The 56,325-nt window shown below is 69.5% G+C and carries 52 protein-coding genes and 4 pseudogenes (1 of these 56 only partly in view); 39 read left to right on the forward strand and 17 right to left on the reverse strand.

The features are described from left to right. Window positions 1–764 precede the first annotated feature (764 nt). The 3 genes and pseudogenes from OCT49_RS38640 (at window position 765) to OCT49_RS38650 (ending at window position 4,695) form a co-directional block, all read left to right on the forward strand. Entirely contained in the window at window positions 765–1,295 is a 531-nt protein-coding gene (locus OCT49_RS38640) for a P-loop NTPase family protein (RefSeq protein ID WP_283849805.1), read from the forward strand. A 225-nt stretch (window positions 1,296–1,520) separates the two neighbouring features. After that, complete coding sequence (locus tag OCT49_RS38645; protein WP_283849806.1) at window positions 1,521–2,141, forward strand: helix-turn-helix domain-containing protein; 621 nt, start codon at window positions 1,521–1,523, stop codon at window positions 2,139–2,141. Between the two features lie 119 nt (window positions 2,142–2,260). After that, a pseudogene (locus OCT49_RS38650) lies at window positions 2,261–4,695 on the forward strand (helicase associated domain-containing protein). A 2,540-nt stretch (window positions 4,696–7,235) separates the two neighbouring features. On the opposite strand, the gene OCT49_RS38655 reads toward OCT49_RS38650, so the two are convergent. Both OCT49_RS38655 and OCT49_RS38660 read right to left on the reverse strand, forming a co-directional pair. After that, complete coding sequence (locus OCT49_RS38655) at window positions 7,236–7,817, reverse strand: GNAT family N-acetyltransferase (RefSeq protein ID WP_283849808.1); 582 nt, start codon at window positions 7,815–7,817, stop codon at window positions 7,236–7,238. Window positions 7,818–7,831: 14 nt separating this feature from the next. Continuing rightward, window positions 7,832–8,899 (reverse strand): NsdA family TPR-like regulatory protein, encoded by a 1,068-nt coding sequence (locus OCT49_RS38660; RefSeq protein WP_502963523.1) that lies wholly within the window; start codon window positions 8,897–8,899, stop codon window positions 7,832–7,834. Between the two features lie 342 nt (window positions 8,900–9,241). On the opposite strand from OCT49_RS38660, the gene OCT49_RS38670 reads away from it, so the two are divergent. Together OCT49_RS38670 and OCT49_RS38675 are read left to right on the forward strand one after the other, a co-directional pair. Then, the gene (locus OCT49_RS38670) at window positions 9,242–9,703 is read left to right on the forward strand and encodes a hypothetical protein (protein ID WP_283849810.1); all 462 of its coding nucleotides are present in this window, start codon (window positions 9,242–9,244) and stop codon (window positions 9,701–9,703) included. Next, window positions 9,700–10,119: a DUF6415 family natural product biosynthesis protein gene (locus OCT49_RS38675; protein ID WP_283849811.1), complete on the forward strand. Its 420-nt coding sequence runs from the start codon at window positions 9,700–9,702 to the stop codon at window positions 10,117–10,119. Before OCT49_RS38670 ends, OCT49_RS38675 begins: the two co-directional genes overlap by 4 nt. An 80-nt stretch (window positions 10,120–10,199) precedes the next feature. On the opposite strand, the gene OCT49_RS38680 is transcribed toward OCT49_RS38675, so the two are convergent. Beyond that, window positions 10,200–10,430: a hypothetical protein gene (locus tag OCT49_RS38680; RefSeq protein ID WP_283849812.1), complete on the reverse strand. Its 231-nt coding sequence runs from the start codon at window positions 10,428–10,430 to the stop codon at window positions 10,200–10,202. 264 nt (window positions 10,431–10,694) lie between these two features. On the opposite strand from OCT49_RS38680, the gene OCT49_RS38685 reads away from it, so the two are divergent. From OCT49_RS38685 to OCT49_RS38715, 7 genes are all read left to right on the forward strand, one after another. Further along, entirely contained in the window at window positions 10,695–11,534 is an 840-nt protein-coding gene (locus OCT49_RS38685; protein ID WP_283849813.1) for a hypothetical protein, read from the forward strand. 116 nt (window positions 11,535–11,650) lie between these two features. Continuing rightward, window positions 11,651–11,899: a hypothetical protein gene (locus OCT49_RS38690; RefSeq protein WP_283849814.1), complete on the forward strand. Its 249-nt coding sequence runs from the start codon at window positions 11,651–11,653 to the stop codon at window positions 11,897–11,899. Window positions 11,900–12,449: 550 nt separating this feature from the next. After that, window positions 12,450–12,875, forward strand: coding sequence for a conjugal transfer protein (locus tag OCT49_RS38695; protein ID WP_502963524.1), 426 nt, complete (start codon window positions 12,450–12,452; stop codon window positions 12,873–12,875). Between the two features lie 43 nt (window positions 12,876–12,918). Continuing rightward, window positions 12,919–13,239, forward strand: coding sequence for a hypothetical protein (locus OCT49_RS38700; protein ID WP_283849816.1), 321 nt, complete (start codon window positions 12,919–12,921; stop codon window positions 13,237–13,239). Further along, window positions 13,236–13,493, forward strand: a complete 258-nt coding sequence (locus OCT49_RS38705) for a hypothetical protein (RefSeq protein ID WP_283849817.1) — start codon at window positions 13,236–13,238, stop codon at window positions 13,491–13,493. The genes OCT49_RS38700 and OCT49_RS38705 overlap by 4 nt, the downstream gene beginning before the upstream one ends. A 119-nt stretch (window positions 13,494–13,612) precedes the next feature. Further along, on the forward strand, window positions 13,613–14,176 hold the full coding sequence (locus OCT49_RS38710; RefSeq protein WP_283849818.1) for a hypothetical protein: 564 nt from the start codon (window positions 13,613–13,615) through the stop codon (window positions 14,174–14,176). A gap of 6 nt (window positions 14,177–14,182) precedes the next feature. Continuing rightward, window positions 14,183–16,771: an ATP-binding protein gene (locus tag OCT49_RS38715; protein ID WP_283849819.1), complete on the forward strand. Its 2,589-nt coding sequence runs from the start codon at window positions 14,183–14,185 to the stop codon at window positions 16,769–16,771. A 472-nt stretch (window positions 16,772–17,243) separates the two neighbouring features. On the opposite strand, the gene OCT49_RS38720 is transcribed toward OCT49_RS38715, so the two are convergent. Next, window positions 17,244–17,555: a hypothetical protein gene (locus tag OCT49_RS38720; RefSeq protein WP_283849820.1), complete on the reverse strand. Its 312-nt coding sequence runs from the start codon at window positions 17,553–17,555 to the stop codon at window positions 17,244–17,246. A gap of 63 nt (window positions 17,556–17,618) precedes the next feature. Here OCT49_RS38720 and OCT49_RS38725 point away from each other — a divergent pair, with 63 nt between their 5' ends. From OCT49_RS38725 to OCT49_RS38775, 11 genes are all read left to right on the forward strand, one after another. Continuing rightward, the gene (locus OCT49_RS38725) at window positions 17,619–18,770 is read left to right on the forward strand and encodes a hypothetical protein (protein ID WP_283856872.1); all 1,152 of its coding nucleotides are present in this window, start codon (window positions 17,619–17,621) and stop codon (window positions 18,768–18,770) included. Then, on the forward strand, window positions 18,758–19,366 hold the full coding sequence (locus tag OCT49_RS38730; RefSeq protein WP_283856873.1) for a hypothetical protein: 609 nt from the start codon (window positions 18,758–18,760) through the stop codon (window positions 19,364–19,366). The genes OCT49_RS38725 and OCT49_RS38730 overlap by 13 nt, the downstream gene beginning before the upstream one ends. A gap of 162 nt (window positions 19,367–19,528) precedes the next feature. Next, window positions 19,529–20,473, forward strand: coding sequence for a C40 family peptidase (locus OCT49_RS38735; RefSeq protein WP_283849822.1), 945 nt, complete (start codon window positions 19,529–19,531; stop codon window positions 20,471–20,473). 218 nt (window positions 20,474–20,691) lie between these two features. Next, a complete protein-coding gene (locus OCT49_RS38740; protein WP_283849823.1) occupies window positions 20,692–21,099 on the forward strand; it encodes a TnsA-like heteromeric transposase endonuclease subunit in 408 nt (135 codons plus the stop codon). Window positions 21,100–21,110: 11 nt separating this feature from the next. Then, window positions 21,111–21,443: a hypothetical protein gene (locus OCT49_RS38745; protein WP_283856874.1), complete on the forward strand. Its 333-nt coding sequence runs from the start codon at window positions 21,111–21,113 to the stop codon at window positions 21,441–21,443. Next, a complete protein-coding gene (locus tag OCT49_RS38750) occupies window positions 21,440–23,494 on the forward strand; it encodes a TnsB C-terminal domain-containing protein (protein ID WP_283849824.1) in 2,055 nt (684 codons plus the stop codon). Before OCT49_RS38745 ends, OCT49_RS38750 begins: the two co-directional genes overlap by 4 nt. Further along, window positions 23,491–24,066: an AAA family ATPase gene (locus tag OCT49_RS38755; protein WP_283849825.1), complete on the forward strand. Its 576-nt coding sequence runs from the start codon at window positions 23,491–23,493 to the stop codon at window positions 24,064–24,066. The genes OCT49_RS38750 and OCT49_RS38755 overlap by 4 nt, the downstream gene beginning before the upstream one ends. Before the next feature lie 105 nt (window positions 24,067–24,171). Continuing rightward, window positions 24,172–25,350: a tyrosine-type recombinase/integrase gene (locus OCT49_RS38760; RefSeq protein WP_283849826.1), complete on the forward strand. Its 1,179-nt coding sequence runs from the start codon at window positions 24,172–24,174 to the stop codon at window positions 25,348–25,350. Continuing rightward, window positions 25,347–26,378 (forward strand): hypothetical protein, encoded by a 1,032-nt coding sequence (locus OCT49_RS38765; protein WP_283856875.1) that lies wholly within the window; start codon window positions 25,347–25,349, stop codon window positions 26,376–26,378. The genes OCT49_RS38760 and OCT49_RS38765 overlap by 4 nt, the downstream gene beginning before the upstream one ends. A gap of 86 nt (window positions 26,379–26,464) precedes the next feature. After that, a complete protein-coding gene (locus OCT49_RS38770; protein WP_283849828.1) occupies window positions 26,465–27,967 on the forward strand; it encodes a tyrosine-type recombinase/integrase in 1,503 nt (500 codons plus the stop codon). Next, on the forward strand, window positions 27,964–28,551 hold the full coding sequence (locus OCT49_RS38775; protein WP_283849829.1) for a DUF6262 family protein: 588 nt from the start codon (window positions 27,964–27,966) through the stop codon (window positions 28,549–28,551). The genes OCT49_RS38770 and OCT49_RS38775 overlap by 4 nt, the downstream gene beginning before the upstream one ends. 85 nt (window positions 28,552–28,636) lie before the next feature. On the opposite strand, the gene OCT49_RS38780 is transcribed toward OCT49_RS38775, so the two are convergent. Next, complete coding sequence (locus OCT49_RS38780) at window positions 28,637–31,036, reverse strand: AAA family ATPase (RefSeq protein ID WP_283856876.1); 2,400 nt, start codon at window positions 31,034–31,036, stop codon at window positions 28,637–28,639. Window positions 31,037–31,350: 314 nt separating this feature from the next. On the opposite strand from OCT49_RS38780, the gene OCT49_RS38785 reads away from it, so the two are divergent. Beyond that, window positions 31,351–31,821, forward strand: coding sequence for an ATP/GTP-binding protein (locus OCT49_RS38785; protein WP_283849832.1), 471 nt, complete (start codon window positions 31,351–31,353; stop codon window positions 31,819–31,821). Window positions 31,822–31,919: 98 nt separating this feature from the next. After that, window positions 31,920–33,023 carry a TniQ family protein gene (locus OCT49_RS38790; RefSeq protein ID WP_283849833.1) on the forward strand — a complete coding sequence of 368 codons (1,104 nt, stop codon included), beginning with the start codon at window positions 31,920–31,922 and terminating at the stop codon, window positions 33,021–33,023. Here the strand turns inward: OCT49_RS38790 and OCT49_RS38795 are convergent. The 3 genes from OCT49_RS38795 to OCT49_RS38805 all read right to left on the reverse strand — a co-directional run bounded on the left by OCT49_RS38795 (window position 32,984) and on the right by OCT49_RS38805 (window position 37,606). Next, window positions 32,984–33,883: a GNAT family N-acetyltransferase gene (locus tag OCT49_RS38795; RefSeq protein ID WP_283849834.1), complete on the reverse strand. Its 900-nt coding sequence runs from the start codon at window positions 33,881–33,883 to the stop codon at window positions 32,984–32,986. The two genes, OCT49_RS38790 and OCT49_RS38795, sit on opposite strands and share 40 nt — an antisense overlap. 676 nt (window positions 33,884–34,559) lie before the next feature. Next, complete coding sequence (locus OCT49_RS38800; RefSeq protein ID WP_283856877.1) at window positions 34,560–37,067, reverse strand: DEAD/DEAH box helicase; 2,508 nt, start codon at window positions 37,065–37,067, stop codon at window positions 34,560–34,562. 56 nt (window positions 37,068–37,123) lie between these two features. Next, a complete protein-coding gene (locus OCT49_RS38805; RefSeq protein ID WP_283856878.1) occupies window positions 37,124–37,606 on the reverse strand; it encodes a hypothetical protein in 483 nt (160 codons plus the stop codon). A 506-nt stretch (window positions 37,607–38,112) separates the two neighbouring features. Here OCT49_RS38805 and OCT49_RS38810 point away from each other — a divergent pair. The 3 genes from OCT49_RS38810 to OCT49_RS38820 are packed head-to-tail and all read left to right on the forward strand — an operon-like array spanning window position 38,113 to window position 39,011. After that, window positions 38,113–38,349 (forward strand): transposase, encoded by a 237-nt coding sequence (locus OCT49_RS38810; protein ID WP_502963526.1) that lies wholly within the window; start codon window positions 38,113–38,115, stop codon window positions 38,347–38,349. 47 nt (window positions 38,350–38,396) lie between these two features. Then, window positions 38,397–38,597 (forward strand): hypothetical protein, encoded by a 201-nt coding sequence (locus OCT49_RS38815; protein WP_283856879.1) that lies wholly within the window; start codon window positions 38,397–38,399, stop codon window positions 38,595–38,597. A 15-nt stretch (window positions 38,598–38,612) separates the two neighbouring features. After that, entirely contained in the window at window positions 38,613–39,011 is a 399-nt protein-coding gene (locus OCT49_RS38820) for an integrase core domain-containing protein (RefSeq protein WP_283856880.1), read from the forward strand. Between the two features lie 172 nt (window positions 39,012–39,183). Here the strand turns inward: OCT49_RS38820 and OCT49_RS38825 are convergent, their stop codons facing one another. Further along, window positions 39,184–40,323, reverse strand: coding sequence for a mandelate racemase/muconate lactonizing enzyme family protein (locus OCT49_RS38825; RefSeq protein ID WP_283856881.1), 1,140 nt, complete (start codon window positions 40,321–40,323; stop codon window positions 39,184–39,186). A 281-nt stretch (window positions 40,324–40,604) separates the two neighbouring features. On the opposite strand from OCT49_RS38825, the gene OCT49_RS38830 reads away from it, so the two are divergent. From OCT49_RS38830 to OCT49_RS38845, 4 genes are read left to right on the forward strand one after another with little or no spacing between them, the layout of a single operon-like run. Then, window positions 40,605–41,282 (forward strand): GntR family transcriptional regulator, encoded by a 678-nt coding sequence (locus OCT49_RS38830; RefSeq protein WP_283856882.1) that lies wholly within the window; start codon window positions 40,605–40,607, stop codon window positions 41,280–41,282. Continuing rightward, the gene (locus OCT49_RS38835; RefSeq protein ID WP_283856883.1) at window positions 41,279–42,067 is read left to right on the forward strand and encodes an SDR family NAD(P)-dependent oxidoreductase; all 789 of its coding nucleotides are present in this window, start codon (window positions 41,279–41,281) and stop codon (window positions 42,065–42,067) included. Before OCT49_RS38830 ends, OCT49_RS38835 begins: the two co-directional genes overlap by 4 nt. Window positions 42,068–42,117: 50 nt before the next feature. Beyond that, a complete protein-coding gene (locus OCT49_RS38840) occupies window positions 42,118–42,501 on the forward strand; it encodes a sensory rhodopsin transducer (RefSeq protein ID WP_252427309.1) in 384 nt (127 codons plus the stop codon). Between the two features lie 55 nt (window positions 42,502–42,556). Then, window positions 42,557–44,002, forward strand: coding sequence for a sugar porter family MFS transporter (locus OCT49_RS38845; RefSeq protein WP_283856884.1), 1,446 nt, complete (start codon window positions 42,557–42,559; stop codon window positions 44,000–44,002). 248 nt (window positions 44,003–44,250) lie between these two features. Here OCT49_RS38845 and OCT49_RS38850 read toward each other — a convergent pair. Together OCT49_RS38850 and OCT49_RS38855 are read right to left on the reverse strand one after the other, a co-directional pair. Further along, a pseudogene (locus OCT49_RS38850) lies at window positions 44,251–45,085 on the reverse strand (M24 family metallopeptidase); the annotation flags it as partial. A gap of 19 nt (window positions 45,086–45,104) precedes the next feature. Then, entirely contained in the window at window positions 45,105–46,403 is a 1,299-nt protein-coding gene (locus OCT49_RS38855; RefSeq protein WP_283856885.1) for a transposase, read from the reverse strand. 383 nt (window positions 46,404–46,786) lie between these two features. Between OCT49_RS38855 and OCT49_RS38860 the strand changes: the two genes are divergently transcribed. Beyond that, on the forward strand, window positions 46,787–47,317 hold the full coding sequence (locus tag OCT49_RS38860) for a DUF6210 family protein (RefSeq protein ID WP_283856936.1): 531 nt from the start codon (window positions 46,787–46,789) through the stop codon (window positions 47,315–47,317). Here the strand turns inward: OCT49_RS38860 and OCT49_RS38865 are convergent. After that, a pseudogene (locus OCT49_RS38865) lies at window positions 47,263–47,409 on the reverse strand (IS5/IS1182 family transposase); the annotation flags it as partial. The gene OCT49_RS38860 and the pseudogene OCT49_RS38865 overlap by 55 nt on opposite strands. Window positions 47,410–47,515: 106 nt before the next feature. Here OCT49_RS38865 and OCT49_RS38870 point away from each other — a divergent pair. Next, on the forward strand, window positions 47,516–47,923 hold the full coding sequence (locus OCT49_RS38870) for a hypothetical protein (protein ID WP_283856886.1): 408 nt from the start codon (window positions 47,516–47,518) through the stop codon (window positions 47,921–47,923). Here OCT49_RS38870 and OCT49_RS38875 read toward each other — a convergent pair. The 4 genes and pseudogenes from OCT49_RS38875 to OCT49_RS38890 form a co-directional block, all read right to left on the reverse strand. Further along, a pseudogene (locus OCT49_RS38875) lies at window positions 47,920–48,600 on the reverse strand (transposase); the annotation flags it as partial. The gene OCT49_RS38870 and the pseudogene OCT49_RS38875 overlap by 4 nt on opposite strands. A 504-nt stretch (window positions 48,601–49,104) precedes the next feature. Continuing rightward, window positions 49,105–50,244, reverse strand: coding sequence for an SGNH/GDSL hydrolase family protein (locus OCT49_RS38880; protein ID WP_283856937.1), 1,140 nt, complete (start codon window positions 50,242–50,244; stop codon window positions 49,105–49,107). Between the two features lie 64 nt (window positions 50,245–50,308). Further along, the gene (locus OCT49_RS38885) at window positions 50,309–50,854 is read right to left on the reverse strand and encodes a YciI family protein (RefSeq protein WP_283856938.1); all 546 of its coding nucleotides are present in this window, start codon (window positions 50,852–50,854) and stop codon (window positions 50,309–50,311) included. Window positions 50,855–50,923: 69 nt separating this feature from the next. Further along, window positions 50,924–51,502 carry a TetR/AcrR family transcriptional regulator gene (locus OCT49_RS38890; RefSeq protein WP_283856887.1) on the reverse strand — a complete coding sequence of 193 codons (579 nt, stop codon included), beginning with the start codon at window positions 51,500–51,502 and terminating at the stop codon, window positions 50,924–50,926. A 91-nt stretch (window positions 51,503–51,593) separates the two neighbouring features. Between OCT49_RS38890 and OCT49_RS38895 the strand changes: the two genes are divergently transcribed. From OCT49_RS38895 to OCT49_RS38905, 3 genes are all read left to right on the forward strand, one after another. Further along, complete coding sequence (locus tag OCT49_RS38895) at window positions 51,594–52,040, forward strand: anthrone oxygenase family protein (protein ID WP_283856888.1); 447 nt, start codon at window positions 51,594–51,596, stop codon at window positions 52,038–52,040. A gap of 246 nt (window positions 52,041–52,286) precedes the next feature. Next, window positions 52,287–52,604 (forward strand): hypothetical protein, encoded by a 318-nt coding sequence (locus OCT49_RS38900; protein WP_283856889.1) that lies wholly within the window; start codon window positions 52,287–52,289, stop codon window positions 52,602–52,604. A gap of 61 nt (window positions 52,605–52,665) precedes the next feature. Then, the gene (locus tag OCT49_RS38905) at window positions 52,666–53,097 is read left to right on the forward strand and encodes an HIT family protein (RefSeq protein WP_283856890.1); all 432 of its coding nucleotides are present in this window, start codon (window positions 52,666–52,668) and stop codon (window positions 53,095–53,097) included. Between the two features lie 66 nt (window positions 53,098–53,163). Here the strand turns inward: OCT49_RS38905 and OCT49_RS38910 are convergent, their stop codons facing one another. Then, window positions 53,164–53,568, reverse strand: coding sequence for a VOC family protein (locus OCT49_RS38910; protein ID WP_283856891.1), 405 nt, complete (start codon window positions 53,566–53,568; stop codon window positions 53,164–53,166). 1,312 nt (window positions 53,569–54,880) lie between these two features. Between OCT49_RS38910 and OCT49_RS38915 the strand changes: the two genes are divergently transcribed. Then, entirely contained in the window at window positions 54,881–55,375 is a 495-nt protein-coding gene (locus OCT49_RS38915) for a hypothetical protein (RefSeq protein WP_283856892.1), read from the forward strand. Between the two features lie 470 nt (window positions 55,376–55,845). Continuing rightward, window positions 55,846–56,325, forward strand: the 5' portion of a protein-coding gene (locus OCT49_RS38920; protein ID WP_283856893.1) for an IclR family transcriptional regulator. It continues 309 nt past the right edge of the window; 480 of the gene's 789 nt are visible here — the first part of the coding sequence; its start codon is at window positions 55,846–55,848; its stop codon lies off the right edge, out of view.

A 56,325-nucleotide genomic window follows, 5' to 3' on the forward strand; every position in this document is an offset into this window, starting at 1 on the left:
CTGAACCGACGGCACCAGCCACAACAGGGCGTGCCCGGGGGGCGGAGCGCCCCGGGCACGCCCGGGGCGGCGCGGCACCGGCCCCAGCCCCCCGGGAAAGGTCCTCAGGCGCGCCCCAGCACGCCCGCGCCGCTCCCCGCCCCTGTGCCCCGTCCCGTCGACGGCTGCATGCTGCGCCCGTCATGCCGTCAGGCACGGCCCCCTCTGCACCCTGCCCCGCAGCCGGGCGGAATTCGGGCCGTCAGGCGCGGCTGAAGAGCCGTCAGGCTCTCCAGCCCGTGCTTGGGCGCTCCCCAGCCCCCGCATCGCCGCGCCTTGGCCCCCGCACTCCGCGTTCCGGGCCTGCGCTGCGGCCTGATCGTGGCGGGTAGTAAGGCCGGTAGCGCGGAGGGGCGCAGCGGTGTGACGGGCGGGGTGTGGGTGTGGGCCTCGGCGAGGTGCTGGCCGACGACAGTTCGGCGCTAGCGGGCGGCCGCGCTCGGCCAGGGCCGCGCCGAGGCCCACACCCACACCCCGCCCGTCGGTTCGCTGTCGTGTCAGGTGCGCCTGCCTCCTCGGCACGCCCTCCCAGCGGGTACGTGCAGGTGCACCATGGCCGGCCTTGTCGGACCGTCGACGCCGAGTGGTCGCGTCGCTGCCTCCGGGGAGGGCCCGCCCCGGAAAAACAGGATTAGGCAAAATGGGGTGGAAAATGCTCCCGAGTCCGGGATAATTAATTTCCGCTGCACTGCCTGGATCGCTCGACAAACAGTTAGGAATATCCGATGAAGAAGATCGCCTTATTCGGCCCTCCTGCGAGCGGGAAAACGACGATCGCGAAAGAACTTTCCGCTTCGCTGGAAATTCCTTGCACTGACCTTGACAATGTGCTGTTCACCGAGAACGGTCCTCTTCCACTCGATGAATTCCGGGGCAAGGCCGAGCGGATCACGCGGGGGGAATCGTGGGTGGTCGAGGGGAATTACTCAAAGCTTGCAGACGTGGTGTGGCACCGGGCGGATGTCCTGGTCTGGCTCGACCTCCCGTTGCCCCTGATCGTGCGCCGGATCGTGTACCGGAGCCTGCGCCAGCTCACCGGCCTGGACGCGAGCATCCAGGCGCAGCGGCTCACGTGGAAGCGTGCCTTCTTCGGGCGGCGGTCCCTGCTGCGCACGGCTGTCCGGAAGTATCGCAACAACCGCCCCCGGTATGCCCGGCAGGTCGCCGAGACGGCCGAGCTGGGCGTCCGTGTCGTACGGCTCCGCAGTGGGCGGGAGGCGGATGCATGGCTCGCGCGGCAGCTCTCGGGACGGTGAGCGGGTCGCAGGGGATGAAGGCGGCACCGAAGAGTCTTAGATACTGTAATGTTGTAACTGTCGAATGCTGGGTCGGGAAAAGGTCGAGGCCGACGGAGAGCCGCTCTGAGAGCGACCCGGCACACCGCCGGCCTCGTAACCACGTCGCAGGCCCGGAAAAGGAACCAGCCTGCACCCAAACTCTACAGGTCGCACCTGCGGCACAGCAGCCCTCGAGGAGACGATGTGATCCCCCGTAACCGGCCGGTCATCAACGAAGCCGACGTCGCCCGCCGCATCGGCGTGCCGCTGGCCACCTGGCGCCGCCGCGACGCTCCTGGCTTCCGCAGCCGCGTCCCCAGCCTGCTCCCTGAGAGTCGCTACCTGGTCTACGACCTGGCCCAGGCCGAGGCCTACATCGACGGCAAGCCGATCCCCGCACTGCCGCAGGACGAGCACCCCGAGGACCTGCTCACCGCCGACGAGGCCGCCGCGGTCCTCGGCATCAACCCGGGCACTGTCCGCGCCTACGCCGTTCAGGGCTACCTCTCGGCCGGCACGACCGTCTACGGAGCCCGGCTGTGGCCCCGCCGCGAAGTCAACAAGCGCCGCGACAACCCGCCGGGCCAGGGAAAGGGCGGCGGCCGCCGCGCCGGCGAACCTCAAGTCCCCCGCAAACAGCACTCCTACGAAGGAGACCCGCGGCTCCGTACCGCCAGTGAGGCCCTCGCTGCGGCGAACAGCGCGCCCAAGAGCCGCATCGCCGCCGAACTGGCCGCAGAGCACGGAGGTACACCCCGCACCTGGGAACGGCTCCTCACCGCAGCCGCGGCGCTCCAGGACGGCGCCCCCGAGGCCCGTGCCTGAGAGACCACCCCTGACAACGAGCGCACGGAAGCGGGCCTCCCCGAGGCGGGGCACCGCATCGGTGCTTCCTTCCTGATTACGCGTCACCCGCGAAAAGGAGAACACGGGACATGACCGTGATGAAGCTGCGTGACCACCAGATCGAGGCCGTGAGCGCGATTGTGCGCGGTCTCGATATCCCGCCGGGCGGTATTCCCTGGAATGGTCTGCGCGGCCAGGTGCACGCCGCGTGCGGAACGGGAAAGACCATCATCGCGGCGGCCTCCGCGAAAAGGATTGTTCCCAAGGGCCGCGTTCTCGTGGTGGTGCCGACCCTCGATCTCCTGGCGCAGACCGTGAAGGCGTGGAGCAGCGTCGGGCACAGAGGGCCGGCGGTCATGGTGTGCTCGCCGCTGGAGGATCCGGAGCTGTGGCACCTGGGAGTGCGGTGCACCACGAACCCCGTGCAGCTGGCGCTGTGGCACGCCACGGGGCCAGTGACCATCTACGCCACCTACGCCTCGCTGGGCGTGCTCAGGGAAGCCTTTGAGGGCGCCTACGGCCAGAAACTCGGCCCGGTGGACCTCGCCTGTGTCGATGAGGCGCACCGGACGTCGGGGTCGATGGGGAAGGCGTGGGCGGACATCCATGACCAGACGAAGATCCTGGCGCGCCGGCGGCTGTATCTGACGGCGACGCCGCGGATCTGGGAGGAGCGGCTGAACCGTGAAGTGGCCGAGGGGTGCGTGACCCGTTGCCGCGGGAGATGGCGGCCTCGATGGATGACGAGAAGGTCTTCGGGCCGGTCCTCTACAAGCTGTCGCTGGCGTCGGCGGTGTCGCGCAAGTTGCTGGCGCGGTACCAGATCATCGTTCTGGAGCTCCAGGACCCGGTCGTGACGCCGGAGCGGCTGATGGGTGAGGAGCGGCACACCGAGGAGGTCCGCGGGCAGCGCCTGGGTGCCCTCCAGGCTGCGCTGCTGCACACGATGGAGCAGCACAACCTGTCGACGTGCATCACCTTCCACCACCGGACCATAGAGGCCGCGGCGTATGCGGAGGGTCTGGAGCGGGTGGCCGAGCGGCTGCACGCCGACCGGCCCGAGAAGTACCCGGCTCGGATCTGGGCGGACTGGCTGTGCGGTGAGCACGTGCCGGAGCGTCGGCGGGAGGTGCTGCGCGGGTTCGGCTCCACCGCCCGGCGGGCTGTGCTCTCGAACTGCCGCGTCCTGGGTGAGGGCGTGGATATCCGGGCCGTGGACTCGGTGGCCCTGCTGGACCCCAAGGGGGCCCCGCACGACATCGTGCAGGCGATCGGCCGCGCTCTACGTCAGAAGCCCGGTGAAGGAAAGCTCGCTTCCCTGATCGTGCCGGTATTCCTCCGGCCTGACGAAAGCCCGGAGGATATGTTCACCTCTGGTTCGTACCGGCCTTTGGTGAAGGTATTGGAAGGTCTGCGGGCTCACGATGAAGAGGCAATCGAGTTGCTGGCTATTCCGCAGGAGCCGCAGAAGGACGTCGTGCAGCCCTCCAGATACCTCGGTGCTGCGCCTGGTGATAACGAGGAGGAAACCCGGTTGCTGCTCCGTTTCGCGGCTCCCAGGGACCCTGTGATGGTCGCGGACTGGGTCAGCTTCAACGTGATCGACACGGAGCGGCAGGACTGGGCTCGTGGCTGGGCGGCGCTCAGGGGCTTCGTCGAGCGCGAGGGGCACGCCCGGGTGCCGTACGAGCACCGCGAGAGGGCGTTTCCTCTGGGGCGGTGGGTCGCGGAGCAGCGGCGGGCGTTCGGGGCGGGGCAGATGGCCGGGGTGCGTGCCCGGCGGCTGGAGAAGCTGGGCATGGCCTGGTCGGCCGCTGATGCGCGGTTCCAGGAGAATCTGGCGGCGGCGAGGGTGTACTACGAGCAGCACTGGACGCTGTGCGCGCCCCGGTCGGCGGCGGTGCTGGACAGGCCGGTGGGGCAGTGGCTGTCCAACCTGCGCCGTCCCGGCGCGCTGGCCGGGCACCCGGAGTGGGAGGCCGCGCTGGTGGCCCTGGACGAGGACTGGAATCCGTCGTGGCCGGCGCAGTGGCAGCGGCACTTCGCCGCGCTGCGGGAGCTGGTGCGCGACGAGGAAGGGCCGGCGGAGGTTCTGCCCGGGTTCACCGTGCACGGCATGGACGTCGGCAAGTGGCTGGCCCAGCAGCGCAGGCCCGAGGTCTGGGCGGCCCTGGTACAGGGTCAGCGCGAGCGCCTGGAGGCGGTCGGTGTCACCCCGCTCCCGGTGACCGTGCTCCCGGAAGTCCCTGCCCCGGCCCCGGCCCTGGCGGAGCCAAGCATGCCCGCCGAGTCGTCCACGGCGCCTGTGAGCGCCTTCGAGAGGGGCGTGGCGGCCCTGGAGCAGTACAAGGCCCGCACGGGCTCTGTGAAGGTGCCCAGGGCTCACGTGGAGGTGTTGCCGGACGGGTCGGAGGTCAAGCTCGGAGTCTTCCTGTCCAACACCAAGTCCAGGCGCGCGAAGCTGACCGTCGACAAGCTCGTCGCGTTGGCCGGCCTCGGGCTGGAGTGGGCGGCCATGGAAGGAGCGGCGTGATGATCGCAGCCGCGGAAGAGCGGGGTGTGCAGGATGCTGTGCGGCGGCACGCCCGCACCAGGGCCTTCGCGGAGGCGGAGGGCTTCGTCTCGGCTGTGCTGTCCGACCCTCGGGTGCAGGTGACGCGGGGGCGGGTGGACGGCGGAGACGGAGCTCGGCATGGAGCTGTGCATCCGTCTCCAGTCGTTCCAGGACCGCTATGACCAGGCCGTGGCGGGTGGCGACGTGGCCCGGCTCCCGGGATCTGCCCGGGCAAGCACGGCCGCTGGGGGCGGATCTGCGTCCTGCCCGACGGGCATGAGACCTCGATGGAGGAACCGCACTGGGGCCGCAACAGCGAGGGCCAGCCGATAGCGTGGGTGGGCAGCACACCTGACGACTGGTGAGCGGCGGTGGTAAGACCGGCGGAGGGACCCCGGGGCGCAGGGCGGCCCGGGGTCCTCCACTGTCCGGGGCCGGGGACGCCTCTCCCAGGTCCTACACGCACTGAGGTGCGATGCCCGGGGTTCCGAGCTGCGGCATCGCACTGGTGTGCGTGTAGGGCCTGGGAGCTTGGGCCGCTCCCCTCACCGAACTGCGGCGCGGCCAGGACCAGTTCAGTTCGGAGTGAGACGACCTGACCGACAAGCGCCAGGCGCTGGCTGGCCTCGGGCTGGAGTGGGCGCAGTAGCGCAATGGGGGCTCTATGGGTCCTGCTTTCGGTGCCCTTCTACATGCTGTGCAGCTAGTCGGGGGAGCGGCAGCGGAAAGCTGCGGTTGGCGCGACTCCACCGCGAGCAACTTTCAGTGACACTTGAAGCGGTACTGAAAGTTGGCTACGGTGGGGGCTGCACCAACCGCACGGGCAAGCCCTGCGGCATCGCCCCGGAAGGACCTGTGGAATGACCGTGAGCAAACTCCCGACACCCGTGTCTGAGACGGCGACTGTGGCGGTGCGCAACGCCCGGAACACCCTTGCCATGGTGGCCAAAGGGCCGATCCTCCGAACGGGCAACCCTGATGACTCCGCGCGTGTGGTGCTGTGCTGGGGCGAAGGCGGCGCCGGGGCCCTGAACAGGTGGGAGGTCACGGCCTCATGGCGCGGTCACGGCTTCTGGGTGGCACAACACAAGGGGAGTGGTTCATCACTCGCGAGCGAATGCACCCGGCGGACCTCAGTAAGAACCCGAAGCAGTGGCGCAAGTCTGAGCAGGTCCGACACTCGGACCGCCGCCCGATCCGGAGCCGGGCAGAGGCGGAAGCCCTGATGATCGCCCGGGTAGAGGAGCGGCGTGGCCGTGAGTCCAAAGTGCGTGGGATCATCAAGGCCGCGGCCGATGGCCCGGCTCCGAAGTGGACCCCGGCCCCGAGCATCATCAAGCCGCGCAAGGCCCCGCGTGCGGACTGGTCCCCGGCTGACGTACTGGCCAAATGGGGCGACTCGGTGAGCTACGAGGAGATCATCGAGGAGGAGGCCGAGGACGTCGCCACTTTTGAAGGGGCTGCCGGTCCCTCGGGGCTCGTCGAGTGCCAGGCAGCGGCCGAGACCACAATCAGCCAGAGCGCGGAGGCCGGAGAGATCAAGACCGGAGCACCGACGGGGCCAGCACGCCGGCGCCTACCAGGGTGTCCGACCCGGGCAGTGTCCAGACGTGGGAGGGCGGCGGCACGGTTCCGGGCGTCGATGATCCCTGCCCGACAGCGCCCTGTCAGGGCGTTAATGCGAACGGGTCGAGCGAGATTCTCCTGCAGGTGGCAGAACCTGTCTCCGACGCGCCCGTAGTACCAACACCCGTCAAAGGCGTGCCCCGGTACCGATTCAGGCGATGCGACGACCGGGGATGCTACCCGGTGACGGTCGATGGCGCGTTTGTCGGCCACGTCTACCGAATTCGCTGCACATGGTTGGCCATCGGCCTTTCCGAAGAGCATGCGACCAGTCACACCAGCCGCGCGGCAGCAGCGGCCCGACTCGTAGCGCTGATTGACATGCGGGTCGCTGCTGAAGCCGACATGGCGCGCAACATGCGGCGGCGCACTGAGCCACCCCAGGGATGGCGCTTCACCATGTGGGACGCGGTCGGTCCGGGCGACATCGTCCGAACCCCGGCCCGGTGCCAGCCCGTACAGGGAGCCTCGGACGGCGGTCCGTTGTATCCGGAAGTGTGGAGCGCCCCGGTGACCTTGACCGGTGTCGACTATCTGTCCAGCGGGGCCATTGTGGCGCGTGGACAGGAGGAGGGCGCGCCTGCATGGTCCGGAATGGGTGTCCTCCTGTCCACGCCAAAGTTCGCTGAGGTCGGCGTCCTGGTGCCGGAGACGACCCCGGCGCGGACGACCCCGGCACAGTGGGTCGGCGCCCAGGCCGAGGGAAAGGGAAAGGTGCTCTTCCCCTTCGGGGGAAGAGGTGTCGGCGGCTGCGTCACGCTGACCCATGCCGCTGACCTGCGAGGACAGCGGGCAAGCGAATCCACCGTTGGCAACCTGTTGAGCAACCCGTTGCGCAACCTGTTAGGCAACCCGTTACGCAACCTGTTGAGCAACCGGTGGGCCTGCGGGCTTTACGTCGACATGGTGGCGACGGTTCCGTCGTGTGGTGGGAGATCGAGCAGCATGGCGTGGAAGAGCGGGGCGGCCGGGAGGGTCGGGCGTAGGCCGCCCAGTGTCTGCCAGCCCCATGATTCGTACAGTGCCCGGACCTTGGGGTGCTCCTGGAGGACCAGGAGCGTGGCGCGTTGTTCGGGCCGGGGTATGAGCAGTGCGTCGTGGAGTCGGCGGGCGGTGCCGGTCTTGCGCCAGGGGGCGCGGACCATGAGCTCGCTGAGTGCGTAGGTGCGAGTGCCGGTCTCGGTGATGGTGTCGGCGGGTGTGTCGGTGAGCAGTCCGCTCCACCACCGGCTGGCGGGAGGCAGCGGGGCTCCGTAGGCGTAGCCGACGGGCTGGTCGTGGTCGTAGGCGACGGTGCAGGTCCAGCCGGGGCGGGTCATCCAGCTGTCGAGTCCTTCGGCGAACCGGTCGAGGGCGCAGAACGGGTCGCTCTGTGCCTCCTTCGCGTAGACCTCGGCGTAGATGTCCAGCAGGAGCGGGCGCAGGCGGGGGGTGTGGCGGGTGGTGTAGTGGCGGATTTCTATGCCGGTGGTCACTTCGGGTGGTTCTCCTATGCGGTGGCGAGGGCGCGGTGGAGGGTGGCAAGCCGGTCGGTGATGGCGCGGCTGCCGATGTGTGTGGTGTCGATGGCGGCTGTGGTGGTGTGGGCGTCGGTGGTGTTTCCCTGGGCGAGCTGGAGTTCGGCGAGCTGGACGGTGTAGTACGCGTGGCTGCGGCGCAGGCCGGGTTCGAGGAGGGTGAGGGCCTGGGCGGTGGCGGTCTCGGCGTCGGCGAGATGCCCCATCGCCTGGTGGGTGATGGCGGCGAGTCCGCTGATCTCGGCCGTGGTGAGGAAGTTCAGCCACCGGGGTGCGGGCTGGGTGGGGTCGATGCGGTCGTGTGCGGTCTGGGCGGCGAGCAGGGCGCGGGCTGCGGCGGGGCGGTTGCCGGTGTGGGCGTGGCTGATGGCCAGGCGGGATTGGAGCAGGGCGGTGTAGCGGGGGTTCTGGCGGGCTGCGCGGCTGGTGAGGGCGGTCTGGCTGATGCGCAGAGCTTCGCGGTGGTGGCCGCCGCGGCGGGCGTGGATGGCGAGGTCGGACCAGGCTCGGGCCTGGGCCTGCGGGTTGGATCCGAGGATGGCTCTTTGCAGGGCGGTGGTGCGCCACCGGTGTGCTGCGTCCAGGTTGCCGGCGTCGTCGGCGGCCCATCCGGCAGAGCTGCACAGCGATGCGATCGTGGTGTGGAGTGCCTGTTCGACGCGGGGGCCGTAGGTGCAGTGGTCGGCTGCGGTGGTCAGGCGGTCGAGGTAGGTGGTGGCGACGGTCAGGAGGGGTTCGCCGCCGATCGCTGCGAAGTGGGCGTCGAGGCGGTTGATCCTCTCCCGGGCGCGGGTGATGTCGCTCATCGCGAGGCGGCCGCCGGTGGGGGTTTCGTCGATGCTGAGGGCGAGGGCGACTGTGGTGGCGGCGGTGGCGATGATGAAACGGCGGCGGCGCACGGCACCTCCTTCGTCGGTGCGGGAGGCCTTGGGGGGGTGGGCAGGTTCGCGCTGTTTTTGCCTCGGGGGATGAAGCCGAGTGCCTGCGCCGGGCGGTCGAAGAGCTGTTCCAGGGCGTGAAGGTAGCGGGTCCAGGGCCATCGGACCTCGCCGCTGATCCAGCGCCGTACGTGGCGGTCGGTGCACTTGCGGGGGTGGTTCTCCCCGAAGATCCGGGCGGTGACCTGGTTGATCTCGTCGGCTAGGCCCTGGTGTGTGAAGCCGTACTCGGCCATCACCGCCTCGAGCCGGGTGTTCCGCTGCCTGTCCATCAGGTCCCCCCGTAAGTACCGGTCGCGGCGCGGACGGTAGTCCTGCCGGTTTTCTCCTGTTGGTAAAACTGTCCGGTCCCTGGCCGGTACTTGCCCGGAATCCGGCCTGAGCCCACCCGAACGTGTCGCGGTTGTCTGGGAGTACGCCGACAACCGTCCCGGGGAGGCCCTCATGCCGAACTCGTCCGGCCACCACCGCACCGCCCGGCCCTTACCGGCCCGGGTGCGCAGGAAGATCGCAGCGCTCCGCGCCCCGGCATCAGACGGGCCCCTCGTCGTCCCGGTGACCGCGGTGGCGCTGTATGCCGTGGTACCGGTGCCGGGCACCGAACACCTGGTGCTGCCTCCTCTGGCCGCGCACGCAGAGGCACGGGACTGGAGGGTTCCGGCCGGGTGTGCGGTGACCGACACCGGGCCACTCGACCAGGAGACGGAGCTGCGGCCGGGCTGGGCACGCATCCGCGCAGCGGTGGACGGCGGCCGGATTTCCGGGATCGTCGTCCCTTCGTTCGCGCACATCGCCTACCGCTGGCACGACTGGAACGCGCAACGGTCCTGGCTGCTGGGCCGCAATCTGTTCGTCACCGCCACCGACACGGTCACGGGTCTGGAACCGGAGGAATCACGGGCATGAGCTACGGCGTGCTGCACGACCCCGAGGCGCTCCTGGCCGAGGAGCTGCCGCTCGACCGTACCCCCGTCACGGCGCTGGCCGACGCGATTCTGGCCCGGAAGAACGTGAAGGGTCTACGGGCGGGCGACTGCGCGCAGATCGCGCTGCTCCTCACAGGGCACGCCCGCGTCGTCGCCGCCGAAGTGGGCCGGCGCTTCGAAAACCTGCCCAAGGACAGTGACCTGCGGCCGCTGATCGACCAGGTCCTCCAGGAAGCGGAGCGCCGCCTGTCGGTCACTTCCCGGACCACCCTTGCGTACGCCCAGCAACGGGCCCGGCTGGTGAAAGCGCTGTACCGGGCGCTGGACCGGCTCCCCAACCCCGGCCCGCGCCCGAGGACTCCTGACCTCTGCGGCTCCCCCGGTGGCACGGGATGAAGGAACCCTCGGGTCGGAGAAGGTTTCCATCCCCGGGGGTTCCTTCGTCTCGTGAGGACGGCCGGATGCTCGGGCCTCGGTCAGCCCGCCCACCCGATGTCACGGACCTCCAGACCGTCGCGGTAGGCCACGTACGAGACCCAGCACCGGCTCCCGAACACGTCGACAACGTCCTCGCCGCCGGGCGTCGGCCACCGGTCGGGTCGCTTCGCGACGTCGACGATCAGGTCCTGCACAGTGCTCCGCGCCGCGGCGGACGGCAGCCCGTCCATCACCTCCGCGGCCAGCCACTCCAGCCGTACGTACCGCATTCTGCGCACCCCCGGTGATCGGCAGGAGAGCACGCTACGACGGAACGTCTGGGCTTGCCGGGGCCTGTGGATATCCCGGTGATGGGCCTGTGGCGGCCAACGGCAGTAGTGGCATCTGGTGGTTACCCGGGTCAGCGCGAGCGCTCAGTGCGACGTGGGTCTGCTTTTGGGCAACCTTCTGACCTGCGCATTTGATGGTTTGGGTCAGCGGTCGGGTCAGGGGTGCTGAGAAGAGTTCACGGCATCACCTGAACGGGAGCTGTCGTGACTGGAACGCGGGTTTTTGAGTCGCTGGATGCCGAATGGGCGCTGGTCTGCGCCGAGGCCGGGAGCGCCGAGATGGTGCTGGGCTGGTTGCAGGAGGGCGGGGTGGTCCTCAGCTGCGGGCGAGCAGCAGGTCTCGAGGATGTGCTGGCCGAACTGGGGGGTCGGGACCGGGGGCAGGGGCGTGTGCACAGTGACCGGTGGATGCGGGTGCTGCTGGAGCGGGCGGCCGGTGAGGGTGTTGGTGCGCAGTTGGCTGCGCGGGTGGTGGTGCAGGCGATGGTGCCGGGTGCGGTGCGGCTGACGCAGCGGCTGTTGCGGGCCGGCCGGGATTTCGACGAGGTGGGGCAGGTCGTCGTCGCGTGCCTGTACCAGGTCGTACGCCGGTACCCGTTGCAGAGGGCGGGCGGGGTCGCGGCGAACCTCCTTTTGGAGACGCTGCATCTGGCGAGCCGTGAGCTGAGGGCGGATGCGGAGACGGACGCGCTGCCGTGGCACCCGGCCCTCGAATCGGCGGTGGTGTTTGACGGGCCGGTGGCCGATCCGGCGGAAGAGGTCTGGCAGACGGTCGTCGGACGGCAGGCTGTTGAGGCCGGGCTCCTCGCAGCTGGTGAGGTCCCGGACGGTGCGCGGGGCGAGCTGGTCGAGCTGCTGGTGTGGGCTGTGGCTGCCGGACTGCTCGAGGTGGTACGGGCTCGGGTGATCGCGGAAGAGTCCCGGGCTGGGGCGCGGGAGAGCGCGGAGCGGGCTGGTGTGTCCGCGATTGCGTGGCGGCAGCGTCGGAGCCGGACCGTGCGGCAGCTGCGGTCGGTCGCGGACCGGTGGGTGCAGGCGGCGTGATGACGATTTCTCAGATTTCTCGGCTGTGGCTGTCACGTCTGGGGGGCGGGCGCTCCTTGGTCTGGGTGTGCGGCGGAACGGCTGCCGTACTCGGGCTTGGAAGGGGTGAGCGGGACATGGCGGATCCGGTGCTCGCGGCGGAGGACGGCGGGGACATCGAGCTGCTGGTGCGGGCGCGTCGACGGTTGCGTGATCTGGTGGTGCAGCTGGAGGTGGCGCCGTTCGCTGACCGAACGGCGCGGTCCATGCGCGCCTACCTCGATGAGGATGCGGCACCGGCCCAGGCCGCGTTCGCCCGCTGGGCCGCGTTGCCGAAAGCGGCTCGGGACACGCTGGCCGCCCGGATGCGGCAGGAGCAGCCGTGAAGCGCCGCAAGGAGCAGCCGCAGGATGTGCTGCCTGCCGAGGCGGGTGGTTGGGCGCTGGGTTCCCTGGGCGGTGCGGCGAACGCGGTAACGGTGATCCGCCGTACGGCCTGGGTGCTGTTGGTGGCCGGGCCGGTTCTGGCGGGGTGGGCGCTCGTGTCCCGGCCTGCGGTCACGGCGCCTGCGGCCCCGGTGCGCCAGGAGCAGCCGGCGGCCGGGCAGCCTGCGGGGCCGGGTGGGTTCGCCGAGTTGTTCGTGAGCGCGTATTTGACGGCTGGGGAGGGCACCGAGGAGTTCTTGGCGCCGTTCTTGCCGAATGCCCGCGAGGTGAGTCTGACGGCTGATCCGGGCGTGCAGCGGGCGCAGGAGGTCGCGGCGGTAAGGGTGCGGGCCGTGTCTGCCGGGTACTGGTCGGTGACCGTGGCTGCCCGGGTGGTCTCGGCCGGTGCCGCGGGCGGGAAGAAGACAGGGCTGGAACCGGGTGGGGCCGGGCCGGTGCTGCGGTATTTCCAGGTTCCGGTCAGGGCCGGTGCGGGCGGGGTTTGGCGGCTGTGGCGCTCCCGGCCGAGGTGGGTGCGCCGTTGTCGGGTGAGGCTCCGTCGCTGGCGTATGGGCAGTCGGTCCCGGTCCGCAGTACCGATCCTGCTGCGCAGACGCTCACGGGGTTCTTTGCCGCCTATCTGGCCGGCCGCGGCGAGCTCGACCGCTACTTGTCCCCCGGGACGGCCCTGGCCGCGGTGTCGCCTGCCCCGTACGGGCGGGTCGAGGTGGCCCGGTTCGCCGAGGTCGGCACGAACGACCCGTTTGGCACCGACGAGCGGGGCGTTCCCGTGTCCGACGGGGAGCGCAGGCAGCTCCTCGTCGATGTCACCGCATCCGATGCCGGCGGGCAGGAACGGCCGCTGACGTACGCCGTCACGATCACCGCGCGGGACGGGCGCTGGGAGATCGCATCCGTGGAAGGGGCCCCGTGCTGAGCAAGGAGCCGGTCGGGGCCGGGACGAAGGAGAGCGCGCAGTGATGGACGTGACGGTACTGGCTGGGGCGATCGACGACGTCGACCAGCTCACCCAGAGGATCACCGGTTTGCTGGTCGGCTCGGTGATGTCGTTCATGGTGGTTGCGGCAGTGGTGACTGCCTGGGCCAAGTCGAAATCGATTCTGGCTGCCGGTGTGGCGCTCGCCGGTGGCGTGGCGTTGTGGTTCGCGGTGATGAATGCTGCGGTGTTCCGCGACAGTGTGGGCGAGGACATCGCTCCGAACAGCGGCTCCGTGAAGAACGCGGGCGCTGTTCATGCGGTGGTCCGAGTCGTCGAACCGGTGGACGGTGCGCGGCGATGACCAGCGTTCTCGCCGTCTTCCTGACGGCAGTTGTGGTGCTCTTCTCGGTGTCGCATGTATGGGCCAAGGTCCGCTCACTGTTTTCTTCGGTCGCAGTACTCGTCGGCACGGCGCTCTTCTTGTACGTGCTCCTGGCGGCCGTGTTCCACGACAGCGCCGGTGTCGAGATCGTCTTCGACGGTTCCGTGAAGAGCGCGGGCGCCGGTCACACGGTGGTCCGGGGCATCGAACCTGCGGCCGGTGAGCAGCGGTGAGCGGCGTTGCGGCGCCGGAAGTGCTGGTTGGCCGGTGCTACACCCGGGCGCGCCGTCACCCTTTGATGATCGGGAAGTGGCCGGGTGGGCGGGGCCGGATCTGGGGTGGTCCGTACACGGTGCCGCAGATCGTGGTCCTGGCCGCCTCGCTCGCGGGCCTGGTGCTGACGCGGGGGGTGTGGGCTCATTTCGGGCTGTTCAACTATGCGATCGCGATCGGTGGGCCCTATGGGTTGTCGCTGCTGGTGCGCCATATCCGGGTCGACGGCCGTAATCCGCTGGCGGTGGCCGCGAGTTCCGCCTCGCTGGTGGCGCGGCCGCGGGGAGGGCGGCTGGGCGGTCGTCCGCTCAGGTCGCGGGGTGGTCACCAGCCGCTGATCGGGGTGTGCAGCGTGACCTGGGCCGCACCGCAGCCCGGGGCAGGTGCCAGGGGCGCGGGCCGCCCCGTGCTCCGCCCGGTCCGGTCTCAGGCTGCGGCCTCCCGTGTGATGGGCGCCGGCCGCACCACCACAAGCGCTTCTGTGTCCGAGAGCCCTGTGCCCGTCGGCCGGAAGGACGTCGGCGCAGCCCGTGGAGCGGTTGGCCGTCGGCCGGCGCCGGTCGCGGCTTCGTTGCTCGCCGCCCGGCGCCGCGGCCGCCAGTTCAGCACGAGTGATGCGCCTGTGGCGCAGCGAGGGGAGTGACCTGTGATGCGGATGCCGATCCGGCATGTGGCCGGGAATGTGATGTGGACGGTGCACGGTCAGGTCTGGGCGGTCTACCGGGTGGCGGGGGCGGATGCCGCTCATGCCTCGCGGCGGGCGAAGGAGCAGCGGCTGGGGCAGCTGGAGGCGCTGGTCAAGGCGCTCAAGGGTGAGTCGATGCTGCTGAGTCTGTGCCCGGCCGTCGACCCGGCGAGTGTGGTCGCGAAGATGACCGAGGGGATCGATCTGGCGGGCTGTGGCCGGTACCGGCAGGCCATCGGTGTGCTGCGGGGGCAGTTGGAGCAGTTGGAGCTGACGGGGCGTACGGACTGGCTCGCAGTTCCGCTTGCGATGACGCGCGGGGAGTCGGTACGGGAGGTTTTCGCGGCGGCGCGTGCGGATGTTGCTCTGCAGCTGGGGCTGCTTCCGCGGCCGGTGTCGGCGCGCGAGGAGGACGAGCGCCTGGCCCAGGCGCAGCGGATGGCGTCGGTGTGGCCGCCGGGTATTGCTCTGCGTCCGGCGACGACGGCGGAGGTTTTGTGGATCTACGGGCACAGTGCCCGTCGTGGGGTGTTCGAGCCGGTGCTGCCGGAGGGTGCGGGGCCGGGGATGCGGGGCCGGGGGCGGGGTGCGGCGGCGCTCGGCCAGGTGGTGCTCGCCGAGGGCGGCAACCTGTTCGACGAACTCGACGGGCAGGGCCTGGGCGGTGGCGGGGCCGGTTCTGTCCGGGCGGGGAGGCAGAAGGCAGGGCGAGCGAATCCGTTCGCGCGGCGCTGGCTGGAGGTGACCACGGAGTGGGGGCCCTCGTATCAGGTGATGCTCGCGCTCTCCGAGATGCCCGAGGCGTTCGCGTTTCCCGGGTCGGAGTATCTGTCCTCCCTGGATGCGTTCTCGTTCCCGGTGGACTGGGTGGTGCGCCTGAGCGTCTCCTCCGGTACCGAGGCGGAGGCGAAGACGCGGCGTCAGGCGCGTGAGCTCGCCAACCAGTACAGCGAATACGACGGTGAGACCGCGGGTGTCCCGGCCAGCGTCGACAAGGCAGTGGGCGGGCTGGACGAGTACCGCGAGCGGCTGACCGCCTCGCAGACGGAGGTCGAGGTCCGTGCCATGACCGCCCTGTGCGTGTGGGGCGGCACCCCGGAGGAGGCCGAGCGGCGGGCCGGGGAGCTCGCCGGGCACTTCACCGGCAACGAGTACACCTTCACCCGGCCGCACGGTGAGCAGGAGAACCTCTGGTACGGGATGCTGCCTGGTACCCGCACTCCGCGGGTCATGGCCCAGTACGCGCAGTACCTGGTGGCGCGGGACTTCGCGATGGCCGGCCCTTTCACGGGCAGCGGGCTGGGGGATGCCTCGGGGCCGTTGTTCGGGCTGCAGCTGGCCGGCGGCGGGGTCAGGCCGGTGCTGACGGACTGGGCGCGCGGCCCGCGGGAGAACACCTCGGCGACCGCGGCGTTCATCGGGGAGCTCGGTGCGGGCAAGACGACCGCGATGAAGTCGGCCGTGTATTCCGTGCTCGCCGCGGGCCGGCGGCTGCGGGGCGGTACCCGGCGGGGCCGGGCCGTGATCGTGGACCGGACCCCGCGCCAGGAATGGCTCCGCTACGCGCAGGCGTGCCCCGGCGAGACCGAGTGCATCACCATCGACGACCAGGCGGCCGTTTCTCTCGATCCTTTGCGGCTGTTCGCCGGGCGGGAAGCGCAGCGGTTCACCGAGTCGTTCTTGACACTGCTGCTGGGGCTGGCTCCCATGAGCGATGAGGGCATCGCCCTGTCGGAGGCGGTCGAGGCGGTGCTGGCCGAGCCGCATCCCTCGATGCGGGTCCTGGTCGAGGAGCTCACCAACCGCGGCGCCTCGGGTGATACGCATTCGGCGATGGCTGCCCGCCGCCTGTCGGCGGTGAGGCGCAAGGACCTGGCTCGCGCGGTGTTCGACGAGTCGCTGCCCGTGGTCCGCGGCTCGTCGGCCGACACCCTGGTCTTCTCGGTGTCCTCGCTGGCGTTGCCCACCAAGAGCGAACTGCGCGGCGGGGAGCGGCTGGAGAAGATGGAGTTCGAGAAGATCTTCGGGCGTGCGGTGATGTACCTGATCGCCGCCCTGTCCCGGAAGGTCGCCTATGCGGACCTGGACGAGTTCGCGCTGGTGGTGTGGGACGAGTGCTGGTGGCTGACGTCCAGCCCGGAGGGCCTGGCGCTGGCGCTGGAGCTGGTCAAGGACGGGCGTAAGCACAATGCCGGTGCTCTCTTCGGCGGGCACGACGATGACGACATCGGCCCTGACGACGAGGGCGGGCAGATCCTGCGCGGGCTGATCCCCCGCAAGTTCGTCTTCCGGCAGACGGACCGCAATCTCGCCCGCCGTACCCTGCTCTTCCTCGGCTGCAACCCGGACGACGAGGACCTCCTCGCCCTGGTCATGACCGGGCTGTCGCCCAACAGCGCCGAGTTCGGTGACGAGGAACGGGCGGCGCGGGCCGGTGAATGTCTGCACCGCGACCTGACCGGCCGAATCGGTGCCATGCAGGTCACACTGCCCGCCGACGAGCAGGCTGTGGCCCACATCCATTCCCAGCCCATGCAGAGCGCAGCAGCATGACCAGGCGGGCTGCCGCATCGGCGGGGACACCGAGGGCGCGCGCCCGGGCCCGGGGCGTGGGGGTGCTGCAGGGGGTGAAGCGGTGGGCGCGCCCCGGGCGGTCCATGGCTGCGGGGCTGATGCTGCTGGTGCTGTCGTTCCTGGTGTCGCTGGTGCTGGCGGGCGTGTCGGCGAGCGCGGCCCCCACACCGACGCCGGCGCCTTCGCCTTCGGTGGGTCCGACGCTGCCCGGCCCGCAGAACCCGCTCGAGCCGAGCCCGCTCGTCCCCCAGCCGGGTACGTCGGGCCGGCCGGATGACTCCCCGCTGATCCGGGACGGGATCAAGGAGGCCGAGAAGGAGGAGAAGGCCGCCCGCGCCGAGTTCGACAAGCTGGTGGAGAAGTACAAGAAGGACCGGGCCGCGCAGGGCGGGGTGCTGTCCGCGTTCGAGGTGACCGACCGGGACGGGAATCCGGTCAGCTCGTACCGCATCTACTCCGACACCGGGGACTGGAACGACTGGGACCTGAGTGTGCAGGGGTTCCTCGTCGAGATGATGTTCATGGGGAACAAGTGGATCGTCAGCTTCGCCTGCTTCCTCTTGACCTGGAGCCTGGCGTTCTCCCTGGCCGGGCTGATGCTCAAGCCGGCGCTGCAGGTGTCGACGTCGCTGTACGGGAGCGTTGTCGTGCAGATGGGTCTGCCGGTGCTGTTCCTCACCTTCACGATGGTCGTCGCGTCGTGGCATCTGCTGTTCGGAAACCGGGTGCGCGGCTGGGGCGAGATGGCGGCTGCCCTGGTCATCTCCGCACTCGCGCTCGGTGCTCTCGCCTCTCCCCGCAGCTCCTGCTCAGCAAGGACACCGGGGTGGTGGGCGTGGTGCGGGACCTGGCGGTCGAGACCGCCGCCCTGGTCCTGGACAAGGAAGCCATCGACACGGCCCGGCCGACCACTGAGAGCGGATGGGAGAAGAAGCCGTCCGGGTCGACCGTGGGTGCGCAGGTCCGGTCCTCGCCGAGCGCGCTGGCCCGCCCCATCACCGACGCCCTCGTGGACGCGTTCGTGGCCCGGCCGGCCATGCTCCTGTCCTACGGGCGGACCTTCGAGGGCAGGTGCGGGAAGAAGTTCCGCGATTCACGGGTCCAGCAGGCCGTGTTCGACCAGCTGGTCGACACCAAGATGGAGAAAGGCAAGTCCTTCCTCAAGGACCTGCCGGGCTTCGGGATCGCGCTGCCCGACAGCGTCAAGAACTGGATGGTCGACACCACCGTCGACGCCGCCACCTCCCAGATGCTGGAACAGGTCCACGCGTCCGGCCCCATCAAGGCGTTCGAGAAGGCCTGCGTCCAAAACGCCGGCACACTGAAGAAGGCGTCGATGGACAAGGTCGGCGGCGCGCTCTTCATGCTCCTGGCCGCGTTCCTCACCTGCATGTTCGTCATCGTCCTGGACGGTGCATTCCTCTTCGCCCAGCTACAGATCGCCATCGAGGCGATGATCGCAAAGGTGGCCCTCGCGGCGGGGATCCTGCCCGGCCCCGGCCGGGCCTGGCTGTGGGGCCGGGCCGCGGCCATCGCCCGCGGCCTCGCCCTGATGCTCGCCTCCATCGCCTCCATGTCCGTCTTCATCGTCGTCGTCAACGCCGTGCTGAACACACCGGAAAGCGACCTGCCGGGCGGTCTCACCGTCCGGTTCGTCCTTTTGGACTGCGTCTGCGTCGCCGCGTTCATCTACCGCAAGAAGCTCGCCCGCTCCACCCGCGGAGCGGTGGCACGCGCCCGTCACCGCCTCGGCAACTCGCCCCTGGGCGGATCCGTCTCCCCCGCCCCCGTCGACATGCCGAGGCGCGGCGGGCTCGGCAAGGGCCTGCTGCTCGGCGGGCTCATGCTCGGCGCGGCCGCCGCCACCGGGGAACCGGTGCTGTGCTCGGCGGCGCCGGACGCATCGGCTCCACCCGGCTCGCCGGACGCATCGGCGGCTGGCTCGCTCACGGCGGGGGCCGTGCCGTGGCGGGGCTGACCCGGCTCACCGGCCGCACCATCGAGGCCGGGGCGAAAGGCACCGTGAAGGCCGGGGTGTTCGGCCTCAAAGCCACTGTCGGACTGCCGGTGTACGGGCCGCGCGCGGCCCGCAGGGTCGGCGCGGCTGCGACCGCTCTGCCCGCCCAGGCCGCAGGCCGGGTCAGCAGCGCCGTCCAGAACCTCCAGCAGAGCGCGCAGAGTTTCCACCGGAGCTACGTCCAGCCCGCCCAGCAGTTCGCCGGGGAGTACCGGCACAACGTGCGCTCCCTCGGCCGGATCGTCCGGGGCCGGCCCGGGCTCGGCCCCTACACCCCGCCCCGGGCCGCTGTTCCCGGTCCCCGGCGGGCACCGGCGCCCCGCCCCGCCCGGCCGGCTCCTGCACCCCAGCCGGCCCCCGCACCGCCCGTCCGGCGGCGCCCTGCGCCGCCGCGCGTCGCCCAACCGCCCTCCAGCGCGGCCCAGGCCATGCTCCAGCAGCGCCTGCACCGCATGCGCCAGCCGCGGAACACCGGGAGCAGCACCCCGCCTGCGCCCGTCCCCTCCGCCCCTGCGCGTCGTTCGCAGGCCGCGCCGCGCCTGGGAGGGCGCTCATGAGCGGCGCACGGAAAGTGGCCTTGGCCGTTTCCCTGTACTGGTTTCGGCTGTGGGTGTCGTCGGCGTCCTGGTGCTGTTCATTGCCGCTGTCGCAAACGGGGCGGCCGGACACGAGAAGGAGGCCGCCGCCCCGCCGTCCGTGTCCGGGGCGGCCCCGGGGCGGTGGCCGGCATCAGTCCGGTGATGCTGTCCGCCTACACCCGCGCCGCCGCGAACGTGCGCGCCCTGCGGCCGAAGTGCACGGGCATGCGGTGGTCCGTCATCGCTGGGATCGGCAAGGTCGAGTCCAACCACGCCTCCGGGCGCACCATCACAGTCGGCGGGGATGTCCGCCCGCGTATTCTCGGGGTCCGGCTCAACGGATCCGGGGCCGGGGGGAACACGAGCGTCTTCTCCGACACCGACCACGGCCGGCTCGACGGCGACACCGCGTACGACCGGGCAGTCGGCCCCATGCAGTTCCTGCCCTCCACCTGGAACGGCCCCAGCGGCCAGGACGGAAACGGTGACGGGGTGAAGGACCCGCACAACGCGTTCGACGCCGCGCTCGGAACCGCCGTCTACCTGTGCGGAACCGGGACCACCGACCTGTCCCGGACCGACCAGCTGCGCAAGGCGGTCTACCGCTACAACCGTTCCGAGGCGTACGTGGGCGACGTCACCGGCTACGTCGACGAGTACGACCACCTCCCCGCCGCCCAAGACAGCACGGCGGGGTCGGCGACCGGCCGGGCCGGCGCCGTCGTCGACGCCGCGCTGGCACAGCGCGGCACTCCCTACGTGTGGGGCGGCGGCAGTACCACGGGCCCCACCAAGGGCGGCTACGACTGCTCGGGCCTGATGCTCTACGCCTTCTACCAGGGCGCCCGGGTCACGCTTCCCCGCACCTCCCAGCAGATGCGGCACTCCGGTACCCGGGTCCCCCGCTCGCAGATCCGGCCCGGCGACCTCATCGTCATCAACAACGACGGAAACTGGGGACACGTCGGCCTCTACACCGGCAACAACACCATGGTCCACGCGCCCCGGCCCGGAAAGACCGTCGAGACCACCTCAACGTCCGGGTACTGGGAGCGGTACGACTGGGACGTACGCCGAGTGCTATGAAGTCGTGTAGATTCTCATTGGAGATGTCGTTGTCTCAGTGTTCTGTCATCAACTTGTCGTCCAGCAGCCCGAGTTACAGGACGGGCTCGACGTAAACGACGAACGTCATCTCGGTTCGAGAACCAGCCTTTCGCTTGGTTTTCCATGCCTTCCGTGCAGATTCCCGCTGGCCACGCGCCATCGTCCCGGTGTCGGTTCCGCCTACACAAGGGGTCGCTGTGGCACGCGCTTCGAGCCAGAAGAGCACGACAGAAGGTGAGACGGTCTCGGTCCGCTACCGGCAAGCGGATGGCCAGTTCGTTGAAGCGGTCCTGGACCGCCTCATCGTTCCCGAGGTGACCGGCGGCCTGCCGGTACGGGATTTCCGCTGGTACAAGGGCCGTCGTCATTACTCGGGCTGGTACCACGCCGCCACAGTGGGGCGGCTGGTGGCCTACGAGAGCCGGTTGGAGCTGGCTCGGATTCTGCTGGCCGATTTCGACCGCGGTGTCGTGGAGATCGCCTCCCAGCCCTTCCAGCTGGCCGGTCGTGACGGTGACCGGCTTCGGCGGCACATCCCTGACCTGCTGCTTGTCCACTCTGACGGTCTGGTGACCGTCGTCGATGTCAAAGCCCCTCACGCATGAAGGACCCGAAAGTGACTGCACAGTTCGCCTGGACGAAGCGCATCTGCGCTCGTCGCGGCTGGTCCTACGAGACCTGGTCGGGCGGCGATCGGGCCGTGGTGGAGAACGTACGGTTCCTCGCGGGCTACCGGCGCCCTCAGCTGCTGGAGATGGACCGGGCGCCGGCAGTGCTCGCGGCGGCCCGGGGCCAGTCGACCATCGGCGGCATCGAGGCGGCCCTGGCCGCTCGGTTTCCGGCACATGCGGTCCGTCCGCTGGTGCTGCACCTGATCTGGTCGGGAGCCCTGGTCGCGGACCTGCGGCGCCCCCTGGCGGCGGCCACCTCGATCGAGGTGGCGTCATGACCGGCCGGGCAGTGACCGTCTTCCCGGGGGTGCGGCTGCTCTACTGCGGCGACGTGGCCGAGGTTGTCGAGCTGGAAGGACTCACGGCCACGCTGCGCAACGAGCGGACGGGTGAGTTCAGCACACTGCCGCTCGGGCGGTTGGCGGCCGACGCCCGGTCCCTGGGGGCGGGGAGTGAGCCGGAGACGCAGGATGGGTCTGTCCTGCTGGCGAACCTGTCCCCGGCCCGGCGGGCGAGGCTGCATGAGAGGGCTCGGCATGTCCGGGAGGTGCTGACCGGCTTCCGAGCCGGGCACCCGGACGGCGCCGCGGCCGACGAGCCGCGCCCGCAGTTCCAGCCGGATCTGCCGCTCGGGGACCGCACCGCGGCCAAGGCGACGGAGCTGAAGGTCTCACCTCGGACGATCGACCGGTGGGTGGCTGCCTACCGTGAAGCAGGCGAGGCCGGGCTGGTGGACGCCCGAGCCGTCAAGGGCCGGGGTTCGCGGGTGGATCCGCGCTGGGAGGAGGCCCTGCGCTGGGTGCTGGCCGAGTTGGTGAACGCCTCTACCCCCACCCGGTCCGCGGTGCTGCGCCGCACCGAAGATCGACTGGAAGAGGAGTTCGGGGCCGGGACGGTGCCTCTTCCCTCGCGCGCTACGGCCTACCGGCGCCTGGCGGAGCTGACGAAGGGCACGAGCGCGGTGTCCGGCAGTGCCAAGTCCCGCCGCTCGATCGCGGACCGGCCCCGCGGCGCCTACGGTCGGCTGCGGGCGACGCGGCCGGGTGAGTACGTGGTGCTCGACACGCAGGACCTGGACATCTACGCGATGGAGCCGGTCACCTGCCGCTGGGTTCCCGTCCAGCTCACTGTCGCCCAGGACCTGTTCTCCCGCTGCATCGTGGGCCTGCGGGTGACAGCGTGCTCCACCAAGGCGGTCGACGTCGCCGGGGTGCTGTTCGAAGCCGTCTGCCCGCCCATGGACACTGCGGACCGCCCCGAGCTCGCTCCCTATCACGGGCTGTGGGACCACGTGGTGTTCACCGAGGAGGACGCGGTTCCCGGGCGGGGGCTGTGTCCGCCGGAGACGCTGGTCGTCGACCACGGCAAGGCATTCATGTCGGCCCACGTGATCAGTGTCTGCACCCGGCTGGGCATGTCGATCCAGCCTGCCCAGCCGAAGAAGCCCACCGACAAGCCAACCGTCGAGCGCTTCTTCCGAACGCTGCGGGAGGGGCTGATCCAGCATCTGCCCGCCTACAAGGGCCCGGACATCCACAGCCGCGGGGAGAGGATCGAGGACCAGGCGTTCTTCTACCTCCACGAGGTCGAGGAGATCGTCCGCGAGTGGATCAGCGAGGTGTTCCACCGCCGCGCCCATGAGGGACTCACCGTCCCGCACTGGCCCCACCTGCAGTTGTCCCCGCTGGAGATGCTCCGCGTCGGAGTGCACCGGGCCGGACGGCTGCGGATGCCCGCCACCGCCGAGCTGGCCTTCGAGTTCCTGCAGGTCAGGCCGCGCACCATTCAGCACTACGGCGTCGATGTCGACGGGCTGCGTTACAACGGGCCCGCGCTGGACGGGCTGCGCGGGACGACGAGCCCCTACGGCGGGCGTCTGGCCGGGCGGTGGCCGATCCGCGTCAACCCCGACGACGTGCGGTTCGTCTACTTCCAGGACCCCGACGACGGCTCCTGGCATGCCCTGGAATGGGAACACGCTCCCGCGCTGAACATGGCCTTCAGCACCGAGGCCGCCGCCTACGCCCGGCGGCTGGCCGCCCGCACCGGACGGCACATCGATGCCTCGAAGGCTCTGGGAGATCTGCTGGCCCGCTGGGACCAGGGGCTGGTCACCGACCGCCGCGAGCGTCGCATGGCGGTGCGGCTGTCGGCCGAGCGGGCCGCGCTGTCCCTGCCCACCCTGCCGGACCAGGCCACGGCCACGAGCCGGCCGGAGCTGACGGTGGTGCCAGATCCTCCCCTCGGCGACAGCGACGACGAGGACGAGCTCTTCGATGCCCCGCAGGGCGAGGACTACTACGCCGATGCCTTCGAGGTGATCGAATGAGGCAGCCGCATCTGTTCAGCCTCTCCCGCAAGGAGGGCTGGCGCCGCTTCGTCGACGAGCCGGCCCGGCAGCGCCCCGCGACCCTCACCCGGCGCCAGCTGGCGGCCCTGGGCGAGGAGGCGGCCGAGGACTACAACGACGCCCGGCACGACTGGCATGCCAACTTCGGCATCGTGCAGACACCCCAGCTGGCCTCCGTCCACGATGCGTTGGACGAGATCGTCGCGTCCAACCGGCAAGACGGCGACCGCATCCGTTCCGCGGCCGTCATCGACGCCCTGCCGGGTCTGGGCAAGACCACCATCGCCAACCTCTTCGGCCGCACCTTCGACCGCCAGCAGATGCGCCGCCTGGGCCAGGTCACCGACGCCGGGCACGAGCGCATCCCCGTCTTCCGTGTCGGGCTGACCTCCAACACCACACTGCGGACCCTGAACCGGATGATCTGCGAGTTCTACGGCCACCCGGCCGCCGACCGCGCCAATGCCGCCACCTTGGCCAGTCACGCGCTCGACTGCGTTCTATCCTGCGAGTCCCAGCTGGGGATCATCGACTTTACCGACCGCCCGTAGTCCTGCCCGTGATGTCCGTCTGGGACTGTGACCAGCACGTCCTGGGCTTGTTTACCGACCGGGTCCGGGACGTCTGTCATGTTCTGGAGTCGGTACGGAGGACAAGTGGTACGGCACGTTGTGGTGGGGGACCTGAGGGTCCAGCGGATCGAGCGGAAGGACGGGCAGCGGTCATGGACGATCGTCTGGCCCGAGGGAACACTGCACGCGGAGGCGGACCGGTTCCTGCGTGAGCACGAGGGCTCGGGCACGCAGAGGACGTACGCGTACTACCTGGTGGACCACCTGCGGTGGCTGGAGCGCGAGTGCCTGGCCTTCGACACGGTCCAACTGCGTGACCTGGAACGGTATATGGGGATCGTCGGCGCCGAGGTCCGCATACCGCTCGGGGAACCGTGGCGGGTGGGCAAGCGCCCCTACGGCCGCTCGGCGCTGTCGACCGCGGCGGCCTGCTTGAAGGGCTTCTACCTGCAGCAGGCTTCTCGCGGCATCAACGGCGAACTCGGCAAGAAGCTCGACAAGTCCCGTCTGCCGACGCGGGCCGACAAGCGCCGCTCGTTCCTCGGGCACGTGAAGAACAAGCTGCCGACCAACCCACTGGCACCGAAGGGGCCGCACCGCCGGCACCCGAAGATGCTGCCGGAAAAGGCCAGGGAGAGGCTGCTGGGGACAGTGAACGCCGCCCGGGACCGGCTGGTTATCGACTGGCTCGCCGACGGCGGACTTCGGATCGGCGAACTCTGCGGGCTGCACCTGGTCGACCTGCACCTGCGCGAGAACGCGGCCTGCGGCGAGTGCCGCACCCCGCACCTGCACGTCTGCCACCGGCCCGGCAACCCGAACCGGGCCGAGGCCAAGACCAAACATCCCTGGCGGGTCGAGCGCGGGACGGTGACCGGCGGGCTGATCAAGCGGGTCAGCCCGGCGATGGTGCACTCCTACTTCGAGTACATGACGACCGAGTACCCGCGGGGCGCCGGGCACGGCATGCTCCTGGTCCAGCTGCACGGCGCCGATAGCGGCCAGCCGTGGGCTCCGGTCGGCGCCCGCCGGATGCTCGGCCGGGCCGGGAAACGCGCCGGGTTGGGGCTGGTGAAACCCCATGCCTTCCGGCACACCTTCACCTCGGCGGTTCTCGATGCCGCGGACGGCAACACCCTGATCGCCCGGGACGCCGGCGGCTGGGCGTCGGCCGCGATGGTCGATGAGGTCTACGGGCACGTCGATGTCCACGACCCGGTCTTCGATGCCGCGCTTCGCACGGTCTGGGGTGAGACGAAGTGACCGCGAACTCGCTGCTGCCCCTCTACACCGAACGTTCCGACCGCGAGGGCCGTGACAGGCTGGAGATCCTCACCGCGCTGATCAGTGCCCCCTTTTTCGACCCGATCTTCCGTGGAGTACTCGTCCGGGTTCCCCAAGACCACTCCGTCTACCAGTGGGGATGCGTCGTCGGCGCCTGCGAACGCGTCCGCTCCGGAGGGACGGACCTGTGCTCCAACCATCTCCGGCAGTGGGGAAAGGCGCGGGAATCGGGCACGACCCGGGCGGAGTTCCTCACTGCGGCACAGCCGCTGTCCCGGGCCGAGTTCGAGCGCGAGGGCCCGTGCTCGATCTGCCCCGATCGGCCGGCGGAGCCGCGAACCGACCTGCGGTTGTGCCGCGCCCACTACAGCTCCTGGAAGTACTACGTCGCCCCGCGCGATTCCGGGGCGGACTTTGAGCAGTGGGCTGCTGAACAGGAGCCCCGCGGGGGTTACGGCAACTGCAAGGTCACGGTCTGCCCCGGGCTGGCGGAGTCGCCGCTGGGTTTGTGCAGCTGGCACTGGCACCGTTACAAGCGCGACCGCCGCCCCGGCGGGGCGGCCCTTCCGGCCAGCTGGTGGCAGCGATACGAGAGCCAGGGACGCTCCGTCCCCGTCTCCTGCACGGACGAGAACGCCTTCCGCACCTGGTGCGCGAGGGTCGATCCGGCCCCGAGGCCGGGACTGGTCAACCTGCGCGGTCTGCGGCCGCTGCTGCGAGCCGAGATCCAGTACACCCTGTTCGCCCACACCCAGCAGGACCGGCACAGCATCTGGCGCCTGGACTGGATCCAGAAGCTCGTCAACCTCGCGCGAGAGCGCGACGCCGGCTCGCTGACCGACCTGGACTTGGACGACTTCCCGCGGTTTCACACCTCGATTGTGAAGAAGATGCTCCACTACCTGCGGCTGGTCTACTTCACCCCGAGCAGACGCGGGACGCCGGGTTCCTCGAGACCGACCACTTCGGCATCCGCTTCCCTCACCGGGCCAGCCACATCGACCTGACCCGCATCACCCAGCGCTGGCTGCGTGACCTGCTCTGGGACTACACCGCCGAGCTCATCCGCTCGCCCCACCGCCCACGCACCGCAGTGCCCATCGACGGCATCCGCCGGGCCTGCACCGAGCTGAGCGCGTTCATAGAGGTCGACGCCCCCGGCGGCGGCCACGACCCGAGCGCCTTGCGGGTGGAGCACATGCACCGGTTCATCGCCGATCAGCGCCATCGTGAACGCCACGGGCTGCCCTCGCTGGTGATGAAGGGGCTCTACGGAAAGCCGTCGACGGTCACCTCCGTCACCCGCACCGACGTGTTCAACGGCGTCCGCAAGCTGCTGCGGAACGCGATGGAGAACGGCGCCGCCGAACGGCTCGGCCTGGACCGCGAGTTCATCATCGCCATGCCATTCGCCGGCGGCGAGCCGCTGCGAGCCCGGCGTCCGTTTCCCGACGAGGTCGCCCGAGCCCTGGCCGACGAGGCCAACCTCGCCCAGCTCACAGAGCAGTACGACCCCGATGACCAGGGGATGCGGGACGTCTGGGAGACCATCGTGCTGACCGGCCGCCGCGTGAACGAGGTCCTCAAGCTGCGCTGGAACTGCATCGGCCGCTACGGCGGCCTGCCGATGTTCTGGCACGACCAGACCAAGGTCGGCAACTACGACACCGCAATCCGTATCCCCGACCGGCTCTACGACCTCCTCGCCGAACGGCAGCGCAAGACACTGGACCGGTTCGTCGCCCGGCACGGACGCCGCCCGACCGGCACCGAACGCGCTCAGCTTGCCCTGTTCACCAGCAAGGTCCGCAACCCCGACGGCGCTACCGCTCTGTCCTACCAGTGGTTCCACCGAAGGTTCCGGGAGTGGGCCACCGAGCTCGACCTCGGCCAGCTCGTCCCCCATCAGGCTCGCCACACTCTGGCCACCAGCCTGCTTCGGGCCGGGGCGAGCCTCACCCACATCCGCCGCTATCTCGGCCAGGTCTCGGACCGGATGGCCGAGCACTACGTCCACCTGACCAGCGAAGACCTGGAGAACGTCCTCCAGCACGTCTGGGTCACCGGCCCCGGCACCGCCCAACCCGGCGAACTCCTCGCCGGAGAGACCACCCCACTCACCCGAGAGCAGGCCCAGGCCCTCGCCATCGACCTCTCACGCCGCAGCACCCCCTCCGAGGGCGGGTTCTGCACCTTCCAGCCCGTCGTCGACGGCGGCGCCTGCCCCTGGAACCTCGACTGCCACAACTGCGACAAGTTCGTCCTCTCCGGCGCCGACCTCCTCTACTGGCGGCGCAAACGCGAACAGTGGCGGCTGCTGGCCGAAGGCGCCCCGGACGACGCGATCGCCGACTATCTCCACCGCTACTTCGAGCCCACAGCCCGCGCCATCGACGGCCTGGAGAAGGCCCTGGTCGGCCTCGGCCTCCTCGGCGACGCCCTCGCCCTTGACCTGCGCAAACCCCAGGACTACTTCCACCGCGTGTGGTCCACGGCCTTCCGCGCCGCCGACCTCGCCGACGCGGGCGACGACGAGCAGAGCGAGTACAGCGATACGTGCACAACCGACAACGACCCCGAGCAGGACATCGCATGAAGACCTCTGCCGTTCCAGAACCCCGCACGGCCGCCGCCCTGGCCGCCCGCCGCCACAAGACCGAGACCGCCCTGAAGCGGGTCCGTGAAGCCATCATCCGGCTCCGGCGTGAGAAGGCCCAGGTCAGCGTGACCGCCGTCGCCCGTCGAGCGGACGTCTCCCGCACCTTCCTCTACGACAATCCCGAGGCCAGAGCCGTCATCGCCTCCGCGATGGCCGAGGCTGGAGAGCGCCGGACCCAGTTGCTCGCCGACCAGGGCGAGGAACGTGAGGCGACCTGGCGTGAACGCGCTCTGAATGCCGAAGACGCCCTCAAGACCGCTCACAGCGAGATCCTCGCCCAGCGGAATCGCATCGGTGAACTCATCGGCCAGGTGCGGGACTTGGAGGCCGAATGGGCCGAGGAGGCCGTCCAGCGGATCACTACCGAGAACACCACCCTCAAACAGCGAGTCCGTCAGCTCACGGCCGACAACCGCAGCCTTGACGAGCGGCTCAAGGCGGCCCGCTCCAACCTCCGCTTCCAGGACCGCCGCGTCGCTGACCTCGAAGCCCGGATCGTTGACCCAGCGTCAGGCATCTGACCTCGCCTTCGCTCTTCCGGCCTCATGGCCCGTTCTCCGTCCGGTGGACGGGCCATGTCGGCGTACACGTGAAAGTGGCCTGCAGTCACTCCAGGAATCCTCCGTTACAGAAGGCACCATCCGCTGCGAGGGTCCGGTAGGTCACGCCTTCCCACCCGTTGGGTTGGACAGCGAGTCGAGTGGCGGCTTCGGCCGCGAGGTATTCGTGCACGAGCTCCTTGCCGCCAGCCTTGAACTGTCCTTCGAGGGTGTGTTGGATGTTCCTCAGGGTCCGGTTGGCCTGCACTGCGTAGGTCTTCGCCAACCCGAACATAGTGAAGTGGTGCGTGGCCCGGGCTATGAGGCCCTGCCCCCATGTTGGTGGCGGGGTCACGAAGAACTCCAGCCGCACGGGGGCGTCGTGAATGACTTTGGCCTGCAGCCAGGTCACGTCGTCGATACGGTCGAGATACGGGTGTAAAGGTGTGGTCTCAACCGTGGTCGGCTTTTGATCGCCTTTGATGTGGTTGCAGTCGCTGCAGGCTGGCACCAGATTGAGTGGGGCCACGCAAAGAGCGGGGAAGGACATCTTAGGCAGGACGTGGTCGAGCTGACGGACGGTTCCGTGCCCGCACAGGGGGCACCTCTCGTCGACGGGGGCGCCCATGAGCTTGTCATAGATTAGGCGGCCCTTTTGGTTCCCCGCATCCCGTTCTCGTACGCCCAGGTCACGGCGGCCTTGTCGTCGATGCCTGGAACCTTGAACTCGGCGGCTTCCAGGGCGTGCAACGTCTGGCTGTGGGCTGCTTCCCGGAAGCGCTCTCCTGCAGCTTCGACGGCTTCGGCCGCGGCTGTCAACTTCTCTTGCCGACTGGTGTCCCGGGTGCTGCTCACACATGCGTCGTAGCTCTCGCGGGCTGTCTCGGCGGGGGGCTCCAGCGGCCACATCAGCGGCTCTCTCCTGCGGCCTTGTCTGCGAGGAGGATCCGCACCAGCCCTTGGCCTCGCCGCCCAGCTGGCCGCCGAAGTGGGCAAGGACTTCTTCGTAGGTGCCATGGGCCCTGACCGCCCTTTTGACTTCCGCGTAGAAGCCGGACTCCTTCACCTCCAAGCCGAAGATCTCGTGTGTGAGGACACCGACGTTCTCACCGAAAGTCTCGATGGTGGGCCGCTCGGCCTGACGGTTGCCCCAACGGCTCAGTTTCCAGATGCAGGAGCGGGGGACCTCTTGGAGGACGACAGGGGAGTGGGTGGCGATGACCGCGACTGCGTTGCGGTCATCCATCAGGTACGACAACGTCCTGATGAAGGAAGATAGGAGCGGTGGGTGCAGGTGGGCCTCGGGTTCGTCTAGGAGCACCAGGGACTGCTCGGCCACGAGCGTGGCCAGCTTCGTGATGGTCAGCAGCACGATCGAGTGGCCTGAACTGAGTTGGCCAAAGATCCTTCGGGCTGCCTCTTGATCGCTCTCCGTGAATGTCTGTGGCGACTGCTCACGGAGGCGTCGAGCGAAGTCATGGACGGGGGAGGCGGCGAAATGCGGGTCACTGCTCAGAATGCGCAGGGCATGGACCCACCGTCCGAGCCGTCCGGCCGCCCAAACCTCTTTGAGGCAACTGGCGAACTCCGAGCCCAGTTGTTCATGTGATTTGGGCTCGCCGAGGTTGTTCCCAGCGCTAGCGAGCCCCACGTACGCGTACGTGGTCGCTGCGTGGTCGGGGTCGCCAACCACACTGACGAAGGGGTCGAAGGCACTGAAGGTGACGGAGACGACGTTGACGAAGGGTTCACCGTCCTCCGCGGTGGGGGTGGGGAGGTGTTCGATTCGGCCGGCATTGACGTCGGCGCGGTCAGGGTGGACGGCCGCTTGGGCCATGTTGCGCAGCAGGGTGGTTTTGCCGACTCCGTTGCGTCCGATCAGGACGTGAATGTTGCTGGACGGGGTGGTGCGGGGGGTGACCACGAAGCTGAGTGGCGGGGGCGGCGGGACGTCGCTGTCTGGCGCGGGAACGAGGTAGTTGAAGCGGTACTCGGTGAGCCGGGAACCACCGCTGGCGATGCGCTTGAACTGGGCCATGACCGTACGCTTCTCGACGCTGCGCAGCAGCGAGAGGGCCGTCACGTCGTATTGGAGGGCGAAGTCCAGACGCTTTGATGAGAGAGCGATATCACCCAGTCCGATGAGGATCTCCAAGCGTACCTGGGTGCCGAGTTTCCTGATGCTGTCGTAGTACAGGTCGTCTTGGCCCAGGGAGAACAACTCGGGCCTGCGGAGGGAGTCAAGGTGCTCGAACTGCCCTACGGGGAGGGGACTGGGCCCCGGTTCCTGGGCGCCGAGGGCGATCTTGACGCGGCCCAGGCGCTGGATCTGTCTGTTTTCGTCCCGAAACCAGAGGTCGTAGCTGGTCTGGTAGCCGTGGTCGTCCCCGGCAACTGGGACGAGGATGGCTTCTTGGGGGCCTTCGTCCGACGGGGACTGTCGATCGGCTTGGACCACGAATCGCACAGGGTCTCCTGGGAGCCACTCAGGGGCGCCGAGCCTTGACGAAGCGGATGCGGCGCCGGGACTCGTGAACGGTATCTGGTCCTGGGGCCTGGTAGCGGCGTGTATTCAACTGCCGTGAGTTGAGCCCGTTCATCAATACTCGGCTGAACTTCGGGGAGTACGCGGACAGCCGTCTCACGAGACCACACAGACGAACGACAGCAACTCTCCATCACGGACATGTAGTCTATGAATCGTCGCAGTTCAGAGCCGGTTTCCGAGCTCCTGCGGTCGGTAAACTGGACGACATCCACCTCCTGGACACCCGCACCCGCGTGGGCGCCGAGACGTCCGACCAGATGAAGTACCTGTCCGAACGTGTCGGCGCCACCTTCGTCTACGCCGGAGTCGCCGTCGAGGACTCGCCCCTGCTGAGCGGAATCCGCGGGGCGCAGCTGGCGGGGCGGTTCAAGCTCCTGTCCAACCCTCCCCTGGCATACGGGAGTCGGGAGCAGCAGGCAGCGTGGCGCGGGCTGCTGGACGGCATGGAGAACGCGCTGCGTCTTGAGCGGCACCGTCCCGGATCGCTGGGGCGCATGGCCCGCTATCTGCACGAGCGCACCGGCGGGCGGCTCGGGAGTCTGTCCGCGCTGATCCGCGAAGGAGCGATCACCGCGATTCTGGACGGCACCGAGAAGATCACCAAGAAACAACTCGATGCCGTCCGTCTCGACCATCTCGCTGAGCAGGATGCACGGCCCCCAGCCGAGCAGGCCCCGTCCGGCCACTCCCGGACGGCCGCCTGAACAGCACGTACTCGCCCCTGCCTCTTGTTCTGCTTGTTTGGTGGACGTCCCCATCTGCGGGCGTCCACCGGCCAGTCGAAAGCTGACCTCACCACGCTATGCCCCTGTCCCCACCTGTCCAAAGCCGCCTGGCCGCGGGCGCGATACGCACCGCGCCCCTCGAAGGCGAGACGACCGCTTCATGGATCACCCGGTGCGCAGCCCGCTACCACCTGCCCGCAAGTCCTTACCTCCGAGCCGTCCTTCAGCAAGAGGGCCGCGCCACTGTGAGCGGCCGGAGCGCGCTGGGCGCCGAGCTCTACCTCAATGCCGCGGCCCGCGAACGCGTGGCCGCCTACAGCCGCATCGAGGAGCAGGTCCTGGCACGCGTACTGCCCGCCTGGCCGCTCGACCTGGATGTTCTACGGCACCACACCGGGCCGGCCGCGCACTGGCAGTCCCCCACCACGCACACGGCCGCGTCGGTCATGGCCGGGTGCCTCAAATGCACCGCACCACGCAGCCGCGGACAGCAGGTATGGCAGTACCGGGGCCGGCACCAGCGCGTCTGCCACACGCATCGCATCTGGCTCGTCGGCGGCGAGGCGGGCTACACCGGACCGACCCAGATACCGCTCGATCACCTGGGCCAACACGAAGCCGCCCGCATCCTGGCCGCACACCGACGCCACCAGGACCTCACCGACCCAGGCGGCATAGCCGCCGAGGCGTGGCTGTGGGCCCGCGGCACCATCCAACACCTCTACACCGACCAGAAATTGATGTCGGGCACTGTGCCGGTTTCGTGGAACAAGCGCCTTGACGCCCTGGCCGCACAGGCCGGTCGTATGGGCAAGGTGTGGCCGTGGTGGATCATCGCCCGCGACCTGGTCACCTATCCCGAGACCTTCGCTCTGGCCGAAGCCCTCACCGCGATGACCGCGGACGCGGACGCGTACCAACACGCCGCAGCCGAAGAGCACTTGGCTGGCCTTCTGTCCGACGCACTCCGGACGAACACCGGCCCAGACCCCGCCGACGAGGCGGGAACCCTCGCTCGATGGCTCGCCCGACACGCACGCAGCGAACTACAGCGCTGGCTGAACAGCCGCCACGGCGACGCGAGCGCGGCACCCCTGCACGTGGCGCCCCTGACCTGGGCCCTCAAACGACACGCCGACCGTCAGGGCTGCGAGGCGGACGGGGTGTCCGGCCCGGTGTAAGAGAACCGGTACCCGGCGAAGTCGCCGACGTGGATGTATCCGAGGCGCTGATAGAGAGCGTTACTGGTGGGGTTGTCCGGGTCCGTGAACAGGACAACGTCCGTCGCGCCCGCGGCCAACGCGGCGCGGCTCGCCTCGGCGGTCACGGCGCCCGCGAATCCGCGGCCCCTCAGGTGGGATGGGGTGTAGACGGGGTCCAGCCGGATCATGCCGCCGACAAGCGAGGTCGTGGCTGCCATGGAGACGGGAGTGCCGTCCGAGGTATGCCAGAACGTGAAGTGCCGGTCACCGAAACGCGAGTCGACCCAACGACCGGCATCGATCAAATCGATGGAGGACTGCTCTTTGACATCCACGCAGAACTCGCGGCACCAGCGCACAACTTGCTCATGGTCTGTCCCGTCCGCGATACGCCCCTGTCCCTCGGGGCGGGGCTGCGGTGGGGTGAGCGTACCGAGACGGTAGAGGTGAGTCCGCCAGAAGATCTCCGATACTGCTCCTGTGCGCTGCTGCCATGCCCGTGCGAAAACGGTGGCGGTGTCGTGGTCCGCAATGACGTTCACCGGCAAGTGGCCCTGCCGGGTCAGACGGGCAGCGAGGCCATCGGCCTGCGAGGCAGAGAGCGGGGTAAGGCCCAAACGGCCACGCGGAGTGCGGTAGAAGATGGCGCGGACCTCGCCTTGTGACGCAAACCAGCCGAAGACGGCCGCCTCGGCCTGTGCGCCTGTACCGCTGACACGCAGCTTCTCGATGTCCGTCAACGGCGTGTTGTGGAGAGCAGGCCGCGAGCGCAGAAAGTCCCCGGTGTGAGCGAGGAAGACATCGATGTCTTCAGTGAGTTGCCAGTCATCCGTGAGCATGCTGCATGGTCCACCAAGGCAGTAGCCCCACGCACCCCTCCGTGTGGGTTCCAGCACACGCTTCATACCCACACTCGGTAGAGCTGACCAGCCGCCCAACCAACCTGCACACCCGCCACACCACACAAGCCACAGGCCTACGCGGCGCCCGCAGTGCACCACCAGGACGTCATCCCGCTGATCAGGAAAACTGACTCAGCTCCCATGGGCTATCACTCAGCCCATCTGAAAAACACCAGGCCACACCACCACCCAAAGATCAACTAAACCAAGCCCCGACAGCTACGCGGCGGTTCCGGCTCCGCCGGAAACCTCACGACTCCGTCGTGAGTAGGCGTCACTCCGTGACGCCTTGCCGGTCCACTCCGTGGCCCAGCGGCTCGGATCGCTCCGCGATCCGGCCTGAACGGCCTGCGCTCCGCGCTGGCCTGAAAACGCAGCAGCAAGGGGTGGGTGGTGTTTGACGCCTGGTCAAGCACACGGTCTTGCATGGCCTGCTTGTGTTCGCTTCACGAACTCCTGTGCTAGCTGTGAAGCTCTGGGGTCTGCTGACGAGGTTCTGGGCCGGCCGCTCTCGTGTCGGAGGTGCGGGCCTTCCGGGTCCGGAGGGCCTTCCTGTCGGTCTCTATCGTAGTGCTTCCGGGGTGCTTCCTTAGTCGAGTTGTGGGCAAAAAATTTACGGGATCTCTGAGTTTTCGGGGCGCTCCTCTTCGGCGGGGGCGGTGTCGGCTTCGCGGAGGATGCTTTGGATCAACTTGCTTCTGCTGTCGGAGAGTTGGTCGTTCTTCTGGCTGGTGCGGATCTTGCAGAGCCAGGGGCCGATCATGACGCGTTCCCCGTCGACCTCGATCCCCTCCCGGGCTCCGGGAAGACGGCCGTGCCGCTCGATGAAGGCGCGCAGCAGTGTGGCTGTCTGTTCGAAGGAGCGGCGTTTTCTGGTCTTGAGGGTGCTGGGTGTGGCGGGGGCGGGGGTGGTGGTTTTCTTCGTTGTCAGGGTGACGTGGTCCGGGGTGAGGCCAAGGCGGGCCAGGAGGTGGCGTTGACCGTCGTCAAGGGTGTTCCAGGTGGTGAGCTGACGGTGTAGCCAGGTGCCGGCTTTCATTCCGTCAATCACTGTGTCGCGGCGCAGTTTTGCTGGGTCGTGTCCGTCCTGGATGTGGCGGGCCAGGAGGTGGTACTTGCGGTGCCAGTCGGGTCCGTACGGGAGAAGCCAGTTGGGGTCGAGGGCGGTGAGGCGTGTGTGACGGGTTGTGGGGAGTTGGTCTTTGCGGGCCAGGCCGCGTTGGTCGACGAGGAACTGGCCGCCGGGATCGTGGGCAGGGATGGCGAGATGGCCGTGCTCGGCGTGGAAGGCCTCGACGAGGGTCATGTTGCCTTCGAAGGCGGCTTCGTGCTCGTCCCAGATCATGCCGAGCTCGTCGAGTTCGGCGGTCCAGTGGGCAGTCAGGGTGCCGCGGCGGTGGGCGGTGCGCTGGCCGGCGATGAAGGGGCCGAGGCGGTAGCCGTAGGCGTCGGTGTAGTCGACCGGGACCTTCAGGTGACCGTGTTCTGTGTGGTAGCGGGTGGCGGCGGCCAGGCCGGCACGGCGGGGTGCGGAAAGGACTGCGCCGGCCGACGGCCAGGCCAGCAGGTCCATCGCGCGGGCGATCGTGCCCGGGTCGAGGGTGAAGTCGAAGCGGAACCGGCGTGTGAGGAGGCGGTGGGTGTCGGCGTCCAGGCGGTGCGCGGTGGCCTTGCGCGGGGCGCGGGCAGCAATCGTCTGGTCGTGGTGGCGCAGTGCTGCGGTGATCAGCCAGAGGGCTTCGTAGGGGGTGTCGAGGAGGTCGGTGGGGTCGGAGTCGGGTGGGATGTAGGCGGGGATGATCAGGCTCGCGGTCTTCACATCGGTGGTGGGAGGTTTGCGCAGGGCGCGGCCCAGGGCCTGGACGATGCGGCGCACGCTTTCGGTGCGGGAGGCGAACACGATTGCGTCCACAGCTGGCAAGTCGATGCCCTCGGACAGTACTTGGGCGTTGGTGATCACGGCGCGGTCGGCGTTCGCGAACCGGTCGAGGAGTTTCGCGCGCTGGTCGGGGGTGTGGTTGCCGTTGATCGAGGAGACGGACAGGGTGCCGGCCCAGGAGGGGCGTTGGTCGGGTGGGAGGGTGCGCAGGGTGTGGGGGAACTGGCGGGCGAAGTCTTCTGCGTCGGCGACCTGTTGGAAGTAGACGATCACATGTTTGAGGTCGTGTTCGGTCATCGCTTTGAGGATCGCCAGGTGCAGGGCGGTCGTCCGGCGTGCGGTCGGGGCGAAACCGGTGTGCGCGTGGTCGGGGTCGGTCAGGACCGTGCGCAGGTCGGTGTCGGTGATGGTGGGGACCAGGAGCTGGTAGTCGGCCAGGACGCCGTCCTCGATCGCAGCCGCGTGGGTGTAGGTGTGCAGGCGGGGGCCGAATACCTTGGTGTCGTCCATGGAGGCGATCAGGGACGGGGACTCCCATGCCGGTGCGGTCGATGCGGTCCGCTTGGGGCGCGGGCGGGTGTCCGGGGCCTCGGCCAGGCGCGGCGCCTCCCACTCATAGGGCGTGGCGGTCAGGTACAGACGGCGGTCGGTGCGGATCCGGGAGGAATCGTGGACCATCGTCCATTCCTTGTCCCAGGAGCCCGCGGTGCGATGCGCCTCGTCGATGACTGCGAGGTCGAAGGCGGGTGCGGTGAAGACGGAGTGCTGGATTTCCTCGATCCGCGGGAGGGAGTCGAGGGTCACGAGCACGATCGCCTTCTCGTTCTTCCTGGCGCGCTGGACCAGCCAGTACGCCAGGTACTCCCCCGAACCCGTACTGCTCGCGCCCGCCTTGGCCAGCACGGGGTGCTTGTCCGCGTTCAGCGACGACACCGCCATCAACGCCTCGGTACGGCCGTCAGCGCGGGCCGCGGCCGCCCACTGGCCGATCAAATCCCTCGACGGCACCACCACCAGCAGAAACCGGACGTCCAGGGCCTCGGCCGTGCGCAGCGCGATCAGCGTCTTGCCCGTACCGCACGCCGACACCATGTGCCCGCGACTCCCGGGTTTCCTCAGACCTCTTACCCCGCTGTCCACCGCCGCCTGCTGATCCGTGCGCAGCGTCCGGCGGGCAGGCGCGAAAGCGTCGGTCAGGGGCGGGTGGCTGCCCGGGACAGCGGGGCTGGGGTTGGTGGCCATCGGGTGGTTCCTTGGGAGGCTCGGCTGAAGGTTCGCAGGGGGCGCGGGGCGAGGGGTCACTGGTAGAGGAAGTCTGTCCACCACACCTGAAGCCCGTCGACCAGGGCGACAGCATTGTCTGCCACCTGACGGCGCTGGACGGTTTCATACGTGGCGTATACGGCGTCAAAGGCCGGCCCGGGATTGTGGTAGTCGGCGGCAAGCCGACAGAAAAGGGGTGAAGGACTGAAGACGGTTGTCGCCGCCTCGTCTTCGTCCACCAGCTCCGCGGGAAGCCCGCCGTACACCTCGGAGGCGATCCAGCATGCCCAGTCCACCAGCCTGCGTGTCGCCCCCACGTCGGCCGCGACGCGGTCGAGCAGCAGCGGGCGGCAGTGGGGATCAGGGCATTCGTCCACCGTCGCGTAGAACAACCGGTCCGGCAAGGCGTCACCCGACCGGGCCTGAGGGTCTGACAGGTACGCCCCGGACGGCGGCACGAACGTGCGTTGCCGACGGCGGACCGTGGCCGCAGTGTGCACATGGTCCACGCCGCTCACGATTCTTTCCACGGGCCCCTCCAGCAAAGTTCGTTCCGGTATCACGGTTCGTCTGTCGGCGTCGCGCAAAGTCCGGGTTCAAACGGCGCTCGCGCTTATCCTCGCGTGTCCCCACGCACGACAGTGGAGGAGCGACGAACATGCCTCATGGCAGCGGATTTTCCGGTAGGGAGACAGACCCTCGAAAGCGCGGAATCCGCCCGCGTAGCTCTGTTGCCTGCCCTTGTCCTGCCGAAGCAGCCGCGAGAGCGCCAGGCTCGTGCATGGTCGTCAGGATGCCCACCGGGCCTGGAACCGCCCTTCTCCTCGCCGGCTGACAGCCAGGACGCCCGGCAGATCCTCACTCCGGCGACGAAAAGTGAGCTGTACTGAGATTCGTGGAGTCCCTGATGCCAGGGTTACGATCCTGGCGAAGGAGATCCACGAGCAACATGCCTGCACCACGTAAGTAGCCGGATGAACTCCGGGAGCGCGCGGTCCGCGAGGTCCGCATCACCGGCCGCCCCATCGCGCACGTCGCGAAGGACCTGGGCATCCACAAGGAAGCCCTGCGTGGCTGGGTCCGCCAGGCCGAGGTTGATCACGGCGAACGCGACGACCGGCTGACCAGCGCCGAGCGCGATGAACTGAAGCAACTCCGCAGAGAGAATGCCGAGTTGAAGCGGGCGAACGAGATCCTGAAAGCCGCGTCCGTGTTTTTTGCCCAGGAGATCGACCGTCCCCGGACGAGGCCGAGCAGGTGATAGACCGCCTGCGGGACAGAGGTCTCGGGGTTGATCCCGTCTGCCGGGTGCTCCAGCTGTCGCCGTCGACGTACTTCGCCCGCAAGAAGGCGGCCGAAGTCGGCCCGCCGGACCTGGTCGACCGCGACTTCACCGCCTCCCGGCCCGACCAGCTCCGGGTGGCAGACATGACCTACGTCCGTACCTGGTCCGGCTGGGCCTACGTGGCATTCGTCCTGGACGTGTACTCACGGATGATCGTCGGCTGACAGGCCGCGGACCACATGCGGACCGAACTTCCGCTGGAAGCCCTCGAGATGGCGCTGTGGAGACGGAGGACCAAGAAGGACTCCGGCCTCATTCATCACAACGACCGCGGGCCGCAATACGTATCAATTCGGTATACCGGCCGGCTGTCCGACATCGGCGCCTCCGCATCGGCCGGCTCGGTCGCGGACTCGTACGACAACGCGATGGCCGAGGCCCTGAACGGCACCTTCAAGGCCGAGCTCATCGAGACGCAGGGCCTCTGGAAGGACATCGACCAGGTCGAACGGGCGATCTTCCAGTGGATCACCTGGTACAACGAAGAACGCCTCCACTCCGCACTCCACTACGTACCGCCCGCCGAGCACGAGCAAGCCTTCTGGCGGAGCCAGAAGCAAACCCCGCAGTCCGCCTGAACCATCAAGATCGGACTCTACGAAACTTGGGGCGGTTCACCAATAAACCCCCCTCCCAGCGTCAATCTCGCGGACGCCTCCGGCGACGAGTGCGTCGGCCACAGGGCGGTAGCGGTCCGCCGGCGGGCGCGGAGGACCGCGACGACCTTCGACAGGGGTGTGGTCGGCATGCTCACGCCTCCGGGTCCGCGAACGCGGGCCGGGTGCCGTACTCCTCGACCGCTCCGGGGTCGAGGGACACGCCGAGTCCGGGGCCGGAGGGGATGTCGAGGCATCCGTCGGCACCAAGTCGCCAGCCCCCCGCGACCAGGTCGTCCACATAGGCCGAGCCGGTCTTGTACTCGACGAGGTCGGTGGACGCGAGCGCCGACGAGAGCTGCAGATCGGCGGCGAGACCGATGGCCGTGTTCCATCCGTGCGGGATCAGGCGGATGCCGAGGTCCTGGGCCTCCCAGCCGATCCGTCGCGACTCGCTCAGACCGCCTCCCTTGGTGGTGTCGGGCTGGACGATGTCGAAGGCGCGGCGCCGCAGGTAGGGGGAGAAGCTCTGCCTGCGGGTGAGGACCTCGCCGCCGCTGATGGGGACGGGTGAACCCGCGCGGAGTTCGGCGAAGCCTTCCAGGTCGTCCGGCGCGAGGGCCTCCTCGAACCAGGCGACGTCATAGTCGGCGAGCATCCGCGCGGTTCGCTTCGCCCATGCCAGGCCGCCGGGGAAGAACCCTTCGGAGCCGCCGGCGTCGACAGCGAGCAACCGGTCGCCTATCGCGGCGCGGGCGGCGGCGACGGTGCGCTCGTCGGTGGCGGCGTCCACCCGTCCGAACTTCCACCAGCCGATCTTGAACGCGGTGAATCCCTGCTCCACGAGTTCGGTGAGGTGGTCCGTCATCGGTCCGGCCTCGTCCATGAGCACCGACGCGTAGGGGCGCACCCGGGTACGGTGGCGCCCGCCGAGCAGCCGGCCGACCGGCTGACCGAGCGCCTGACCGGCGATGTCCCACAGGGCGATGTCGATGGCGCTCGTCGCGTGCGTGAGCGCCCCGCCCCGGCCCATCCAGAACGCGGTCTGGTGCAGCGTCTCGGTGATCCGCTCGACCTCCACCGGGTCCTGTCCGACGAGGTGCGGGAGCAGAAGGTCGATCGCTCCCCGGACGAGATTCTCGGTGGTGAACGCGCTTCCGATGCCCGTGACGCCTTCGTCGGTGTGGACGGCGACAAGCGTGTGCACGACATCGTCCGGGCGCAGTTCGTTCGACCAGCCACCCTCGGGAGTCGCCCCGCGAAGACCGCATGTCTCGACCCTGGTGATTCTCATGAGTGCCTCTCGTGACGGGTACTATCGCCGCGGGCGCCGACGAGGCGGGCGGCTGTGTTCGGGACCGTACCCGACCGAGAGGGTCATTGTCGACAATCGACTATTTGGCTACAGTCTGCCGGACCGCCTGCCGCACCCGCCCCGGGAGGCGCCACCGGAAGGCCCCGCGCGACAAAGCCCCGCTCCCCCGCCCTCCGACCCCCCGACCCACCTCCCCTCCGCACCCCCGGGAGCCGCCGAACTTGATTGTCGACAAAGTGCGATCCTGCTACGCTCCGGCCATGTCTGGTCTTTCCGCGCTTCCCGCGCTCCCCTCCGCCGCCCTCGCCTCCCGCCGCGAAACCGTGGCGGACGTCCTCCGCGAGGCCATCACCTCGGGCCGTCTCCAAGCGGGCCAGAAGCTCACGGAGTCGGGGGTCGCCGAACAGCTGGGAACCAGCAGGGCGCCGGTCCGCGAGGCGCTGCGCCAGCTGGAGCAGGAGGGCCTGGTGGTCTCCTACCCGTACCGCGGTACGGAGGTGCTCGGCGTCTCCCAGGAGGAGATCGAGAACGTTCTCGTACCGGTCCGCGTCTCCCTGGAGAAGTTCGCCTTCCGCAAGGCGATGCCCCGTCTGACCGACGCGGATTACGCCCATCTCCAGTCGCTCGTCCACAACATGGAGGAAGCGGCCGACGCGTCCGACGCGGCGCTGCTCGCCGACGAGGACATCCGCTTCCACGAGGCGGTCGTGACCTTGTCGGGGCAGCAGCACTGCCTGCAGATCTGGCGGTCGATCCAGCCCCGCGTGCGCGCCTACTTCCGGCGCGACGCGAACCACTACCCGGACGCGACCGTGGTCGCCGGGCAGCACCTCGAGCTCATCGACGCACTTCGCGCGGGCGACGAGCACGCACTGGACCGCGCCGTCACCGCCCACATCCAGACCCATTTCAAAACCACCGAGGACTCCTCCGAATGACTAGAACGATCTTGATCACCGGCGGCGGAAGCGGCATCGGCCGCGCCACCGCGTTCGAAGCCGCACGCCGGGGCTGGGCCGTCGGCGTCCTCGACCGTGACGGCGAGAGCGCCGAACGGGCGGCGGCCGAGGCCCGGCGCGTGGGCGCCCACAGAGTCTGGTCGGCCGCGGCGGACGTCACCGGCGAACGGGAGCTCGTCGACGCGTTCGGCGCGGCGAGCACCGCACTGGGCCCGGTGGACGGGGTGATCGCGAGCGCCGGCATCGAGGTCAACGCGCCCCTGCCACAGATGCCTCTCGACACATGGCGCCGCGTTCTCGACGTGAATCTCACCGGCGCCTTCCTGACCGTACGCACGGCCGCGCAGGCTCTGCGGGACGCCGGGAGGCCGGGCTCCCTCGTGTGCGTGTCCTCCCCTTCCGCCTTCGTCGGCTTCGCGGGCGGCTCGAACAGCGCGTACGGAGCGTCCAAGGGCGGAGTCTCCGCGTTCGTGCGGGCGGCCGCCATCGACCTCGCCCCTCACGGCATCCGCGTCAACGCGGTCGTCCCCGGCGCCACCGACACTCCGATGCTCTACTTCGGTCTCGACGGTGACGCGCTCGAAGCGGAGCGCGCGCGCCTGAGGGACGCCGCGGCACGGCAGATCCCGCTCGGGCGGATGGCCGACCCCGCCGAGATCGCGCGTGCCGCCGCCTGGCTGCTCTCCGAGGACGCCTCGTATGTCACGGGCAGTCACCTGGTCTGCGACGGCGGCCTCATGGCCAAGAGCGCGAACGATTTCTGACCGGACTTCCGACCAAACCCGAGAACCCACCGCAGAAAGGCCGAACTCACATGACAACTCAGGCGATCGGCGCCACGACATGGGTGGTCGCGGACGGCTACATCCCCCCGAGCAGCACCGGACCGGCACCCGCGATGACCAGCCATGACAGCATCTGCATGCTCAACGCCGGCGACGACCCCGCACACGTCGCCGTCGAGGTCTTCTACACCGACCGCGAGCCGGTCGGACCCTATGAACTCACCGTTCCCGCACGCCGCGCACACCACCAGCGGATCAATGATCTCCGCGGCCCCGAGCCGATCCTTCCGGGCGTCGACTACTGCCTCGTGATCCGGAGCGACCACCCCATCGTCGTCCAGCACACCCGCCTCGACTCCCGACAGGCGGAGAACGCCCTGATGTCCACCATCGCCTACCCCTCCTCCCGGTGATCTTCCCTGTGAGCAATTTGGTCGACAATCTACAATCGATAAGGATCGGTTCATCATGTCCCACGCACGCCCCGGAGAGAGCGGCCGCCTGACCCGTCGGGTGGCCGCGATGGCGGTGGCCGCCGCCATCGGCGGCTTCCTCTTCGGATTCGACACCGCCGTGATCAACGGCGCCGTGAACGCCATCGAGACCAACTTCGCGCTGGACTCCATCGGACTCGGCACCATCGTCGCCGTCACCCTGCTGGGCGCCACACTCGGCTCCTTGAGCGCCGGCTGGCTCGCCGACCGCATCGGGCGACCCCGCACCATGGCGGTCGCCGGCGCCGTCTTCCTCGTCGCCGCGATCGGCTGCGGCCTCGCCCAGGGCCTCTGGGACCTGGCGATCTGGCGCCTGCTCACCGGCTACGGCGTCGGATTCGCGACAGTGATCGGACCGCTCTACATCTCGGAGATCGCTCCGGCGAACGTGCGCGGCCGCCTCGCGTCGCTCCAGCAGATGGCCATCGTCCTCGGCATCTTCGCCGCTCTCCTCTCCGACAGCTCGATCGCGCTCGCGCTCGAAGGCGCGGACGCGCGGGCGTTCCTCGGGCTCCCCGCGTGGCGGTGGATGTTCCTCGTGGGCATCGTGCCGGCCCTCGTCTACCTGGTCATCGCGCTCGCGGTCCCCGAGTCGCCGCGGTTCCTCGTCGCGCGCGGGCGGGCCGCCGAAGCGCGCGACGTGCTGCAGAGGCTCCAGGACATCACGGCCGAAGAAGCCGCCGCGCTGACCGACCGCATGGCCGCGACGCTGCGGACCGACCGCTCCGCCCGCTTCCAGGACCTCCTCGACCGGCGGCACGTCCTCCTCCCCGTCGTCTGGGTGGGGATCGGGCTCGCGGCCCTTCAGGCCCTGGTCGGCGTCGACGTCATCTTCTACTACTCCACGTCGCTGTGGCAGTCGGTCGGCTTCGGCGAGTCGGCGGCGTTCGCGCTGTCGGTGCTGAGTTCCTTCGTGAACGTGGCCGCGACGGTGGTCGCGATTCTGCTCATCGACAAGGTGGGCCGCCGCCGGCTGCTGCTCGCCGGATCGACGGGCATGTTCCTGAGTCTCGTCACGGTGGCGGTGGGCTTTTCCACCGCCACCATCGCCGCGGACGGTGAGCCCGCGCTGTCCGGGATCTGGGGGCCGGTCACTCTTGTCGGCGCGAACCTGTTCGTCGTGGCCTTCGCCGTCTCCTGGGGTCCGGCCGTCTGGGTCCTTCTCGGCGAGATGTTCCCCAACCGCATACGCGGCCTTGCGCTGTCGGCGTGCGCCGCCGCCAACTGGCTCGCCGGCGTCCTGCTCAACTTCACGTTCCCGAGCCTGCGCGACCTCTCCTTGGCGGGAAGCTACGGGGTCTACGCGTTCATGGCCCTGCTCTCGTGGCTGCTCGTGTTCTTCTTCGTCGGTGAGACGAAGGGGCGTTCACTGGAGGACGTGCAGGAAGACGCCACACCCGTGACCAGCCCGCTGAAGTGAAACGCGCCGACGAGGCGCCGGACGCCGCGGCACTCATGCCCGGCCCCCCGCCCCGGATCCGGAACGTGCTCCGGGGCGCCTGCGGGGCTGCCCACCCTGTTGTCCGACGCCGAGACGCAGGCACGCGACCCGACCGAACAGCTCCAGACGCAGGTATCGAGCGCGACGACGAGGACCCTGGCCGTCCAACCTGGAACGCGCGGCCAGGAGCCTGCGCCACGTGCTGCAGGAAGCACCTGGCGCCCCGCCCGGTACGCGGCGCCCGGCTTCACGGCCGCCATGCCGGCCTTCCGGGACTCGTGCACCGCGTCGTAGACATCGCGCTGGAGCGGGGCGAAGGAACCGCTGATCGGCAGGGTGCGCGTCACGTCGGCGGTGCAGAGGGGGTGGGTCTCCGCTCCGGCGTCGAGCAGGAGCAGTTCGCCAGGGCGCACCGGTCCGTCGTTGTCCGTCCAGTGCGTGATCGTGGCGTGCTCGCCGACGGCGCAGATCGTGCCGTGGCCGACGGCGTTGCCCTCCAGACGCGCGCGGCGGAAGAAGGTGCCCTCGATCCACCGCTCGGCACGAGGCGACCGCCCCGGAGAGTTCGCCGACCACATCGGTGAAGCCGGGCACCGTGGACTCCACGGCCTTGCGGAGTCCGGCAATCTCCCAGTCGTCCTTGACGAGGCGGAGATCGCTCAGCGCCTTCCCCGCTCCAGCGGCGCGCTTCCCCTCGGTGGTGACGCCGGCCTCCAGGGAGGGGGCGACGCCCCGGACGATCCGGGTCGGCACGCCGGGGGCGGCGGCCAGGACACCGGCCGCCGTGCGGACGGCCCGGCAGGGCAGGCCGAGCACCCGCTCCGACTCGGCGAGGGAACGCCGCCAGCCCATCCACAGCTCGGCCGTGGCCACGGTCCAGAACTCGTCGTCGTCCCCGCTGTCCCGCGGCAGCTGATAGCAGTGGGCGTCGTGGCCGCCGTCCGCGCGGGGTTCGAGGACGAGGGCGCCGTCCCGGGCCTGATCTCCCGTCATGTGGACGTAGCCCGAGGACGGACGGAACGGGTAACTGTTGTTGTGTAAGCGGACTTTGAGGCGTCCGGAGACTCTGTTGCCGAATTCGTCAGCCGGCGAGCTGGTAGCTGAGGCGTTCGAGTCGGCTGGTGCGTGGTTTGCGCAGTGGGTCTGTGGTCCACCGGGCGTCGAGGCGGACGAGGTTGCGGGCGGTGGCGGAGAAGGCGTGCTGGAGGGTGACTTTCGGCGGGCCGCGGTAGCGGGCCCGGCGGATGCCGGTGACGTCGCGGGCCTGGCTGATGATTCCCTCGATGCCCCCGCGGAGGGCGTACTTGGCTCTCCAGGACTCGGTGTGCTGCCCGGCGCGGGCCGTGGTGGTGTGTTCGTGGAGTTCACAGGGCCGCAGGGTGAGCAGGCGGGTGCCGCGGACGGAGGCGGTGCATGCGGTGCGGGAGGGGCAGGGGCGGCAGTCGGGGCGGGCGAAGTCGATCACGATGGCGTCGCGGCCGTGCTGGGTGACCGGGTACCAGCCGGCGCTGGTGGCGCCCTGGGGGCAGTGGACCTGACGGGCCTTCCAGTCGATGCGGAACGCGCTCTTGTCGAAGCCTTCGGCGGCCTTGGCCTGGGGCGAGTGGTCGGCCAGGAGCGGGGTGATCATGCTGATGCCCCGGCCTGCCGCTTCCACGACCAGGTCGGCAAAGGGGTATCCGGAGTCGAGGTAGTGCTCGCCGGGTGCGACCTGCCGCTCGGCCAGGTTCTGCTGGATGGGCGCGGTGGCCCTGACGTCGAAAACCGTCGCCGTGGTGGTGTGCACATCGGTGATCAGCCGCAGCACGCTCGTACCGGTTTCGGTTTCGGCTTCGGCTTCGGCTTCGGCTTCGGCTTCGGCTTCGGCTTCGGCTTCGGCTTCGGCTTCGGCTTCGGCTTCGGCTTCGGCTTCGGCAGGAGTGTCGCAGGTCTCGGTGAGGTGGACCTTGTAACCCATCCAGAACACCTTGTCGCCCTTGGCCGACCAGCGGGCGTCGGGGTCGTACGGGGAGGCCAGGCGGATATGGCCGGGCGGGACGCCCTCGTCGTCGGCGTCCCGCTTCCTGATCACCTCCCATCCCCGGGTATCGGTACGGATGGTGCAGGTCTGTATCAGGACCTGCCGCAGCAGGGCCGCCGCCTCGATCTCGCGGACCCACACCGGGGCGGTGTCGGACCAGGCGGCCCGGCACACAGCCGGCGCGTCCTGGCCGAAGACCTGGCCGAAGACCTGGGCGAGCCGGTCCCGTTCGGTCTTCGAGCGCGGCATCGTCCAGCCATCGACACGCGGCCCGTAGCGTTCGGCGAACTCGGCGACGTCGATCACTCCGGCCGGCCAGGACGGCGCCGCGACGGCCAGGGCCTCCAGGGCGGCCCGCACGCTCTCCCCCGCCAGTTCGGTGCGGTTCAGTCCGGCGTGGGTTCGCTTGCGTGTGTGGGCGAGATTCTTCCGCCAGCCGCAGGGTCGATCTGATGTGCGAAGACATAGAGGCGGCGCGGGACGGCTGAGGATCCTCGGGCTGGACCCGAGTGAGCCGTAGAAATTGCCTTCAACGACAGACCCGCCTCAGCTGCCGCGACCGAGTCGGCGGTGGGTTCTCGTCGGACCGTTCCAAGATGGTGTGGCCGACGCGCCGCAGCGTACGCCAAGCCCGCAACGCTTTGGAAGGCCGATTCCGTCGGCCGGAAAACCCGTACGAGATCTTCGGCCAGTGGATCGAAGCGACCCCCGGACTAGGTTCTGTCTCGTAATCGATCTTGCAGGTGGAAATTGTCGTTGAGCTCGCGGTCAGCGGCCGGAAGACTGCGGCCATGAGTTCTCGACGTTTCGTCTCCCTCGGTCCTGACGGCATGAGTGCCGGTGGTTGGCTGCATGTGGTGGTCGAGGCGAAGACGGGGGTCTTCTATCAGAAGCAGTACGGCGGAACCGCCTGTCGGCAGGGGCAGGTCGAGGGCTTCCTGGTGCCGCTGTTCGGCCCTGATGAGCTGGACGCATTGCGCGAGTTGTTCGAGAAGGACTTCCGCGGTGTCGGCACCTGGAACTACGCGTGGCCGGATGACGAGCGGGATGGGCTCCGCGAGATCATCGGAGCCATCCGCTACTGGGCGTACGACGGGACCACCGAGGAGCCGCGCCCTTTTCGCCTGGACGAGAGCCGGATGAGTGAGGCCGATGAGGCCTGGTCACGCCGGACGGGCCGGCAGTGCTGGTGTGGTTCGACTCGGACTGAACCCGGCGATCAGTCGTCCGCCCTGAAGCGGATCAGCGCTGCGATGATCACCCCGGCCCGGTAGCGGGCCGCCAGTTTGTCGAACCGGGTTCCCACGGCACGGAACTGCTTCAACCGGGAGAAACACCACCCGACAACGTTCCGCCCCCGGTAGACACCTCAGGCGCGTAAGAAGTCAAGTTCGTTGCGCTGCGTCCGTGTGTAGCCTGTCGATCTGTTCGAACGGATGAGGGGGCTGAGGGTGGACGCGGAGTGCGGGCACGTGGGCATGCAGCTCCCTGAGGGGTCCTGGTGGGACTGGGACGTCATCGCCTGGGATGCTGCTGAGCTCCGGCTGGCGGCCGCGCATGACCTCACCTATTACCACGGCTTGGAGTTGGTCTTCGGCGATCCGACCCTCGTCAGCTGCCCGGCGAAGTTCCTCGATCCGGTGTTCCGCGCGCCGACGAGCGAGGAGCTCGCGAGAGTCACCCGTCAGATCGGCGAAGAACCGCTTGTTCTCGTCGCCTTCGAAGCGGATGCGGGCGGGCTGGAGCCCGTCTCCTGTCTCGTCGCTGCGGAACGGGTCGAAGTCGTGCAGGAAACCGTTCTGCGGTACTGGCGCGACGACGTAGCTCCTGGTCAGCGTTTCGCTCCGTGGGTGCGGCCTCCGGCCCCGCAGGCGAGCTAAGCGGCCGCCGCCACGGCAGACGGAGGCGGAAAGGCAACAGCCTCGTCGAAGCGGCTGCCGTGCTGAAGGCAGTGGTAGAGCTGTCCGATCATGCGGTTGAAGAGGTTGCGCTGGGCGGCGGCGTGCCAGTCTCCGTGGTCGTCTCGGCGCCGACGGTAGTGGGCCTTTGCGCCGGGCGAGGCGGTGATGGAGGCGAAGGCCCAGAGGTAACCGGCGTGGTTGAGACGGTCGTTCTTCACCCACCTGCGGGTGATGCTCGACTTCTTGCCGGAGGCCCGAGTGATGGGCGAGGCGCCGGCGTATGCCTTCAGGCCGCGGGCGTCCGCGAAGCGGGTCCGGTCGTCTCCGATCTCAGCGAGCACCCGGGCGCCGAGCTGGACGCCGAGGCCGGGGAAGCTGAGGATGATCTCAGCGTCCGGGTGCTGAGGGAAAGCCTCTTCGACCGCCGCGGCGAGGTCGTCGGCGGCGGTGCAGGCTGCCTCCAACTGGACCAGGAGCGCGAGCATTTGCTTGCCCAGCGCGTCTTCGACCAACGCTGGCTGGTGGGCCCATTCGGAGCGGAAGACGTCACGGAGCCGTTCGGCCTCGGCCGCGATGCCTCGCTTGCGGCCGGCCCGTTTGAGCGCTGTTTCCAGCTGTGTGCGGGTCAGCCGCGCGGCCCGGGTCGGGGTCGGGGCCGCCTTGATGTTCCGGCCCAGCGGCTCGTCGATGGTCCCGCTGATATGCAGTCGGCAGCAAGTGGTCGTTGCCCCGGTCGATCCGTCGAAGTTGGAGGTCGGCGACATCGTTCTCGCTCGTGTCGCCGGGACGGTTCATTTGCACTTGGTGTCGTCCGTGGACCGCGTCAGGAAGCGGGTGCAGATCAGCGACAACCGTGGCCGTATCAACGGTTGGACCGGTCACGATCGTGTCTTTGGTATATGTGTGGCAGTTGGTGGCGTCCCCCGGTCAGGAATCGCGGGCAAGACGCTCGCGGTGGGATCCGATGATTCCTCCTGAACCTGACGCTCCAGCGGCATCGGTCCGCCAAGCCATGAGGGTGGCAGAACGAGTGCGTGTCAGCGAGATCGATGGGCGGGACCGGTGCCCCTGCGGATCATCCGCAGGGGCACCGGGTCGGTGGTGACCTGGCGGCGCGTGGATGGTGCGTGCCCGCCCTCACACGAGGGGCTGCGAACAGCTCAGCGGAAGGGACCGTGGGGCGCGAAGGCGTGGGCAGCGAAGCGCTTGCCCATGCGGCGGTACGCGGTGGCGGTGGGGTGGAGGCCGTCGGGCAAGTCGTCTGTCTCTTCCGGGCCGAGCAGTGCTCGTCCGTCGAGACAGTGGAGGTGGGGATCGGACGTCTGTCGTGCTGCGGCGATCCGGGCCAGTTCGGCGCGGACCACTGTCAGCGTCAGTGCGCCGTCGGCCACATCGGCCGGGTCGCCCAGGGCGGTGATCCTCCCGTCCGGTCCGGTCCTGGTCGGGCCGGGAACCTGTTCCAGGGCCGGGCAGCTCACCGGGGAGATCAGCAGCAGCGGGGTGTCCGGGTGACCGTCCCGGATCGTGTCCAGAAATCCGTGTACCGCCGGGCCGAAGGTCCGCAGCCGGAAGGCGGACAGGCTCACGATGTTGATGCCCACCTTCAGGCTGATCAGGTCGGCGGGCGTGTTGCGGATCGTCCGGGCGACGTAGGGGTCCAGCAGGGCGTTGCCCGCCTGGCTGAGGTTGATCACCTCCACCCCGCCGAGCGCGGCTGCCACCACCGGCCAGGTCCCGGTCGGGCCGTCGGCCTCGATGCAGTGGCTGATGGAACTGCCGTGGTGCACCCAGCGGCGGCGCCCGTCCGGCAGCGGTGCCAGCACGTCGCCGTCGGCACGCAGTGCCACCAGTTCTGTGGGGGTCTGCTGCGGAAGCCACAGTTCGACGTTCTTCATGCCGGCCGCCAGTCCGGCGAACCGTACGGTTTTGGGTTTGCCCGGGATGAGTCGCTGGGCGGCTCCGGGGCCCGCCATTCTCAGCACGTTGCCCACCGGCGCCTGCCGGCGCCGGGCCAGGGCACCGTCCACCAGCAACTCCAGCATTCCGGTCGGGCGGGGGTGGGGGTCGGTGGCGAGTTGGCCGGTGGAGGTGAGTACCTCCAACTCCAGTGCGCGTGCATCGGTGCGGAACACCAGCCGCACCCCTGAAGGCATCACGGTCACCCCGTGGACCGACGGGTTCTGGTACTGGTCCTTGGTCCACGCCGGCAACCGGCGCGGCATCACCCCTGCCGCTGTGGTCTCCAGGTCCAGCGCACCCCGTAACTCCACCGGTCCGCCCACCAACGGGACCGTCCGCATCGTCACCGCTCCTGTTCCAGGTCGAGGTGTTCCGGAGATGGCATCGGCCCGGTGTCTTCGTGGTTCATCGGCGCCCGCCGGGCTCCCAGTTGTGGACCTCGATGTCCGCGTACCGGTCCGGGGTCAGGACGGCGCGTGCCGTATCCGGGTTCGGGGCCCGGAGCAGTGCGGCCGTGCCGAGCCAGGTGTCGCCGTCGTCGGACAGCAGCGGCCCGTACGCGATCAGCTCGTCCTGGTCCGGTGGGGTGAGGTCTGCGGCCGGGCCTTCGCCGAGGCCGAGCAACAGGTACTGGTTGCCGCCGCTTCGGCCGCCGGGGAAATCCCACATGGTGCGTCCCAGCACGTTGCGCCACCGGCGCAGCAGCACGTCCCGGTACGCACCGGCCTGGTAGTTGGGTTCGTCGAAGGCGAACGCGCGGGCAGCGGCGGGATCGGGCAGGTCGATGATGTGCACGCTTCCGGTGGGTGTTTCACCGTCTTCGGCGAAGGTCGGGCCGCGGGCGATCAGTTCCTTCGCGTACCGGTCCATGTAGGACCAGTGTTTCTCCAGCAACTCTTCGCGCAGCGCGAGGGAGGCCGGCCGGTCTCGGTGGTAGCAGAAGTACTCCATGGCCACCAACCTTTCCTCACCAAGGGCGCCGTCTCAACCGGCTTTGCCGTCGAAGGCCCTCGTGTTCCCTCAGGCCATGGCGAGTCGGTCCACCAGCAGTTGCACTCTCGGTCCGGTGTGTTCCGGTGGCAGTCGTCCCGTTCGGGTCAGGGTGGCCAGCCCGTGGAGGGATGCCCAGAACACCTCGGTGAACAGTCCTGGGGCGATGCCGTTGCCGGCGACTTCTTCGAGGCATTCCAGCAGTGCGGCGAAGGCGTCCTTGAGGGGTTCGGGGGTTTCTTCCCGGGCGTATGCGAGGCCGCCGTCGAGTTGGAAGAGGGCGTCGTAGACCGCCGGGTTGCGGGCGGCGAAGTCGAGGTAGGTGCGGGCGAGGGCGTACACCCGGGCGCGGGGGGTGTCCGCGGCGGCGGTCGCGGCCCGTACCTCTGCGGCCATTTCGGTGGCGCCCTGGAGGGCGACGGCGCCGATGATCTCGCGTTTGCCGCGGAAGTGGCTGTAGAGGACGGGCTGGCTGTATTCGATGCGTTCGGCGAGCCGGCGGGTGGTGACCGCGTCCCAGCCCTGCTGCTCGGCGAGTTCGCGGGCCGTCGCCACGATGAGGCGTTCGCGCTCCGCCCGTTCGCGCTGCTTGCGTTCCTGTACCGACATGACTCGATCCTAGCACCGCTAGACATACGAGCGTCAGCAGAACTAGCGTTGCCTCATCAGCTAGCAACGCTAGATTCTCAGGGGGATCGTCATGCTCAACGCGCTCGAGATCGTCACCACCGTGGTCGTCGGCGTGATGGTGGGGGTGGAGTTCTCCGTCGCCTTCGTCATCGGCCCGATCCTCAATGCCCTCCCGGAGGACAGCGGCCAGCTCGGCCACGCCCACGGGGGCCGGATGCTCGGCGCCGTGATGCCGTTCTGGTACATCGGCTCGCTCGTCCTCGTCGGCATCCGGGCCGCCGCCGGGTGGCCCCACCACGGCACCGGCCTCCTCGTCACCGCCGGTGCGCTCCTGGCCCTCAGCGTGGTCATGTCGGTCCTGCTGCTCGTTCCGATCAACAACCGGAACAAGAACTGGACCCCCGAGAACCGGCCCGAGGACTGGAAGGAGCAGAGGAACCGCTGGGACCGCCGGCACTACGTCCGCGTCGCCGTCATCGTCGCCGCCTTCGCCCTGCTGGCCGCCGCCCCCGCCTGAGCCCACGGGCTCCCCCGCCCCCGGCCGCCCCGGCCACGCCCGCCGCTGGACCCCGCCCGCCCCAGCCCCTCGGTTCCAAGGGGCACGGCGGGTTCCCGGCCGGTGACGGGCGCGGTCGGGCCTGCCGGTTCGGCGGCCGGTGTCGAAACCGGCTCAAGGACGGCCGGCCGGCGGGCACGGCCGGGGATCGCCGCCCGTGCCGCCGGGCGGGCTGACAAGGACCGTGGACGTCAGCACACTGAACCCATGCGGCATGAGGAAAGGGCGAAGACCGCCGTCGTGAGAGCCCTCGTCCCGGCGGGCATCCTCGTCTTCTCACCGGTGCTGCTGATCGCCGGAGCACCGATCCGCCGCCGGTATCTCCGTCACGTCCACCGGGACGGGGCCCCGCCGCTCATCGACAAGGAGCGGGGCCAGGTCGGCGTTCACTGGTTCGTGGTCACCAGCCCTCTTCTCGGCCTGCTCTGCCGGCCCACGGAGTGGCTCGCCCGTCTCGTCCCCCGCCGCAGCCGAAGGACGGGGCGAGGACGTGGTCCGAAGTCCCCGGGCCCCGCTGTGCGGTGATGTGCTCCGCCCGCGCTCTCCACCTGCCCGGGTGCGGGGGGCTGTGGCAGGGTGGGGCGGCATGGACTGCGTCTTTTGCCGGCTCATTCGTGAAGACACCGCCCGCTGGGTGGCCCGGGGGGACGAGGCCTGCGCCTTCGCCCCGTTGGACCCGCTCGCGCCGGGGCACACCCTGGTGGTTCCCACCCGTCATCACGCGGATGTGTTCGACACCCCGCCCGATGTCCTGGCCGCCTCGACGCTGCTGGTCCAGCGCGTGGCGGGGGCCATGCGGACGGCTCTGGGCGCCTCGGGTGTCAACGTCCTGCACGCGAGCGGGCCCGGCTCGGAACAGTCCGTCGCCCATCTGCATTTCCATGTCGTCCCGCGGTGGGCGGACGACGGGATCTCCACATGGCCGGCCGGCCGCTCCCGTCACCGCCCTGCCGGTGACCCGGTCGCACGGCTGGCCGGGGAACTCGACCGGGACCAGCCGCCCCGCCCCGGGGACTGACCCCGCGGTTGTCCGGCCCGGCGCGCCGGCGCGGGCCGCCCGTGCACGCCGCGCCGGGCCGGGTGCTCAGTTGGCCGGCGCGGGGGATGCGGAAGTCTCGGCGCGTTCGGCCGCGCTGCGCAGGACGCAGAACTCATTGCCCTCGGGGTCGGCGAGGACGGCCCAGCCCGTGCCGTCGGGTTCCCGGCGGTCGGCGACGAGGGTGGCACCGAGGCCGAGCAGCCGCTCGACCTCCTCCTCGCGCGAGGTCTCCGGGCGCAGGCACAGGTGGATTCTGTTCTTGGTGGTTTTGGGTTCGGGTACCTGGTTGAAGTGCAGCAGCGGGCCCTGGGGCAGCATCACTTCCGTTTCCGTGGTGCCGGGTTCGGCTTCCGGGTGCAGGGGGCTGCCCAGGGCCCGGCTCCAGAACCGGGCCAGTTCGTAGGCGTCGGCGCAGTCGATCGCCACGTTCTGTATCACTGATGAAGTCATGGGGGTGAGCCTGCCCGGCCGGCGCCCGGTCCGCCACCGGCCGAAGGGGGCTGTTGCTGTTCGTGTCCGGGGGCCGGGCGGGGGCGAGTTCGCGCCATTCTCGTCGGGGCAGCCTGGACGGGCCGGCGGTCAGTGCCTGGAGACAGCCGTGGGCGGCTCCGGCCCGCAGGTGCTGCCAGGCATCCGGCGCGGGTGGGGCGTCCATGGCTTCCAGGCAGGAGCGCGGGGTGGTCACGGCTCTGGGGCGGTCCGGTACGGGATGGCCGTCCCCGGGGTGGACGGTGTCGTCGACGCGGTGTTTGCCCCGGCCCTGGGCGTAGCGGCCGGGGAATGCCTCGCCCGGGATGCCGGCCGCGGCGGCGGTCGGGCGGCGGTGCGGGGTGGTTGGTCGACGGCCTTTGCCCCGGGCCCGGACAGCAGCACGACGAGCGGCACGACGGCACGACGGCGGCGGCATGGAGCGGTGAGACGGGAGTCGGCGGCGGCATGGAGCGGTGAGGCGGGAGTCGGGGGCGGCACGGCAGGAGCCGGAGGCCGGTCATGGGACAGGGGAAGCAGCGACGGGGCTGCCGGGCCCCGGCAGCCGCGGGACAGGGCCGGTACGGCGGCCTCATCCCGCGAACGGGCCGGGAGCGGTTGGCGGTCGGGGGCGGGGCAGCCGTCGCTCACACCTGCCGGGGTCGTGCCGTGCCCGGTTGCCCCCCGCACCACCGTCGCAAAGCGGCTCCTCCGCATCAGGGTTGTGGGGGTGCTCTGCCGGGGGACGGTCGTCGCGCAGACTCGGGTCCGCCCGGGTGGGAATTGCGCACGGGCCGAGGGGGTGGGGCGGCGGGTCGTGTGCCCTAGAGTGGCCGTACCCCTGAACGGGCGTGGGAGCGATGATGAGGCGGGCGAGCGCGTACGGACCGGTGCACACCGGTTTTCGTGCTGCCCTGTCCCTGCTTGTGGCCGTCGTGGCCCTGCTGTGCGTGTTCGGCCACGTGCCGCGTGACGGTTCGCTCCCCCGGGCATCTGCCGCGGAGTTCGCCCACCCCTCCTCCTTTCTCGAAGCGTCGTCCGGAACGGCTGCGCCGTGCGGCAAGAAGGCCGTCGCCGATCAGACCCCGCAGCGGGCCGAGAACGCTTCGCAGGTGTCCGGCTGCTCCGGCTGCCCGACGCCCCGGGCCGGAGCGGTGACGTTCCATGAGCCGTGCTCCGGCACGTACTCGGCAGGCCCCGCCCCGCCGCCTCCTCCCCCACTTCACTCCGTTCTGCGGATTTAGAGCGGCCCGTTGGTCGCGTCCCTGAATCCTCCAGAACGGAGTCATCTCACATGTCCTCTTCCCCGCGCTCATGGAGCCGGGCCGGTGCGGCACTGCGTGGTTGGCGGACCCGGCAGTGGACGGTGGCGGGCCTCGGTGCCCTGGCCACCGCGGTCCTGGTCGGCGCGCCCACCGACGTGGTGCCCAACCCCCTGTTCGGCCGGTCCGTCCCCGTCCAGTGGTGGAACTATCCCGCTCTCGTCGTCACGGCGGCACTGGCGGGCATTGTCCTGAGCACCTATGTGCGGCAGCCTTCCCCGGCCGGGACGGCACCGGCCCGCGACGGCGGTCGTCTGGGTGCGGCCGGCGGTGTGCTGTCCTTCTTCGCCGTCGGCTGCCCGGTGTGCAACAAGCTCGTTCTCGTGCTTCTCGGGGCCTCCGGCGCCATGAGCTACTGGGCTCCCCTGCAGCCCCTGCTGGCGGTCCTTTCCGTGGGCCTGCTGGCGGAGGCCGCGCTGCGCCGCCTGTCCCTCCAGGCCGTGTGCCCGGTGACGGCTTCCGCCTGACCGGCGTTCCTGATCAACGGAGTTCGCCCGGGAGGAGCGCCTGTCGGTCGTCGGATCCGCCGTGTCCGAGCGGATCGTGCTTCTGTTCCTGGCGGTTCTGTTCGCATCGGCAGGGCTGCCGGCGTTGTTCCGTCCGGCGGCGGGGCCGGACGGCGCGGTCCTCGCCCCGGGAGCCGTCGAGGCACGGTGACGCGCCCCGCCCCGTGTCGGTCGAGACGAATGCGGGGATCCGTTGGAGAGTTCGTGCGGTGGTCTTCGAGGCGAGTCTCTTGCCGTCCCGGGTGGCAGGGGTGGGGTGTGCCGCCTTCCGGGGTCCGGGCTCCCGGGGTGTGGGGTTGCGGGGGCGGGGTGGGGCGGGGTGCGAGGGGGTATTTGTTCCGGCTGCGGGGTGGTGGTTTTCCGGAACGGGGCGGGACCGGCACGGTATGCTGATGCAGATTGTGCAAGCGATTTGCAAAATGAGGAGGGTCATGGCTACTCGGGCGGCTGACGCCGGTACGAACCAGAGTGTCGAACGGGCGGTCGCGGTGCTGCGTGCACTCGACTCCGGCCGTGCTGAACTGCGTGTTTCCGATGTCGCCGAGCTCACCGGGCTGGGTTCCTCCACCACGTCCCGGCTGCTGTCCACCCTCGAGCGCCTCGACATGGTCGAGCGCGATCCGGTCAGCAATCTCTACCGGCTCAGTCTCGGGATGCTTCCGCTCGCCGCCACCGCCCTGAACCGCCATCCCGTGCACCGGGCCGCCCGCATGGTGCTCCAGGACCTCGCCGGCCGCACCGGGCTGGGGGCCAACGTCGCCATCCGCCGCGGCACCGAGCTGATGTTCCTGTGCAACTTCGAGGGGACGCGGGCCCCGAAGTCCTACACGCAGGCCGGGCACGGCGCCCCGCTGCACGCCACCAGCATCGGCAAGTGCCTGCTGACCGGGCTGACGCCCAAGGAGCGCCGC

The organism is Streptomyces sp. ML-6, assembly GCF_030116705.1.
GTDB lineage: Bacteria > Actinomycetota > Actinomycetes > Streptomycetales > Streptomycetaceae > Streptomyces.

Coding starts and splice junctions, on each gene's coding strand:
- OCT49_RS38640 (WP_283849805.1), top strand. CDS start 765: ATGAAGAAGATCGCCTTATTCGGCCCTCCTGCGAGCGGGAAAACGACG.
- OCT49_RS38660 (WP_502963523.1), bottom strand. CDS start 8,899: ATGGCCCTGGACCCGCTACCTTCACGCCCTGGAACAGCTCTTCGACCG.
- OCT49_RS38670 (WP_283849810.1), top strand. CDS start 9,242: ATGCCGAACTCGTCCGGCCACCACCGCACCGCCCGGCCCTTACCGGCC.
- OCT49_RS38675 (WP_283849811.1), top strand. CDS start 9,700: ATGAGCTACGGCGTGCTGCACGACCCCGAGGCGCTCCTGGCCGAGGAG.
- OCT49_RS38680 (WP_283849812.1), bottom strand. CDS start 10,430: ATGCGGTACGTACGGCTGGAGTGGCTGGCCGCGGAGGTGATGGACGGG.
- OCT49_RS38690 (WP_283849814.1), top strand. CDS start 11,651: ATGGCGGATCCGGTGCTCGCGGCGGAGGACGGCGGGGACATCGAGCTG.
- OCT49_RS38700 (WP_283849816.1), top strand. CDS start 12,919: ATGGACGTGACGGTACTGGCTGGGGCGATCGACGACGTCGACCAGCTC.
- OCT49_RS38705 (WP_283849817.1), top strand. CDS start 13,236: ATGACCAGCGTTCTCGCCGTCTTCCTGACGGCAGTTGTGGTGCTCTTC.
- OCT49_RS38715 (WP_283849819.1), top strand. CDS start 14,183: ATGCGGATGCCGATCCGGCATGTGGCCGGGAATGTGATGTGGACGGTG.
- OCT49_RS38720 (WP_283849820.1), bottom strand. CDS start 17,555: ATGACCAGGGCAGCCGCCATCTCGCCCCAGCCGCGCACCCGGTTTCCG.
- OCT49_RS38750 (WP_283849824.1), top strand. CDS start 21,440: ATGACCGGCCGGGCAGTGACCGTCTTCCCGGGGGTGCGGCTGCTCTAC.
- OCT49_RS38755 (WP_283849825.1), top strand. CDS start 23,491: ATGAGGCAGCCGCATCTGTTCAGCCTCTCCCGCAAGGAGGGCTGGCGC.
- OCT49_RS38775 (WP_283849829.1), top strand. CDS start 27,964: ATGAAGACCTCTGCCGTTCCAGAACCCCGCACGGCCGCCGCCCTGGCC.
- OCT49_RS38790 (WP_283849833.1), top strand. CDS start 31,920: ATGCCCCTGTCCCCACCTGTCCAAAGCCGCCTGGCCGCGGGCGCGATA.
- OCT49_RS38795 (WP_283849834.1), bottom strand. CDS start 33,883: ATGCTCACGGATGACTGGCAACTCACTGAAGACATCGATGTCTTCCTC.
- OCT49_RS38800 (WP_283856877.1), bottom strand. CDS start 37,067: ATGGCCACCAACCCCAGCCCCGCTGTCCCGGGCAGCCACCCGCCCCTG.
- OCT49_RS38820 (WP_283856880.1), top strand. CDS start 38,613: ATGCGGACCGAACTTCCGCTGGAAGCCCTCGAGATGGCGCTGTGGAGA.
- OCT49_RS38825 (WP_283856881.1), bottom strand. CDS start 40,323: ATGAGAATCACCAGGGTCGAGACATGCGGTCTTCGCGGGGCGACTCCC.
- OCT49_RS38830 (WP_283856882.1), top strand. CDS start 40,605: ATGTCTGGTCTTTCCGCGCTTCCCGCGCTCCCCTCCGCCGCCCTCGCC.
- OCT49_RS38835 (WP_283856883.1), top strand. CDS start 41,279: ATGACTAGAACGATCTTGATCACCGGCGGCGGAAGCGGCATCGGCCGC.
- OCT49_RS38840 (WP_252427309.1), top strand. CDS start 42,118: ATGACAACTCAGGCGATCGGCGCCACGACATGGGTGGTCGCGGACGGC.
- OCT49_RS38845 (WP_283856884.1), top strand. CDS start 42,557: ATGTCCCACGCACGCCCCGGAGAGAGCGGCCGCCTGACCCGTCGGGTG.
- OCT49_RS38880 (WP_283856937.1), bottom strand. CDS start 50,244: ATGCGGACGGTCCCGTTGGTGGGCGGACCGGTGGAGTTACGGGGTGCG.
- OCT49_RS38885 (WP_283856938.1), bottom strand. CDS start 50,854: ATGGAGTACTTCTGCTACCACCGAGACCGGCCGGCCTCCCTCGCGCTG.
- OCT49_RS38890 (WP_283856887.1), bottom strand. CDS start 51,502: ATGTCGGTACAGGAACGCAAGCAGCGCGAACGGGCGGAGCGCGAACGC.
- OCT49_RS38895 (WP_283856888.1), top strand. CDS start 51,594: ATGCTCAACGCGCTCGAGATCGTCACCACCGTGGTCGTCGGCGTGATG.
- OCT49_RS38900 (WP_283856889.1), top strand. CDS start 52,287: ATGCGGCATGAGGAAAGGGCGAAGACCGCCGTCGTGAGAGCCCTCGTC.
- OCT49_RS38905 (WP_283856890.1), top strand. CDS start 52,666: ATGGACTGCGTCTTTTGCCGGCTCATTCGTGAAGACACCGCCCGCTGG.
- OCT49_RS38910 (WP_283856891.1), bottom strand. CDS start 53,568: ATGACTTCATCAGTGATACAGAACGTGGCGATCGACTGCGCCGACGCC.
- OCT49_RS38915 (WP_283856892.1), top strand. CDS start 54,881: ATGTCCTCTTCCCCGCGCTCATGGAGCCGGGCCGGTGCGGCACTGCGT.